This is a genomic window from Streptomyces sp. NPDC001920 (assembly GCF_053594495.1).
Map to the genome: position 1 here is coordinate 1 of NZ_JBSFEP010000037.1, position 45,465 is coordinate 45,465.

The 45,465-nt window shown below is 70.9% G+C and carries 35 protein-coding genes and 5 pseudogenes; 13 read left to right on the top strand and 27 right to left on the bottom strand.

Going from position 1 to position 45,465, the window contains the following annotated elements:
* Positions 1-126: pseudogene (locus ACWCPI_RS38145) on the top strand (IS110 family transposase); the annotation flags it as partial.
* Positions 127-832: 706 nt separating this feature from the next.
* Here the strand turns inward: ACWCPI_RS38145 and ACWCPI_RS38150 are convergent.
* Together ACWCPI_RS38150 and ACWCPI_RS38155 are read right to left on the bottom strand one after the other, a co-directional pair.
* Positions 833-1,075 carry a hypothetical protein gene (locus tag ACWCPI_RS38150; RefSeq protein WP_451042552.1) on the bottom strand — a complete coding sequence of 81 codons (243 nt, stop codon included), beginning with the start codon at positions 1,073-1,075 and terminating at the stop codon, positions 833-835.
* 629 nt (positions 1,076-1,704) lie between these two features.
* Entirely contained in the window at positions 1,705-2,103 is a 399-nt protein-coding gene (locus ACWCPI_RS38155; RefSeq protein WP_451042553.1) for a winged helix-turn-helix transcriptional regulator, read from the bottom strand.
* A gap of 76 nt (positions 2,104-2,179) precedes the next feature.
* On the opposite strand from ACWCPI_RS38155, the gene ACWCPI_RS38160 reads away from it, so the two are divergent.
* Positions 2,180-3,166, top strand: coding sequence for a zinc-binding dehydrogenase (locus ACWCPI_RS38160; RefSeq protein WP_451042554.1), 987 nt, complete (start codon positions 2,180-2,182; stop codon positions 3,164-3,166).
* Between the two features lie 89 nt (positions 3,167-3,255).
* Here ACWCPI_RS38160 and ACWCPI_RS38165 read toward each other — a convergent pair whose 3' ends face one another.
* The gene (locus ACWCPI_RS38165; protein ID WP_451042555.1) at positions 3,256-3,597 is read right to left on the bottom strand and encodes a hypothetical protein; all 342 of its coding nucleotides are present in this window, start codon (positions 3,595-3,597) and stop codon (positions 3,256-3,258) included.
* A gap of 79 nt (positions 3,598-3,676) precedes the next feature.
* Here ACWCPI_RS38165 and ACWCPI_RS38170 point away from each other — a divergent pair.
* Positions 3,677-3,838, top strand: a pseudogene (locus tag ACWCPI_RS38170) (response regulator transcription factor); the annotation flags it as partial.
* 271 nt (positions 3,839-4,109) lie between these two features.
* On the opposite strand, the gene ACWCPI_RS38175 reads toward ACWCPI_RS38170, so the two are convergent.
* Positions 4,110-4,982 (bottom strand): RICIN domain-containing protein, encoded by an 873-nt coding sequence (locus ACWCPI_RS38175; RefSeq protein ID WP_451042556.1) that lies wholly within the window; start codon positions 4,980-4,982, stop codon positions 4,110-4,112.
* Positions 4,983-5,893: 911 nt separating this feature from the next.
* Between ACWCPI_RS38175 and lanKC the strand changes: the two genes are divergently transcribed.
* From lanKC to ACWCPI_RS38190, 3 genes are all read left to right on the top strand, one after another.
* Positions 5,894-8,542 carry a class III lanthionine synthetase LanKC gene (lanKC, locus tag ACWCPI_RS38180; protein ID WP_451042557.1) on the top strand — a complete coding sequence of 883 codons (2,649 nt, stop codon included), beginning with the start codon at positions 5,894-5,896 and terminating at the stop codon, positions 8,540-8,542.
* A gap of 5 nt (positions 8,543-8,547) precedes the next feature.
* Complete coding sequence (locus tag ACWCPI_RS38185; RefSeq protein WP_451042558.1) at positions 8,548-8,709, top strand: hypothetical protein; 162 nt, start codon at positions 8,548-8,550, stop codon at positions 8,707-8,709.
* A gap of 78 nt (positions 8,710-8,787) precedes the next feature.
* Positions 8,788-10,596 carry an ABC transporter ATP-binding protein gene (locus tag ACWCPI_RS38190; protein WP_451042559.1) on the top strand — a complete coding sequence of 603 codons (1,809 nt, stop codon included), beginning with the start codon at positions 8,788-8,790 and terminating at the stop codon, positions 10,594-10,596.
* Between the two features lie 24 nt (positions 10,597-10,620).
* Here ACWCPI_RS38190 and ACWCPI_RS38195 read toward each other — a convergent pair whose 3' ends face one another.
* Positions 10,621-10,857: a hypothetical protein gene (locus ACWCPI_RS38195; protein WP_451042560.1), complete on the bottom strand. Its 237-nt coding sequence runs from the start codon at positions 10,855-10,857 to the stop codon at positions 10,621-10,623.
* A 303-nt stretch (positions 10,858-11,160) separates the two neighbouring features.
* A complete protein-coding gene (locus ACWCPI_RS38200; protein ID WP_451042561.1) occupies positions 11,161-11,460 on the bottom strand; it encodes an FG-GAP repeat protein in 300 nt (99 codons plus the stop codon).
* Positions 11,461-11,485: 25 nt separating this feature from the next.
* On the opposite strand from ACWCPI_RS38200, the pseudogene ACWCPI_RS38205 reads away from it, so the two are divergent.
* Positions 11,486-11,692: pseudogene (locus ACWCPI_RS38205) on the top strand (IS701 family transposase); the annotation flags it as partial.
* An 84-nt stretch (positions 11,693-11,776) separates the two neighbouring features.
* Here the strand turns inward: ACWCPI_RS38205 and ACWCPI_RS38210 are convergent.
* From ACWCPI_RS38210 to ACWCPI_RS38300, 19 genes are all read right to left on the bottom strand, one after another.
* A complete protein-coding gene (locus tag ACWCPI_RS38210; RefSeq protein ID WP_451042562.1) occupies positions 11,777-13,270 on the bottom strand; it encodes a DUF6519 domain-containing protein in 1,494 nt (497 codons plus the stop codon).
* Positions 13,271-13,280: 10 nt separating this feature from the next.
* Positions 13,281-15,485 carry a hypothetical protein gene (locus tag ACWCPI_RS38215; RefSeq protein WP_451042563.1) on the bottom strand — a complete coding sequence of 735 codons (2,205 nt, stop codon included), beginning with the start codon at positions 15,483-15,485 and terminating at the stop codon, positions 13,281-13,283.
* Positions 15,482-19,378 carry a putative baseplate assembly protein gene (locus ACWCPI_RS38220; protein ID WP_451042564.1) on the bottom strand — a complete coding sequence of 1,299 codons (3,897 nt, stop codon included), beginning with the start codon at positions 19,376-19,378 and terminating at the stop codon, positions 15,482-15,484. The genes ACWCPI_RS38215 and ACWCPI_RS38220 overlap by 4 nt, the downstream gene beginning before the upstream one ends.
* Entirely contained in the window at positions 19,375-22,422 is a 3,048-nt protein-coding gene (locus ACWCPI_RS38225; protein WP_451042565.1) for a putative baseplate assembly protein, read from the bottom strand. The genes ACWCPI_RS38220 and ACWCPI_RS38225 overlap by 4 nt, the downstream gene beginning before the upstream one ends.
* Positions 22,419-22,790 carry a GPW/gp25 family protein gene (locus ACWCPI_RS38230; RefSeq protein WP_451042566.1) on the bottom strand — a complete coding sequence of 124 codons (372 nt, stop codon included), beginning with the start codon at positions 22,788-22,790 and terminating at the stop codon, positions 22,419-22,421. The genes ACWCPI_RS38225 and ACWCPI_RS38230 overlap by 4 nt, the downstream gene beginning before the upstream one ends.
* Positions 22,791-22,794: 4 nt before the next feature.
* Positions 22,795-23,124 (bottom strand): hypothetical protein, encoded by a 330-nt coding sequence (locus ACWCPI_RS38235; RefSeq protein ID WP_451042567.1) that lies wholly within the window; start codon positions 23,122-23,124, stop codon positions 22,795-22,797.
* A 2-nt stretch (positions 23,125-23,126) separates the two neighbouring features.
* A complete protein-coding gene (locus ACWCPI_RS38240) occupies positions 23,127-23,639 on the bottom strand; it encodes a phage baseplate assembly protein V (RefSeq protein ID WP_451042568.1) in 513 nt (170 codons plus the stop codon).
* A 9-nt stretch (positions 23,640-23,648) separates the two neighbouring features.
* The gene (locus ACWCPI_RS38245; protein WP_451042569.1) at positions 23,649-24,776 is read right to left on the bottom strand and encodes a hypothetical protein; all 1,128 of its coding nucleotides are present in this window, start codon (positions 24,774-24,776) and stop codon (positions 23,649-23,651) included.
* 61 nt (positions 24,777-24,837) lie between these two features.
* Positions 24,838-25,170 (bottom strand): tail protein X, encoded by a 333-nt coding sequence (locus tag ACWCPI_RS38250; RefSeq protein ID WP_451042570.1) that lies wholly within the window; start codon positions 25,168-25,170, stop codon positions 24,838-24,840.
* Positions 25,171-25,203: 33 nt separating this feature from the next.
* The gene (locus ACWCPI_RS38255; protein WP_451042571.1) at positions 25,204-25,845 is read right to left on the bottom strand and encodes a hypothetical protein; all 642 of its coding nucleotides are present in this window, start codon (positions 25,843-25,845) and stop codon (positions 25,204-25,206) included.
* Positions 25,842-26,441: a HEAT repeat domain-containing protein gene (locus tag ACWCPI_RS38260; RefSeq protein WP_451042572.1), complete on the bottom strand. Its 600-nt coding sequence runs from the start codon at positions 26,439-26,441 to the stop codon at positions 25,842-25,844. The genes ACWCPI_RS38255 and ACWCPI_RS38260 overlap by 4 nt, the downstream gene beginning before the upstream one ends.
* 5 nt (positions 26,442-26,446) lie before the next feature.
* A complete protein-coding gene (locus tag ACWCPI_RS38265; RefSeq protein ID WP_451042573.1) occupies positions 26,447-32,695 on the bottom strand; it encodes an eCIS core domain-containing protein in 6,249 nt (2,082 codons plus the stop codon).
* Entirely contained in the window at positions 32,692-32,934 is a 243-nt protein-coding gene (locus ACWCPI_RS38270) for a hypothetical protein (RefSeq protein ID WP_451042574.1), read from the bottom strand. The genes ACWCPI_RS38265 and ACWCPI_RS38270 overlap by 4 nt, the downstream gene beginning before the upstream one ends.
* Positions 32,931-34,925, bottom strand: coding sequence for an ATP-binding protein (locus ACWCPI_RS38275; protein ID WP_451042575.1), 1,995 nt, complete (start codon positions 34,923-34,925; stop codon positions 32,931-32,933). The genes ACWCPI_RS38270 and ACWCPI_RS38275 overlap by 4 nt, the downstream gene beginning before the upstream one ends.
* Positions 34,925-36,112 (bottom strand): DUF4255 domain-containing protein, encoded by a 1,188-nt coding sequence (locus ACWCPI_RS38280; RefSeq protein WP_451042576.1) that lies wholly within the window; start codon positions 36,110-36,112, stop codon positions 34,925-34,927. Before ACWCPI_RS38280 ends, ACWCPI_RS38275 begins: the two co-directional genes overlap by 1 nt.
* On the bottom strand, positions 36,109-36,834 hold the full coding sequence (locus ACWCPI_RS38285; protein ID WP_451042577.1) for a hypothetical protein: 726 nt from the start codon (positions 36,832-36,834) through the stop codon (positions 36,109-36,111). Before ACWCPI_RS38285 ends, ACWCPI_RS38280 begins: the two co-directional genes overlap by 4 nt.
* Positions 36,827-37,555, bottom strand: a complete 729-nt coding sequence (locus ACWCPI_RS38290; protein ID WP_451042578.1) for a hypothetical protein — start codon at positions 37,553-37,555, stop codon at positions 36,827-36,829. Before ACWCPI_RS38290 ends, ACWCPI_RS38285 begins: the two co-directional genes overlap by 8 nt.
* Positions 37,556-37,565: 10 nt before the next feature.
* On the bottom strand, positions 37,566-38,087 hold the full coding sequence (locus ACWCPI_RS38295) for a phage tail protein (protein ID WP_451042579.1): 522 nt from the start codon (positions 38,085-38,087) through the stop codon (positions 37,566-37,568).
* A gap of 10 nt (positions 38,088-38,097) precedes the next feature.
* Entirely contained in the window at positions 38,098-39,900 is a 1,803-nt protein-coding gene (locus ACWCPI_RS38300; protein WP_451042580.1) for a phage tail sheath family protein, read from the bottom strand.
* Between the two features lie 937 nt (positions 39,901-40,837).
* Between ACWCPI_RS38300 and ACWCPI_RS38305 the strand changes: the two genes are divergently transcribed.
* From ACWCPI_RS38305 to ACWCPI_RS38320, 4 genes are all read left to right on the top strand, one after another.
* Positions 40,838-41,152, top strand: a complete 315-nt coding sequence (locus tag ACWCPI_RS38305) for a CU044_2847 family protein (protein WP_451042581.1) — start codon at positions 40,838-40,840, stop codon at positions 41,150-41,152.
* A 353-nt stretch (positions 41,153-41,505) separates the two neighbouring features.
* Positions 41,506-41,838 carry an nSTAND1 domain-containing NTPase gene (locus tag ACWCPI_RS38310; RefSeq protein ID WP_451042582.1) on the top strand — a complete coding sequence of 111 codons (333 nt, stop codon included), beginning with the start codon at positions 41,506-41,508 and terminating at the stop codon, positions 41,836-41,838.
* Between the two features lie 101 nt (positions 41,839-41,939).
* Positions 41,940-42,431 (top strand): nSTAND1 domain-containing NTPase, encoded by a 492-nt coding sequence (locus tag ACWCPI_RS38315; protein ID WP_451042583.1) that lies wholly within the window; start codon positions 41,940-41,942, stop codon positions 42,429-42,431.
* A gap of 129 nt (positions 42,432-42,560) precedes the next feature.
* Positions 42,561-43,127: a WD40 repeat domain-containing protein gene (locus tag ACWCPI_RS38320; protein WP_451042584.1), complete on the top strand. Its 567-nt coding sequence runs from the start codon at positions 42,561-42,563 to the stop codon at positions 43,125-43,127.
* Between the two features lie 398 nt (positions 43,128-43,525).
* Here ACWCPI_RS38320 and ACWCPI_RS38325 read toward each other — a convergent pair whose 3' ends face one another.
* Positions 43,526-43,936, bottom strand: a complete 411-nt coding sequence (locus tag ACWCPI_RS38325; RefSeq protein ID WP_221756125.1) for a RidA family protein — start codon at positions 43,934-43,936, stop codon at positions 43,526-43,528.
* Positions 43,937-44,016: 80 nt separating this feature from the next.
* On the opposite strand from ACWCPI_RS38325, the gene ACWCPI_RS38330 reads away from it, so the two are divergent.
* Both ACWCPI_RS38330 and ACWCPI_RS38335 read left to right on the top strand, forming a co-directional pair.
* On the top strand, positions 44,017-44,388 hold the full coding sequence (locus ACWCPI_RS38330) for a winged helix-turn-helix transcriptional regulator (RefSeq protein ID WP_451042585.1): 372 nt from the start codon (positions 44,017-44,019) through the stop codon (positions 44,386-44,388).
* Between the two features lie 290 nt (positions 44,389-44,678).
* Positions 44,679-44,786: pseudogene (locus ACWCPI_RS38335) on the top strand (IS5/IS1182 family transposase); the annotation flags it as partial.
* Positions 44,787-45,339: 553 nt separating this feature from the next.
* Here ACWCPI_RS38335 and ACWCPI_RS38340 read toward each other — a convergent pair.
* Positions 45,340-45,465: pseudogene (locus ACWCPI_RS38340) on the bottom strand (IS110 family transposase); the annotation flags it as partial.

Genomic DNA, 45,465 nt, shown 5'->3' on the forward strand with positions numbered 1-45,465 from the left:
GCCGAAGGAAAGCGCCACATCCAGGCCGTCCTGGCACTGGCCCGCCGCCGGGTCAACGTCCTCTGGGCCCTCCTCCGCGACGGACGGACCTACAATCCCGTCCCACCCACCGCTCATACTGCTTGACAGACCGCATTAGGAATCAGTGAGCGGAGGAGAGAAGAGGGTTGTGACGATCCACCACAGCCCCGAGACTCCGTGGTGACCTGGGGAAATGCGGTCAGCGCTCGCGCAGGGCGCGAAAGTGGTACGGCAGTGGGGTCGGAAGCGCCAGGGCAGGAGGCCGTGCGGCGGCTTACCTGCTTGATCACAACTGAAGACCGTCCGTAGCGTCCTTGCGCAGTGCGGCGAGATACTGCCCGGCGCTGCTGAGGCAGCCGAGCTGTTCAGCGGTCAGCCGCGGGGCCTCGAGGTCGGTGCGCAGGACCGCGATGTCGACCGCCGGGCGGCCCGGCTGGGCCGTTGCTCCTGGGCGAAGAGGGGCAGTTGCTCGGCTGGCGTGGTCGGCTGGTGCGCAGCCCGGTCGTACACGGGCGGCCGGGGCGGCGTGTGGTGCGCAGCCGGGCGGTGAGCACGGCGATGGCGATGACGGCGCGGCCGTGGCGCAGTGGTACGCGCGGTATGTCCCACTCCCCCGCCTGAAGCGGCACGAAGGGTGCGGCCGGGGCTGGCGGCCGGCCTCCTGTCCCGCCCGAAGACTGCCGCCTTCGGGCGGGCGGCGCGGCGGCGGGTGCCCAACAGGCGGTGTAGAGGCGGTAGTCGGGTTCCTCACCACGTTCGGTGCGGGCCTCGGTGATGTCGGTGCAGTGCGCAGCGAGCGCGGTCTTCACGATCATTTCGTCCAGGCCGGGTTCGCGGCGGCGGCCACGCTGGACGAGGGCGAGGTGACGGCGGGCTCAGCGCGCAGGTGGCGGCGGTGGAGGCAGCCGTCCTTGGTCATGACGAACACGGTGACGGTGCCGGCCGCCAGGCCGACGTCGACGACGGCGGCGACTCGGTCCCGGATCGCAGCGTCGCAGCGCGGGCGCGCTCGAGGAGGGAGTGTGCCCGCCGGGTGGGAGGGCCAGATGCTCATGGGTTGCCCGGCCCGAACTCAGGGTGTGGCATGAATGTGGCGGTTTCAATGTGCCGGACGACGTCGGGGGGTGGGGCATCAAGGCTGAGCGCTTCTTCACCGGCGGGGTACAAGGCGTCCTGGAACAGGGAACGGGGCCCGGTGAGTGGGAAGGAGATGCCGACGGCTTCGCCTACCTCGAAGCCGCGCGATGCTGCGGATCGAGAGCACCGCCACCGCCTCAAGCGCGTCGGCGCCGGCCCGAGCGCGGCGTGCGCTCCAGCGGTCCGCCGACCAGTTCGGCGTAGGTCCGGTTCGGGAGCGGGCCGGGGTTGAGTCGTCGTGGTCGTGGCCGTAGACGCGGCCGTTCAGCAGCTGCTCGTCTCCGTTCATCCGTCCAGTCTCATAGCCGCCACCGACAGCACCCCTCGCGGCGGCAGGCTCGGTCCTGGCCTTGGTTCATCCAGGCCAGGACCGGACTCGCCGTGCTCACCGCGCCTTCGGCAACGCGTCCAGAGAGCAGCGCCCCTCCGCCGCGTGACGGCCGGTCACGCGCCACACCGATCGTGCAGGTCTGGTGACGTGGATGGCGGGCTCATCGCCCTCCCCGCCGGCTGTTGCGGGCTCGCAGCGGCGCGGGCCGTCCCTGTTCAGTCGGCGTCGGGTCTTTGCTCCGCCGCGGTGTCATAAGCGGCGCGCGCCTCGGCGATGGTGGACCGATGCCGCTCGGCCCACCCCACCAGCCCGGTCAGCGAAGCGTGGAGCTCCTGGGCCATGGGTGTGAGGCTGTACTCGACCTTGGGTGGCACGGTCGGATACACCGTGCGAACAAGCAGTCCGTCCCGCTCCAGTCTGCGCAGGTTGAGCGTGAGCATCCGCCGGCTGATGCCTTTGATGGCGCGTTCCAGTTCGGTGAAGCGGACCGGGCCGTGGGCGGCGGCGATCAGGATGCCGATGCTCCACTTGCCCGCCACGCGGTCGAGCACCTCGGTGACCGGGCAGGCTTCGTCCCTCAGCGCTTGTGTAACACGGGTGTGACTGCGTGACAAGAAAGTGCCTCCTTCCGATGACCAGCAAGGTTATCGATGATGACTACTGTTACAAGTCATGAACCAAGGGGAAGACATGTCTGTTCGTGCACTCGTCGTCGATCCGTCCGCATCCGCGGCCGTCCGCCTCGCCGAGGTGCCCGACCCCGTGCCCGGGCCGGGCCAGGTCCTCGTGGACGTCTCCCACGCGTCGTTGAACTACGGCGACCTCAACGACGCCCGCTCCGGGCGGATCCCTGCTGGTGCGGTGCTCGGTTCGGACGCGGCGGGAGTGGTCATTCAGGCCGCAGCCGACGGAACCGGCCCCGCGGTGGGCACCCCAGTGGTGGCCCTGACCTCGGGAGCGTTCGCCGAGCGCGTCGCGATCGACGTGGCTGCGCTCGCGGAGGTGCCGAAGAGCATGGACCTGGCGCAGGCGGTGGCTCTGCCCGTCGCCGGAGTGGCGGCACTGCGCTCGCTGCGGGCCGCCGGGCTCGGACCGGACAAGAGGGTACTGGTCACCGGGGCCTCCGGCGGGGTCGGCCGGTTCGCCGTCCAACTGGCGGCGCGGGCCGGTGCCCATGTGATCGCGTCCGTGGGCTCGGCAGCTCGAGGGGAGGGGTTGGCCGAGATCGGCGCCGACGAAGTGCTGATCGGGCTGGAGGAACTTCAGCAACCGGTCGACGTGGTCATCGACAGCGTCGGCGGCCCTCAACTGGTCGCGGCATGGAACCTGCTCACTCCGGGGGGCAGCGTGCAGAGCATCGGCTGGACATCCGGGGAGCCGGCGGTCTTTCCGCCGTATGCGACCGTCGGTCCGGCCAAGTCGCTGACCTCCTTCGTCATAGAAGGCGATGTCGGCGCGGACCTGGCCGTTCTTGTTGAACTGGCCGCTGAGGGGGCCCTCACCGTCGAGATCGGCTGGCAAGGACCATGGGACCGCTTCGTCGAGGCCGCTGAGGCCCTCCGTGGACGCCGTGTCTCCGGAAAAGCAGTCTTGGCAGTGGCGTCCGGTGAACTGCATGCCCCGGTACCTTCTCCGCAGCACCAGCTCCGGTCGGACGATCACGCTCGGAGCAAATGACCAGAGCTGGCGTACCGGCGGCGTGCACGCGGACGCCCCACAGAAGTCGCGTCCCTGGGTCGTCGCGGGTGTGGCGGGTGTGGCGGGCGTCAGCTCTGCTGCATGGTCTTGAGGTCGCGCAGCGTCAACTCGCTCGCGCGGTCGGCCGCTTCCGGCGCCTCTGCTGAGCCGATGGGCCGCCCTGGCGGGCGGCACCCGGCCTGCTCGAAGCAGTCGGCCCGCACCCGCGGGATCCAGGCTGGGACGACCTGGCCTCCCGCCCGTACCACCAGGGTGGCGTCTACTCGGCCGGCTACGCCGCCTTGCCGAAACTGACGGAGAAAGCGGGCCAGTGGTCGCCCGCTGCCCGGCGTATGCCGCTCTACCTGGCAAGTCAGATCGTGGCCAGTCGCGATATCCGCGACGAGGTCGCGGACCCGTTCGTCACCCACGCTGCCGAGCCGACATGGCGCCCGGCCTGCTGAGGGCCCTGCGCGAGACCGAGCCCGACCACGTTCTCGTGGGCGGCACGCTCGCGGGCTGACCAACACCGAGATCGCCGACGCACTGCACATCAGCCTCAGCACGGTGAAGACGCATCTGGCCAGCCTGATGGCCAAACTCGGCGCCCACAACCGGGGCGAGATCGCGATGTGGGCCTACGAAACGCGCCGTATCCTCCCCGGAACCTGAGCCGGGTGCGGGCCATGTCCCCCGAGTCCCCGCTCGGACATCAGTGCAACGGTCGGCTCACATCGGCTCCACGCGCCTCACCCGGTCTGGAGGCCGACCGCATCGGCTGCACCCGCGAGCGCGGCGCGTTCAAGGCGGCGTGTTGGCCGCGTATCTGATCGAGCATGGTGAGCCGGTCCAGGCCGTCCCGTGAGCGGATCACGTCGGAGGTGCCCACGGTGGCGGGACGGGTACCGGCGGCCGGACACACGATGAAGAGCCGCCCAACCGCTCAACTCTTGGCCGCGTCGAACACGAAGACGTCCGCCACACCCTCACGCGCGCAGGGCAGTTGGTGAATTTCTGCCCACCGGTCCCGCGATCCCTCGCGGATGCCGAGGCACAGGTTGGTGTGCCGTGGGCGCAGTCGGAAACCGCGGACCGGGGCGGTGGTCCGTTCCAGGGTGAACGCCTCGGCGTCGCCTCGCTTGCCGCACACCGCGTTCTCCATCGACGCGCCGATCGCGCGGTCCTGACCTCTCACACCCATGCATCCGGGGCCGAACACAGGGTGGTCGGTGGCTATCCGCCACCTGCCCTTGCCTGCGGGTTCCAGTGAGAAGCGGGGAACCGTGTCCGTGCAGGAGGCCTGGAAGACCCGCCCGTGATCCGTGCCTGCCTTCTCGGTAAGACACAGCCCCGAGTGGGCAACACGGATCCTGTAGGGCCCGGGCTCCGGAGGTTTCGGTGCGTCGGCGGGCACGCTCGGCGCCGCGTGGCGTGCCGTTCGGGGGTGTTCGTCGTCGCCCGCCTCCCGAAGGCCGACGATCACCGCGGCCACGGCTATCGCCAACGCCGTCAGGCCGGCGAACACGACACCGGTACGCGGCCGTGGACGGTGGGCGAGCGACCGCGGTGCGCTCTTCGCGGCGTCGCCTTCCGGCAGCGGTACCTCCGCACCACCCGACGAGGGCGTAACCACCGGCGCCGTCTCGTCCTCCTGTGGCACGACGCGCTGTGGCATGACGCGCACGCGGGCGCCATCGGGAGAGGCGATCTGCTTGTACGCGGTCAGCCACCCCGTGGTTTCGGCGGGCGAGCAGCCGCAGGCGCGTAGGAACGTCAGTGTCTGGTGCTCGTTCGGAAGGACCGGCCGCTGCAGCATGTTCGCCACGGTGCTGCGCGGCAGGGCCGTCCCCATTGCCTCGCCTCGGCTCTCCAACTCTCGGTAGGTCAAGCCGGACCACTCTTTCAACACGCGTAACAGCGCCACGTACTCCGCCGCGTCTCTTGCTGTCGCCGGGTCCGGTGGAAGGGACCGCTCCCCCATGTACCGCTCCATCCCTTGTGTCCAGGACACGAGTAAAGCCGCACGTCATCCCGCCTGTCCTGTCCGGGACATGTCCCGGACAACGTTCACCCTTGTTGCCCCTCCAAGACAGAGCAAGAGTCGTTCAGGTCAGCTCTCGGCGGGCTCAACCCGTGGGGGGACAGCGGCAGTCGACATCATTCGGAGGGCGAGAATCACGTGATCAAGTCTGTACGCCCGACCCTGTTGGGGTGGCCGTCGCCAGCTGACGGCACCGCCGTCCGGGACGTCCGCGTCCGCCACGGCAGCGGAGCAGCAGGTTCGGCGCGTGCGCCGGGTGCTGGTGCAGCCTGCGACAGCGCCGTCACCCCGTACCCGGCCCGCCGAGCCATCACCCGGTAGGTCGACCCGTCGGCTTCGGCGCGCAGCTGGCGCAACTCGAACGCGAACTGCTGCACAGGGCCTGCACCCGGATCCACCGGCATCTCACGACCTCCCGCCACCCCTCACCGGCTGACCGTCGGAGGCAAGGCGGCTTGAGGGGGCAGTCGTCTGACCAGTGCTGCTGAACAATGCGCCGGCCGCCGAACTCGATGGAGCGAGCCTCAATGAGCCAACGCAGAGAAGGACCGCCGCCTCGACGGCCTTGGGGTTCGGATCAGGGACTCAGCCGCGGGGCCTGACTCGTGGACACCTGTTTCCCCAGTCCCCGGTAGCTCCGAGCCGAACGGAACGCGATCCCATGCCATCTGACGGAAGGAGGGGCAGTGGACGCCCTCTATGAGGCCTTCTGCACCACTGACCCGCGGTTCTACGACCGGGCCGACGTCGTGACTGCCGACGCGAAGCTGTTCGCGCCGCTCCGCGCCACCGAGACTCCCGTCGGATGGCACCGCGAGGTGAGCCGAGGCTGGGTGAACTACCGGCCTCCCGCGGTGCGACTGCCCCTTCAGGGGTGGAAGATCCATGTCACCGCCACCCAGAGTCTTGCCGAGGAAGTGGTGCGCAAGGCGTTCGACCACTGTGTCTCCCGGAGTGTCACCTTCAAAGTCGTACCGGGTCTGCGGGAGTACCGGGAGCGCAACGCCAAGTATGGAGAGAGGGCGGGCAGCGGGAAGCTGATCACGGTCTATCCCACCGGTGAGCGAGAGTTGGAATCGCTGGTGACCGAACTCGGTGAGTTGCTGCACGGTGTTCCGGGCCCGTACATCCTCAGTGATCTGCGCTGGCAGGACGGGCCTGTCTACGTACGCTACGGGGCGTTCGTGCCGCGCAAGGTGCGCGGGGCGGACGGGCGCGAGGTGGGGGCGATCGAAGCTCCGGACGGCACGCTCGTCCCGGACACCCGAGGGCCGGTGTTCACCTTGCCCGACTGGGCGACTCTGCCGGACTTCCTTCGCCCGCAGCTCGACCGCCGCAACGCCGAGCGCGTCGACAGCCTGCCCTTCCGCATCCATGCGGCTCTGCACTACTCCAACGGAGGAGGCGTCTACGAAGGCCGGTTGGCGCAAGGTGGTACCCGCGTCGCCGTGAAAGAAGGGCGGCCCCACGCGGGACTGGACACGGCGGGTCGCGACGCCGTGACCCGACTGCGGCGCGAGAGGAATCTGTTGGAGCGGCTGCGCGGGCTGCCGTCCGTTCCCCGGCTCATGGGTTACCACCGTGCTGCCGGGCACGAGTTCCTGGTCGAGGAATTCGTCACCGGTGAGCCCCTCTACAGCGCGTGCGGTCGCCGCAATCCGCTGATGCGTCACCTCGCCCCCGCAGAGGATGAGTTGGCGGAGTACCGGGAGTGGGCGATGGCCGTGTGGCAGCGCGTCGCGGACGCGGTGCGGGCCATGCACGCCCGGGGAGTCGTCTTCGGCGACCTCCACATGCACAACGTCCTGTACCCCTCACCGGATGAGGAGGCAGCCGGGGACGACAGGATCCGGCTGATCGATTTCGAAGGCGGATGGTTCACCGAGGAGGACGGTCGCCAAGTGGTGGCGAACTCCGGGTTCGTCGCTCCTTCCGGACGTTCGGGCACCGCAGTGGACGAGTACGCGCTCGCCGCCCTCAAACTGGCGGTGTTCGCGCCGATGACCGGACTCCTGCAGTTGAGCAGTCGCAAGGCGAGCCACCTGGCCGACGTCATCGCGGATCGGTTCGGCGCACCACGCACGTGGTTCGACGACGCCCTCGCGGAACTGGGGAGCCGCAGCCCCGCTCCGGCCTCCCCTCGTGTGATCAGCCTGGCCGAGGACGCCTGGCCAGCTGCGCGGGCGTCAATGATCCGCGCCGTGCGGGACAGCGCGAGCCCAGGGCGCGACGACCGGTTCTTCCCCGGCGACATCGCGCAGTTCGATGACCCGCCGGGCGGGCTGGGAATGGCGTACGGGGCGGCCGGTGTGCTGTGGGCTCTGCGGTCGGTCGGCGCCGAACGGGTGCCCTCGGCGGAACGCTGGCTGCTCGACAGGGCCACCCATGACGGCGCCGGGACCGCGCCTGGTTTCTACAACGGCCGGCACGGCATCGCCCATGCACTGTGGGAGCTCGGCCATGGGGACGCTGCTCTCGACACCCTTCCACGGCCGTCGGGGATCCGTACCAGCGATGCAGGCCTTTCACTGTTCGACGGTCTCTCCGGTGCGGGGCTGAACTGGCTGTACTTCGCCAGGCAGTGCGGTGAGGACAAGTACGCCCAATACGCGATGGATCTCGCAGAGTCCGTACGCGGGAGGCTGGGCGAGATCACCGACGTCCCTGAGACGAGCGGTGGCGAGCATCCACGGGCCGGACTGATGCACGGCTCCGCCGGGCCGGCGCTGTTCTTGACTGCCGTCTTCGAGGAGACGGGTGACGCACAGTGGCTCGACTCGGCCGAGCGGGCCCTGCGGCAGGACCTGCGCCGATGCGTGCGTGACGAGTCCGGTGCGCTGTTCATCAACGAGGGCTTCCGGCAGATGCCATATCTGGACGCGGGCAGTGTCGGCCTCGGCTTCGCGCTCCAGCGCTATCTGGCCTGCCGGTCCGAGCCGGATCTCGAAGCAGACCTCGCGGCGATCCGGCGTGCGGCCGCGCCCGCCTACTGCGTGTTCCCCGGGCTCTTCACCGGACTCGCGGGCCTGGTGCTGTTCAACGCCGCCCGGCGCAACGTCGACACCGCCTGCGCCGAGCAACAGGCTGCCGGTTTCGACTGGCACGCCCTGGACTGGGAGGGGCACTTGGCCTTCCCCGGAACGCAGTTGCTCCGCATGTCGATGGACCTTGCCACCGGAACCGCGGGCGTGCTGCTCGGCCTGGCTGCCGCCCGCGCCGCGGGTACACAGGCGGAACGGCTCATCTCCCTGCCGTTCCTGCTTCCCCTCAAATCCTCGGACCGGGCTGTCGCGCCGGGTCCGAGTCCTGTTCCCACCAGCGCAGAGAGGAGGTGAATCACATGTCCATTCTGGACCTTCAGGGGCTGGCTGCCGCGGACGACGGCCACGCCCAGGGCATTTCCAGCTACCTCAGCACTGGGGGTTGTTGCGTGCCCTCCCCCATCCACAGCGGCTGGTCGATCGGTTGCTACGACAGCTACGCCGAGCAGCCTGCCTACTAGCAGCACGCCAGGGTCGCCGCTCCCGTTCAGCGCGGGAGCGGTGACCCTGGCACCTCACCGACCGAGGGACGGTATCCGATGCCTCCAGACAACCACGCGGCGCTGTTGCGCTCACTTCGCCCCTATACGGGCCGCATCACCGTGCTTCTGCTGCTGGTCACGATGCAGTCCATCGCGTCGGTCGCTCCCGCACTCGTCGGGCAGCAGTTGATCGACCAGGGAATTCTCGGGCGGGACTCCAGCGTGGTGTGGACGTTGGCAGGCGCACTGGCCGTGCTCGGCCTCGCCCAGGCCGGACTCCTCCTGCTGGAGCGGCGGTTCGCGACCCGGCTCGCCGAGGACGTGGCGTTGCATCTGCGAGAGGAACTGTTCACCCACCTCCAGCGCCAGTCGCACGGCTTCTTCACGGCCTCCCGCACGGGTGCGATCGTCTCCCGGGTACAGAGTGATCTGGCAGGTCTGCGGAAACTCATCGCCACGACCCTGCCGGTGGGAGGCGGGGCCGTCGTCTTACTGGTCGTGTCGGGGGCAGTGATGCTGGCGGTGGAGTGGCGGCTTGCCGTCGCGGCTCTGCTTCTCGTACCGATGATGCAGGCGATAACCTCCCGGCTGTCCCGAGCACTGCAGCGCGTCGGTCGCCAACAGCTCACAGCCCAGGCCGAGTTGGACGCATTGGTCGGCGAGCGCCTCAGCCCTGGCGGTGCGGAGGTGATACGAAACTTCAGCAGCGCAGACCGCGAACTGGCTGCGTTCCGGACCCGGGCGCTTCAGGTCCGGGATGTCTCGGTGAGCATGTCCGTGCTTTCCGCCTCGCTCGCGGCCTCCGTGATCCTGGTGATGAGTCTGATCACGGCTGCTGCTTATCTGGTAGCCGGGCAGTTGGCAGTCGACGGTTCCCTGAGTGTGGGCTCTGTCGTGGCGCTCGTCGCGCTGATGGCCCGTGTGTACTCGCCTCTCGCCGCCTTCTCCGCGGTCCGCTCCGATCTCGTCGCCGGCCTGGTGGCGTTCAGCCGGATCCGCGAGGTGCTGGAGTTCGTCCCGAGCATCGCAGAGCCGGCACGGCCGCGTCCACTTCCCAGACGCCCCGCGGCCCAGTCGTACAGCATCACCTTCCAAGGCGTTCACTTCAGCTATCCGCCATCGGATCAACTTGTGGTCTCGTCCCTGGGAGGACAAGAGCGCCCGGCGTCGGGCGCCGGAGATCAGGCGGCCCTGCTCGGCGTGGACTTCACCGCCGACCCTGGAGCCACGGTCGGGGTCGTGGGCCTCTCCGGATCGGGTAAGTCCACCCTCGCCCGGCTTCTCAACCGCACCTGGGACGTGACCGCGGGGCGGATACTCATCGGAGGGACCGATGTACGCGCCCTCAGCCTGGAAGACGTACGGTCCTCGGTGGGGGTGGTCACCCAGGACACGTTTCTCTTCCACGACACGATCCGAGCCAACCTCCTGATCGCCCGCCCGCAAGCCTCCACGGACGAACTCATGCAGGCCTGTCGCGACGCTCTGGTTCTTCCGGTCGTCGAACGGCTTCCCGACGGCCTGGACACAGTGATCGGAGACCAGGGCCTACGGCTGTCCGGTGGAGAACGCCAACGTCTCTCCCTGGCCCGGGTCCTGCTCAAGGCACCCCCGATCGTTGTGCTGGATGAGGCCTCATCGCACTACGACGCCCTCACCGAGCAGGAGCTGCACCGGAGCCTGCGCCGGTTCCTCGCACCGAGGACCTGCGTCGTGATCGCTCACCGTCTGAGCATGGTCAGGGAGGCGGACCTGATTCTGGTCATTCGAGGCGGACGGGTGGTGGAGCGCGGAACGCACGCAGAGCTGATCCGCGTGGCAGGCTGCTACGCCCGGTTGCATCGAGCCCAGCAGGGGACGGTCTGAACCGCCCCGGGTTCGGTGAAGATCTCAGGTTGTGGCGATGACCTGGGACTTCGTGGATTCGGTGTCGTAGCCGGCTTCGTATTCGACGGGCGGAACGCGACCTGATCTCTCCAGGGAGTCGACCATCCAGCCCATCACCCGTTTCGCGCTGTCGTGCGTCCAGTGGGGCGGGCCGCCGCGGGGGTGGGCGGAGCCGTGGAACCCGGCGCCCACCCCACGCGACAGCCGGGCCGCCTGCATGGCGGCGGCGTTGGCGACCACCGTGGCCGACTCACTCCGACCGCTGTGCGCAGAAGAGACACTCCACCATGGGGCTGCGCCCCCCTGGACCCTCCGCCATGGGTACGGCCCTCGGCGTTGCCGTCGGGGGCTCCGCCCCCTGTACCCCAAACGGGGCCCGGTTCAGGGGCGAAGCCCCGTTTCAGGGGAGCGGGGAACTGCGAGATGAGTTCGGTGTCGGCGTCGGTCACACCGGTCGTGGTGACGCCGGACGACGTGCCGGGGAAGCGCAGCGAGCCGTTGATGGCGCCGACGTAGAGGTCGGCCGTACCGTCGCGGTTGGTGTCACGGAGGCGGACCGGCTCCCCGAAGCAGTCGTTCCCTGCGACGTCGCCGGGGACGCCGGCGGTGTTGCGGGCGAGCCACTGGGAGTCGGTGCCGGTGATCCCGCTCGCGCTGCCGCAGCAGGACGTGGACGCCGCCCTCGGTCGTCTCCTGGCTGATCTTCTCTCCGTAGACGCCGATCGCGAGGTCCCTGTAGCCGTCGCCGTTGATGTCGGCGGCCGAGACGGACGAGCCGAACAGGGCGCCGGACTCCGGGGTGCCTGCCCCGGTGATCGTCGCCTTCGTGGTGCTCCGCTGCATCCGGTGTCGCCGGGCTGTCTGAATCCACTGGCTCCTCGCCCGCCGCAGTGTCGGCAAGCCCTAGGAGATCTCCTACTACATCGCCTACTGCCCGGCCCACACCACCCTGCACGAGCTGATCCGCAGCGCGGGCAGCCGATGGGCTGTCGAGGAGAGCTTCCAGACCGCGAAGCAGGAATGCGGCCTGGACGGCTACCAGGTCCGCCGCTACGCCGGATGGCACTGGCGTCACCCCGTGGCAGGACGGACGCGGGCCAGCCCCGTTCAGGGATCCGTCCGGGGTGGCCGCACGATGCCGAGCCCAGCCACCGGCCGGTCACGCCGTGAGCTGTCTGAACACCTTCCTCAGGTCCTGGGCCTTGCCGCCGCTGATCCACGCCAGCGGCGCGTAGTGGTAGGCGACGCCTGCCGGACGGGCCAGCAGCGGCCGCCCCACGGCGTCCGTGGGCCACTCGACGGCGCCGGTGAGGGTGCGGGCGGCGAAGGTCCAGTAATCACCGGACACGTACCGCCCGCCGGGCGCGAAGTAGACCTGCACCCCGTCCTCGAGGTCGATCCACTCGCCCTCGGCCAGCTTCACCGCACCGCCCTCCAGCCTGGGCGCACCGCGCCGACGGCGCTCCAGCTGGTCCCAGCGCCGCAGATAGGGATGCCGCCCCGGCTGCCGCCCGACCGTCCGGTCCGGTTCCGCCGACAGGCGCACGCGCCGCCCGGGCAGGTCCACCTCGACCACCTGCAGCAGGTCGAAGATCTCACCGCGCCCGACGGACGCGTCGTCGCAGACCTCGACGAAGGTGCCGACGTCCAGGTCGAGCTTGTCGTCGCGGCCCAGCGCCTCCAGGGTGACCCACGCGTCGTCGATCGCGGTCAGCGGCAATACCACCGAACCGTTCTCACGCGACCACTTGTACGACGCCTCGCCGGCCCCACCGCCGCGGTGGACCTCCACCCGGTACAGCTGGTTCTCCGGTCCCCCATACCGCGCGTCCGGCGCCACCAGGCACGGGTCGTCCTCGACCCGCGCCGGCCGCTCGGCCCGCGCGGCGAGCCGGCAGGTGCGGTCCTGCTGCGCGGCGACCCACTCGTCGAACGCCCTCCCGGGATCACGCTGCCGGCCCTTGTCCAGCTCCAGCGGCAACACCTCCCAGTCGACCCGCACCCGCGCCGTGGTGTCGGGCAGCGCGGAGCCGAGCGCGATCTCCCGCAGCAGCGGGTCCTGCACGGCCGTCACCAGCCGGTCGTGCACCCGCAGATAGGCCAGGAACGGGCCGGACGGCAGCTCGTCGGCGTCCCGCTCGAGATCGCGGTGGGCGTACGGCTGGTCCCAGTACGTCCACGGGCCGGCTCCCGTGCCGTCGCCGGCAGGTGCCCCGGCCTGTGCGGACGCCGTCCTCGTCGCCGCGACGGGCTTCTTCGCGGCGGTGTCCGGGTGAGTGCGCCCGGCGTGGTCGTGGCCGGCGTCAGTCGGCCGACCGCCGCTTTCGTCCACCGTCGGCAACGGCTCCGGGCGGGTGGCGTCGACCGCGATGCCGTCCACGTAGTACCGGCCGGCCGCGATGGTGAGCGAAGCCTTCTCGCCCTCGGACTCCGCGCTGTACGCGATCCTGAAGCCGTCACCGGGCCCGCCGTGCCGGCCGATCAGGTCGGCGGCCAGTGACCGGTTGGCCGACAGACCGAGGTCGGCCTGCTCGTTGGACTCGGCGTCCAGCAGCACCCGTCCCTGCTGGCTGACCACCGCAACATAGTGTTCCTCCGGCCGGTACGTCCGGCGCGAGAAATCGCCGTGCATCTTCCCTCCCGAGCGATCCATTGACGCCGTGTCAGTTGACTGCGGCGATCCCGGCGTCCATGCCGGCCGGTGTGAACTCCGCGAGCCGCGCCCGCAGATTGTCCTCCCGCTGTGGCTGGAACAGGTCGTGCAGGACCCCCAGCTCTGCGCCGTCGTCCGCGCCCCGGCCGATCTCCACCGCGCACGAGAGCGCGAGCTGGAGGTAGGCCGGCGTCCCGTACCGACGGCTGGTGAACCGTGGCCGCACCCGCGCGGCCTCCAGCGAGCGCAGCCGCGGCAGGTCCGCCGGGTCCACCTCACCGAACTCGGCGAGCCGCCGCAGGTCCTCCCGGACCAGGTCGGGCTGGCAGTGGTAGCGGCGCGGTGTCCGCGAACCCGGCGGCACGTAGCAGAACCGCAGGCATCCGATTCCCCGCCGCGCGACGTGCATCAGGCCGTCGAAGACGGCGTTCTCGCCCAGCCGGACCGCGTGCGCGTGTACTTCGCCGATCACGGTCGAGCGCCGCACCGTCAGCTCCGCGTGCGCGTGCCGGCATTCCGGCGCCGACACCACCTCGCGGTCCGCGCCGGTCGCGTCCAGCACCGAGTCGCTGACGCACACCTTGATGGGATCGGTCCCGGCCTCGTCGTTCACCACCAGGATCGATCCGACGACGCTGTTCGCGATCTCCACGCACGCCGTGGTGTTCTCCAGCACCAGGCTGGGCTCCTCCGGGTGCGTGGCACGGCAGTGCGGCTCCAGCGACCACCCGGGCACCAGCGTCGAGTGCCGTACGACGACCGCGCCCATCGGCCCGGTCACGCTGACCCCGCGGCCGGTGATCAGCAGCCCGTCGAGCACGAACCGTGGCGGCGGCCGGTCGTCGCCCTCCTGCGCGCAGAGCGCCCGGATCTGCAGCGAGTCCGGCCGGTTGCTGTACCAGTCCAGCAGCCGCAGCACCGGCCGCTTGCGCTCCGCTCCGCGCACCTCCAGCCGGTCCCCCGGTGACAGCACGAACTCCAGCTGCTCCTGGTACGCCCCGGAGTCCGCGATCTCGATCACCGCCTCCGGCTGGTTGCCATCGGCGTTGTCGCCCTGCCACGCCGCGTACGCCTGCTGGATCCGCTCGAACTCCTCCTGCGGCCCCACCCGGTACACCTTCGCCGCACCCGGCGTCGTCACGTCCCGCGGGTACTCCCCGCCACCGAGTGCGGACGGCTGCAGGAACTGGTAGCTCACCCACACGCCGCGCCGCGGCGCCGACCGCGCCCCGAACACGATCCGACCGAGTTCCGGGTCCACGACCACCTGGCCGCGCCGCGCCCGGTAGAACCAGCCGGACAGATCGGCCACCACGATGTCGCTCACCGGCACCGGGTCCGGCTGCCCGTCACGCCAGATCGCGAAGCTCTTGTCCCGGCCGTAGAAGTCCGGCAGCCGGTCAGCGAGTTCGCGCCGGGTGATCGGCGCCGGCACGTGCTCCCGTCCCGCGATGTGTTCCGGCGAGGGCTCGGGCACCGGTTTCGTCGCCAGCGGCACGTCGTTGCCCAGGATCGAGAACGTGAACTGGTGGCGCGCCCGGTCGATGCAGTACGCCGGCGCGTACGTCAGCGGCTGCGGCTTCAGCCGCCACACGTACACGCCGACGTTCGCCGGCCGGTACCGCCCCTGCCGCCGCGACGAGCTTATGCGCGCGGCTCCGGCGAGGTGGCCCTGCGTTTCGAACGGCCCGCCGAGCCCCACCAGTTCCACGTCGTCGCGCACGTCGACCAGCCCCGGCGCCCCCCGTGTCCGGCGTACCGCGGCCTCGTCCGAGGACGGGTACAGCCTGACCGGCTGGTCACACAGCAGCAGCCGATGGAACTCGACCGCCCGCGACGGCCAGTCCGCCACCGACGACGCCACTTCCTCCAGCGTCGGCAGCGTCCCCTTGCGCCGTCTCGAACCCACCGTCGCGGCGACGTCCCTCCGCGGCGCCAGCCGGGCCACCAGCCGGTCCGTGGTCGCCGTCGCGAGCGCCTCCTCGTGACCGGGCAGCAGCCGGTAGCCCACCAGGTCACCCAGATAGGGAACCGCCCAGCTCTCGGCGGTCTCCACGAACCAGTTGTCGTACATCCGCTCCAGGTCGCTGTGCACCAGGTCGACCTGCTCACCGATCACCGCGAGCAGCGCCCGCAGCGCGGACCCGTTCGCGGCATCGGTCTTGCGGATGTGCAGCGCGATCAGCTCGCTCAGCCGGTCCGGCTTGCGGCTCATCGGCGTACCTCCTTCAGGATCAAGGTGGTCGGGACAGCGGGTGACAGCAGCACCAGCTGCGCCGGCCGCACACCGGCGAACACCACCACACGGGTACCGGCCGGCAACGGCTCGGCCGGGGGCAGCCCGGGGTTCAGCCGGAGCAGCTCGGCGACCGTGATGCCGTTGCGCGCGGCGACCAGCGTCAACGACTCGCTGAACGACGCGGGGTCGCCGCCGTCGGGCGGCCGCACGTCGTGGTATTCGACCGTGTGGGACGCCTGCCGGGCCGGCACCATCGGGTTCGGCATGGTCAGCGTGGACGCCAGCTGCTGCAGCCCGGCCGGCGTCATGCTGCCCGGGACGCCGGCGAACACGTCGACATCGACGTACTCGACGCCCGGTACCGCCTGCGCGGCGGCGATCGCCTCGGACAGGTACGCCGGCTGGCCCAGCTCGCGGCTGTCGAACCCGAGCCGTTCCAGCAGCGCGCGCCGTACCTTCGGCTCCACCAGGTCGTAGGAGTGGTCCGGCGCGATCTTCAGCCCGGCAGACATCACCAGCAGCACCAGTTCGCGCACGTCCACCCGGACCGGCAGCTGCGGGTCGCCGTACAGGGCGAGCGCGGAGCGCAGCGACCGGACGATCTCGCCGTCCTCGTCGAGGGTGATGTCACCGGCGCCCGCGATGGTGACGTGCATCAGCTCGCGACCGCCGAAGATCCGTCGTGCCGCGGCCCGGCCGATCCCGGCCCTCGACCTGGTGAAGTCCTCGTAGTCGGTGGCCCCGACCAGCCGGTCCAGCGCTGCCACCGCGAGCGGGATCTGCCGCCGGGTCTGGCGCAGCCCGTCCGGGTCGGCCCCGCCGCTGGCCGGCAGCGGGTTGGTGACACCGGTGACGCCGAGCGGGCGGGTCAGCGGCGTGGTCACCGTGTCGGCGGCGACATTGCCCGCGGCGCCGGTCCCGACCCGGTAGCGCGCCCGGACGTTCTCGTGGCCGGTCGGCAGCCTGGCGCCGTGCACGCCGTCGCCGAAGGCGACCGTGGTGCGGCCGCCCTCGCCGGTGCCGGTGACGTAGACCTTCGCGGTCGGCGGCTGCCCGGCGAGGCTGTCCACCTCCTGCCACAGCACCCCGTCGACCCGCACCTGCAGGGTGCTGCGGGCGCCGCGCGGGTTGTCGGCCGGCAGCCAGGTCAGCGGCGCGGCGAACAGGGTGAAGGTCTGGCCGGCCCGCCCCGCGTCGCCGCTGCCGATCGGCTCGTCCCGGGTCGCGCCGGCATCGGCCCGCACGACGTTGCCGTGGATCGTCACCGTCGTGCGGCGGTAGGTGTACGCCAGCGGTCCCGCGAGTGTGAGCGTGGTGTGCACCGGCTCCCCGGGCTTGGCCGGGTCGACCGCGTGCGAGACGCCGGCGACCATCGCGAGCTCGGCGGCCTTCACCCCCGGTGTGTCCGGGATGTCGGTGCGCTCGCCGGCCACGATCACCCAGCGGCCCGGCTCCAGCCCTTGGTACAGCTCGGCCAGCTCGATGACGCCGCCGGCCACGTCGTCCGGGATCGGCTCGGTGGCAACGGTGAGCGGATCGCCGCCGGCGTACACCGTGGTCTTGCGGATCTGGGACAGCTGCGTGTCCTCCGGGCCGAGCCAGGCGTCCGCCAGTGTCAGCTCGGTGACCTTGCCGGTGATCCCGAAGTCGGCCTGTGAGATGACCCGGGCGCTCTCGACCCGGGTGATCACCTTCTGCAACGAGGGTACGGCGCCGGGCCGTTCGATCACGACCCAGCTCTCCGGTCCGATCCCCGGGTACACGGCGTCCAGCACGAGCACCTTCGGCGACACCGTGCTGGTGGTGGTGAGCGCGACCGTGACAGTGTCCGGGTCGTCGGCCCGCTCGGCCCGGCCGAGTACGACGTTGATACCGCCGTGGGTGGTGGTCTCCTCGTCCCCGGGGTCGAGGTTCTGGACGACCGGCGCCGGGTCGGTCCCGAACGTCGGGGCGACCTCTACGGTGATCTTTCCGTGCGGTGTACCGCTGTCCGGCTTCGGCCCGGTGAAGGTGACCGTGCGTGCGACTTCGTTGCCCCAGCACCACAGCGACACGGTGGCCGGTGCGTCGTCCGGTGTCGTGGTGGTGACCCAGACCCCCAGCGGCCCCACCCGGATCGAACCGACGAACGGCAGGTCCTGCGACTCGCTGACCGGGCTACCGGACTCGATCCACCGCGCGATGAGCGTCCTCGGCGTGCCGGTGTCGTACTCGACGGTGAAGGTGAGCGACTTCGATCCCGTCAGCGGCCACTCGATGTGCCCGACGATCCGCCCGTTGTCCGCGAAATCCGGCTGCAGCGGCGCGGTCGCGCCGAACGGGGACGCCACCGTGCGCATCGCCTGCAGCCCGGCGAGCGGCAGCGGCTTGGTGAGGTTGACGTTGCGCCAGGCCTCGTACAGCGAGGCGAGCCGCGGGTCGAGCGCGGTCAGCAGCCGGACACCGGCGTCGGAGCCGGTGTTGAACACGTCCGCCGGGTCCAGCCGCAGCGCGCGGGCGGACGACGGCTGCGGTGTGAGCGGTTTGCGCAGCGACCCGAGCAGCGCGGCCAGTCCGAGCAGGGCCGGGTCGTCCTCGGCCGTCTGCGCACCACGAGGCCCGTTGCCGTCAGCACGATGACTGTCGGCACCGTTGGCGACGGCACCGTCGCCGGTGGCGACGAAGCGCGCGAGGGCGAGCTGGTCGAACAGCCTCTCGTCCGCGTCCGTGGGCCGGTCCTGCTCGGGTTCCAGCCGGCCGGCCGACATGCGGATCCCGGTCAGGTCCGTGCGCAGCGCCGTGAGGAAGTCGTGCACCGCCGGGTAGGGCGCTGCCGCCGCCAGCGACTCCTCCAGCCGCTGCAGGGCGTCGTCGAGCGCCCGCGTGAACTCGGTCGGGGTCGTGATCGTGTCCGGGTCCTCGCCGTTCTCATCGCGGCTCCCGCCGTGCTCGTCGCGGCCGACCAGGCTGACGGGGACGGACCCGATGGGAACGGGCTCCGACGGCAGCCGATCGCGCAGGGGCACGAGCACGGTGTCGACATACCGCCTGACGATCCTGCTGTCGCGGTACGTGTCGTCCTCCAGCAGTGCGGCGACCTTGTCCCGGAACCTGTCCTGCAGCTCGGCGAACGACGGCGGTTTCGCACCCGGCATGAGCACCGAGGTGATCCCCTCGGCCTCGTCGACGGTGCTCGCCTGCACCACGTCGAGAGCCTGCCGCCCCGGTTCGGTGCCGAACACGAACAGCAGCCGGTCACCCGTCTGCAGCCGTGCCGCCGCGCCGGCCAGGTGCACCTCGCGCCGGTCGATGGTGCGGTCCGCCCGCAGTCGCACCGGGTACGGCCGCCGCAGCCGCACCTTCAGTTCGTTCCACGCCGCCCGTGCCGCAAGGTCCTCGACGGTCTCGAACGACTGCGGCTCCTGGCCCGTCCCCGGCACGCTCTGCGCCCGCGACCCGGCCGGGATCGTCACCTCCCGGTCCCGGTCCACCCGGTAGGCGAGAAACACACCGGCGCTGACACCCGGCCGGGGCGTGTGCCCCACCAGCCGGCCGAACAGCAGCAGCGAGTCCGCCCGCGTCGCGGTGCGCAGATAGCCCTCGTTCGCCACCCGCTCGGTGTGGAATCCGAGCAGGTCGCCCAGCACCGCCCACGCGTCCAGCCATGACAGCGCCGGGTCGTCAGCAGTGCGTACCAGCAGGTCGCGCAGCTCCGGGTACGCCGGGCTGGACAGCCGCGCCAGCATCGACGACCAGAACGCGTGGTGGTCACCGGTCCGGTACGCGATCTGCGGCAGCCCCGGCGGGTTCGCCCGGCTGAACGGCGTCCTCAGCTCGGTTCCCGTGCAGCAGTCCCCGCTGCCCGCACCGCACCGACAGCTCCCGGTCATCGGCCTCCCCCGATCTCGATGTGCAGCCGGCCGTTCTCCGGCCGGTCGCGGTCGCCGTCCAGCTGTGCGACCTCCAGCGGCCCGATCCGCAGCAGCCCGTCGTCCAGCTCGCCGGTTTCCGGCGCGAACAACCTCCGCAACCGGGTCACCAGCACGCTCGTCACGCCCGGTACGGCGGCCGCCGCTGCGACCACTCGGCTGATCCGCACCGGATCGCCGAACGTCACCGCGTCCGGCGCGAACAGCGCCAGCACCGCCCGCCGCACCGCGTCGTGGACGTGACCGCGCTGGTAGCCGACGGCGGCACAGACACGCAGCTCCAGGTCCAACGGCACCGCCGTCGCCGGCTGCACGACCACGTCGTGTCCGATCCGCCGCACACCGTCCAGCGTGTGCTCGACCCGGGCCAGCAGCTTGGCGTCCGGCACCCCGGTGCCCAGGGCGTCGACCGCGACGTGCACCTCCTGACCGGTACCGGTCCAGCGGAAGTCGGCCGCCGCCCGCTGCACACCCGGCACCCCCGAGGCCAGTTCGGCGTAGTCGTCCGCGGTCACCGCCCGGAGCTTGACCTGGTGCGGCTGCAGCGGCGCCAGCCGCCGCGCGTCGTCGAGGGCCTCCGGCTCGGTCCCGCCGTGCGCCGGCAGCGGGTTGCGCACCAGCGTGACGGCGTCGTCGTTGGCGTCGCACAGCACCAGGTGCCCGATCGCCTCGGCACCGACGTTGCCCGCGGCACCGTCGCCCACCCGGTAGCGGACCGCGATTCGCCCGCCCGCCGGTGGTGGCTCGCCGTTCACTCCGTCGCCGAATCGCAGGGCGAGGCGGCCGTCCTGCTCGGCCTCGCCGACGAACGCCTTCGTGTCCGGCGTCGCGGTCAGCAGGTCGCGGCGTGGCGTCCACTCCCCCGCCTGCGTGCCGTCCGGTGTGTAGCCCGTGACGGTGATCGCGGGCAGCGCGGCGCGCGGGTCCTGGGTGAGCGCGGCCGAGGCCGGCCCGGCCAGCCCGGGGTCGTCGGCCCGCAGTCCGTCGGCGTACGGCGGGCCCCAGGTCTGCGTGAGCTCGTCCGTCAGCCAGTCACCGAGCACTTCGCCGTCGCGGGCCCGGCGGGACAACCGGGCCAGCCGCCGGATCTTGGCCCCCAGCAACGGCTCGTAGCGCAGCAGCAGGTCGCGCAGCGCCCGCGCCTCGTCGTGCGCGAACCCGAGCCGGTCCAGCACCACCTGCCCCATCAGGAGCCGCAGTTCGGCGGTCTCCTCCGGGGTCAGCGGCCGCGCCGCGCGCCACAGCGCGGTGATCCGTGCCTTGGCCCGCGCCGCGATGCCGTCGAGCAGGTGTGCCTGCCCGGACGACACCAGCGCCGGGTCCGGGTAGGCCGTCCGCTGCGTCACCGGCATGCCGGTCGGCTCGGGGCGGAACGGCTCCACCGTACCCGGGTGGCTCAGCTGCGCCAGCAGCGTGTCCAGGCTCGCCGCCTGATCGGCCGCGGGCGCGCCGGCATCCAGCCCGGCCCGGTCCAGCGCCGCCTGGCCCACCAGCCCGCGCAGCGTCGCGACCTGCTCCTCGGTGAGCTGCTCACCGCGCCGCGCCACCGTCATCAGCCCCACGACCGCCGCCCCGGCGGGCCCCTGCTCGGGACGGTCCGGGCAGCAGCCGGGCTCGCACACCAGCGGGGGCACCGGCGCCGACGGGACGTCGTACTCCTCGGGATGCCCGCCGCAGAACGTCAGGTCCCGCCCGTGGTCCACCAGGACGACGTTGCCGCGCGCAACGGTCACGTCGACCAGGCGCTCGCATGCCGGGCCGCCCTTCGTCGTCAGGCAGGCGCTGAAGGTCAGCGCGTCCCCGTCGGCCCAGGTGACCTCCACGACCGCCTGGTCGTAGAGCGCGTCGCTCGCCGGCGTCACCGACGTGAGCCGCACGACCTGCCGGTGCGCCGGGTCGGCGTCGGCCGCAGCGCCGGTGCGCGGGCCGAGCACCTCCTCGATCACCAGGAGGTCACCGGGCACCAGGCACAGCCCCTCGTCGACGAGCGTCGCCGATGTCGCGCCCTTGGGCAGGCAGCACTCCTCGTCGCCCCACGTGTGGAACCGGATCCGGTTGTGCGTCGGCCGCAGCTCGCTCTTCCCGCTCGCGACCGGCTCGAACACCTCGGTCCGCACGGCCGGCGGCAGAGCGGCCAGCGCCCTCTCGGTCACGACCGCGTTCAGGTCCGGCCGCTCCACGGGGTCCACCTGGCTGACGTCGATCGCCGCGAACCGGAACTTGCCCGGCCGCAGTGTCACCTCGTCGTCCACGCACAGCGTCACCGCGGCGCGCGCGTTGCACCCGTCATGCATCGGGTAGTCGACCAGCCGGAGGTGCCGCCGCACCGAGGTCCGCCGCCGCGCGGTGTGCAGGTACGCCTCGGTCGCCACCGCGTCCAGCTGGTACTCCAGTTGATCACCGACGTACGCGAGCAGCTCGACCACGGTCATCCCGAGGTCCGGCACATGCCGCTCCACCCACGAGGGCGCGACCAGCGTCATCCGGTCCAGCAGCAGCCGGCGCAGCGACGCATAGTCCCGTGCCGTGTAGTCGATCACCGGCGCCGGCCGGGCCTCGTGGTGCTCCCCGCCGCACCCGCACGCACAGTCGGTCTGCGCCGGGCACTGCGGGCGGAACACGAACTCGGCACGGGAGTAGCGCGGGTCGAACCCGGCCAACGGCTCGGTCCCCGGCCGCCCGTAGGCGTCCGGCTCCACCACGGACAGCGTGTACGGCGCGGTGTCGCCGGTGCGGTCGACCACGACGAACGCCCGGTCGTCCAGGTCCGCTTCCTCCTCGCGCTCGATCGTCACCTCGGTGACGTGCACACCGGTGATCCGGCGTCCGCCGTCGATCCGGATGTTGCCCGGGGCGAGCCGCTTCGGTGCCTTGCCGAGGAACGTCACCACCAGCGTCAGTCCGTCGTCGTGCGCCTCGACGGCATCGACGCCGTTGAGCCTCGCGGTCCTGACATCCCCGCGCCGACGCCCGGTCCCGCACTGTGCTGTCCCCCCGGTGTTCATGTCTCCCTCCCCTCGAAGGTCTCGGTCCGGCGGTCGCCGATCGCCTTGACGACGTACGCCACCCGGACCCGCAGCACGGTGTCGTTGCTTTCGACGAGCACCGCGTCGATCTGGATCACGTCACCCAGCCAGCGCTCCAGCTGTGCGTGGACGGCCAGTTGCAGGGTGGCCGCCAGCTCCGGGCTGTTCGGCTCGAAGACCAGGTCCAGCAGGCCGCAGCCGAAGTCCGGCCGCATCACGCGTTCGCCCGGGCCGGTGAACAGCACCAGTTCGATCAGGTCCCGGATGTGGCCGTCGTATCCGACGTCCGCGGTCCGCCCCCGGCGGTCCACCCGGAAGGGGAAGTCGATGTCGATCCGCTCGGTCACTTGCTCAGACCCCTTTGGTTCGTTGCTGTACGACCGTCACCAGCGGCGGCCCCTGCGGGACCTGTTCCGCGCTGAGGCACAGCCCGGTCGACGTCTGCGTCACCACCGGTGCCCCCGCCACCGTCACCCGAGCCGCGGGGCTCACCCAGCGGATCGTCACGCACGGCTGCGGCTTGGGCCCGACGGTGAACGGGCAGCCCGCGATCAGCCAGGTGCCGGCCACGGTGGCGGCCGGCTGGCCGGACAGGTTCGCCCGAGGGGACGCCGGCAGGTACGAGGCCCGCCCGCCGTGCGGGCAGCTCACGGTCGCGTTCACATGCAGCGCGTTGGTCATGGTCAAGTCACCGTGAGCCCACCGGTGTTGACGTCCACGGCGGTGCCCACCAGTGAGATCGTCGCGCCCTTGCCGTTGCTGATCAGGATTCCGGCGTCGTTGACCGTGATCACCGCCCCGCCGGGCGAGCGCAAGGTGATGCCCGGGCCGCCGGGCAGATCGGACATGAGGATGCTGTACTGGCCGCGGGTCTGCAGCAGGACGTTCGGCTGCCCCGGCGGTCCGGCCAGCGCGGCCGGCGGCACCTCGGCCACCGAGCCGAACCAGCAGCCCGTCCAGACCGGAAAGCTGGGGTCGCCCTGCTCGAACTCGATCCACACCCCGGCCCCGACCACCGGTACGGCGTACATCCCGGTCTGCGGACCGGCCACCGGAAGGCAGGGCATCGCGAACGTGCACGGGGTGTCGCCGAGCACGTCCGGCACCGTCGCCTGGATCCGGCCCTGCTGCAACGGGTCGACGTTGTTCACCACGGTGCCGCGGTACTTGCCGAGGTACTTCTTCGCTTCTGGCATCTGTCGTCCTCACGGGAGCACGGCCGGGGTCAGGGACACCAGGCCCTCACGGGCCAGGGTGAAGTTCTGGGTGTACGAGCCGCGCTGCAGGTTGTGCGTCACGGACTTCACGTAATAGAGGCCGTCGTACGTCAGCCCCGCCCCGCGCACGCCGACCAGCTCACGCGCCCGCAGCACATGCCCGTACCGGGTGACGTCCAGCTGGCCGGAGCCGCTCACCGCGTCGGACGACTCGACCGCCTTGGCGAGCGCCTCGGCCACCGCCTGCGCCGGCTCCTTCTTCGCGGTGTCCGCGATCACCTTCTTCTTCAGCGCGGGCGCCGGCCTGGCCGCGAGGGGCGGCCGCAGCACGCTCACCTCGGGCACCGGCAGCAGCAGCGCCACCTTGGTGGCGGGGATCTGGATCCGTGCGACCGGTTGCTCCCGGGCCGAGCCGTCGAAGCCGAACGTCATCTGGTCCACGTTCGACAGATGGTCGGAGTTCACGGTCAGCGCGTGCTGCGGGACGCCGATCCGCATCTCCGGTCCCCAGTAGCCCTTGCTGATGCCCGGCACCGGACCGGGGTCGAGGTAGAAGACGTAACCGTTCGCCTTGGCAAGCTCGTTGAGGTATCCGAGGTCGGTGCCCTTCTGGAAGTCCACCCGCTGCGTCGGCAGCGGTGTCTGGGGCACCAGCTCGGGGACGACCAGCGGCGCGATCCCGTACTGCGCGTACTGCGCGATGATCGTTGCCACCCGGATCGCCGGACCCATCGCCGGATAGGGCACGCCCTCGCGCTCCTCCAGGTCCATCAGCACCGTCAGGTCCTCGCCGGTGAGCGTCAGCGTCGACTGCCCCGGCACCCCGCTCACACCGACCTCGTGCCGCAGGATCACTCCGTCCATCAGCACCGCCGGCGTCCCCCGCACGATCGCCGTGAGCACCACCCGGGTCGGCGGGTCGAAGAACCCGGACGGCAGCAGGGTCCGCCCGATCAGCCCGCTCTTCGACAGGTCGAACGCCAGCTGGAACCCGCTGCGCTGCCCCGCGCTGACCGTGATCTGTGCCGACAGCAACGCCTCGGTCACCGCCTCCGGGGCAGGCACCGCGATCTGCCGCCCCATCATCAGCAACAACCGAACGGGTGCCTCAGCCATCGGTCCCCCCTCCCTCTCCGTGCACCGGCCTCTTGCGAGTCGGCGTGCCGCCGTCGTCTGGTCAGGCGGTCTGGTCCGGCAGCGTGATCCGCAGCACCCGGCCCGGGGTCCGGGTCAGGTCGGCCGGATCCATGACGGGGTTCGCGTCCGCGATCCGCCACCACTGCTCGGCGTCGCCCATGTACCGGTTCGCCAGGTTGTCGGCGCGGTCCCCGTCGGCCACCACGTGCTCGTCGATCTGCACCAGCCGCTCCGGCGGCGGCAGGATCCGCCGCGGCGTGTACGGGATCTCCTGCCCGTCGGCCGTCGTGTGCACCGACTGCCCGATGCCGTGGTATCTACTGGTCCGCGGATACGGGTCCGGCGCCGGGATGTCGTCCAGTAGCCCTGCCATGTGCTTCCCCCTTCGTCGTCCGCTGTACGAGGCTCAGATGCCGGTCAGTCCCAGCTGTGCGAGCCGGCCGGCGGCGAGTTGTCCCGCCAGGCGTTCCTTCTGTGCGAGGTGCGCGAGATACAGCTCCGCGCCGCGGTGCCCGGCGGGCAGGTCGCTGACCGTCAGCAGCCGCAGCCCGACCGCGAGCGTGGCCCGGATCGGCTGCAACTGCTGGTCGAACGCCTCCTCGGTGACCGAGAGTTCGGTCAGCCGGACCGGTACGACGCGCCGCGGGCCCCAGACGAACAGCGTCAGCGGCTGCTCGACGGGCGTGATCTCGAGCAGGCCCCGGTCGGCCAGCCGGCTGTTGGCGCGCACCTGTGCGGCCGGCGGCTGGATCAGCATCTCCAGCGCCGCCAGGTGCGGGTGGATGCCGAGAGGAGACGGCACGGCGGGCTGGTCGGTGGCGTCCAGCTCCACGGTGAACTTCCACGACTCGACCGCCGGCCCCTTCAACCGCAACGCCTCGGTCCGGTCCCCCTGCTGCTCCCCACCACCGGCCTGCGGCGCGATGCTGCGCTCCAGCGAGTCGGGGTTGAACTGCAGCACGATCACCCGCTGGGGGGTGCCGCGCTCGGGGTCGACGATGACGATGCCGGCCTGTACTGGTTTGGGGAGGTCCGCGTATCGCGTCACCGGAGACCGTCCTCGCCGTCGTCAAAGGACTCGAGCACGATCGAGGCATTCTCACGTCTGTCCGGATCCGGATCGCTGACCGCGATCCGCCGCAGCATGTCGCGGTACTGCGGGTACGGCGAGTGGAGGGTTGCGTGAATCGCAGCCTCTCGGACGTTCGTGTCGGGGTCGGCCATCGCAGTGATGATGCGGTCGAAGAAGCTCTTGTCGAAGGCATCAGGAGCTCCCAGCCCGATGCGCAGAACGGCAGCTGCCCGGGCCTGCGGGTCAGCGGCTTCGTCGAGTGCCGCGAACAGCTCAGCCGGGCTCCAGACGGCGAGCCGCTCCGCGGCCATCCGCGCAAGCGCGACCACCGCGGATTCCTTCACGCCCCATGCCATCGCATAGTCGTTCCGCGAGATGGGGTCCTCGACATAGTGCAGTGACAGTGCGGTGCCGGCGCCCCACATCACCTCGCGAGACTGTCCGATGTCGAGGTCTTCGTCCTGCTCGCCCATGCGTGGCCAACCCAACTCGTCCGCGAATGCCTGGACCTCGTTCTCGGCGTGCCGTTGCTTCAGCACGAGGCGATCCGATCGGTGGTCTGTTGTATTCATGGGCCCTACTCTCCGACACCGACTACGGTGTGTGACTGGTCGAAGTACAGCTGATTCATGCGTGCCCGGATGTGATCGAACAGCTGCTGCTCGACACTCTTCTCCGACCCCGTGGCGACGTGCAGGTCGAGCAGCGCCACCCACACCTTGATCGCAGCGATCTCGCGCTCGATCAGGGTCCTGCCCTCGGCAGAGAGGCGGTGGGACGCGCGCTGCTCGGGAGGTTGCTTGAGGTATTCGTCGACGGCGTCGGAACCCTTCTGGGCCCTGCCCATCGACATGGGCAGTTCGCGCATCGCCTCCCCCAGGTCCCGCCCCTGCTCCAGTGTCTGGATGGCCATGCCCGAAGTGACCACGGACCCTATGTTGCGGTGCCCCTCCTGAACGACGAGCAGCGTGCCCAGATAGGCCACCGTGCCCGCGTTCGCTCCGGTCGGCCGGTGTCCCGCGGCGAAGTCCGCCAGTTGTCGGCCGGTGACCTTCGCCTGTCCCTTCGCACCTTCGGACTGCGCGATGTCGGTGTACTTGAGGTCCGTGCGCACCTCACGCCCCTCCTGAAGCGCGGAAACGACCTTGTTTCTCAGGCCCCCCTTCTTCTGCTGGCGGGCGACCTCGACAGCCGACCGGTTCTTGGCCGTGGCCTCCACTTCTGTGGCGGCTTCCGCGGCCGTGGCGCGCAGGAAGCTGAGGATCTCCTTCTTGCCCCAGCCCCGGTGTTGCATGTCCTGAGCGTGCGCGAGAACCGCCGGTAGGTTCGTGCCACGTGGAATCCGGACGTCGACGATTTCACGTGGCTTCTTCGTCTTGAGGTCGATCGAGCCCGGTCGGATCGTCTGTCTGATGTGGGCTGCCTGCGGGCGCGACCTCTCCACGATCTCCCGGCCCAGGTCGCGTACGAACTGCAGGAGCCGATCCCGGTCGACGACGAACCCGTTGCCGACGTCGGCGCTTGGATTCAGCCGCGCGCTGATCCGGAAAGCGTGCGCTCCCTCTGCGACGAGCGCGGACAGGCGGTACCAGGCTCGCAGAGCCGCGAGCGTGCTGCGGAAGAGGATGCCGCGAACGCCGCGCTTGAGGAGGCGTTCGATCAGAGGCCTGATGCGCTGGACTGTGCGGGCGAGGCGCTGCTCCTTGGACTCCTGAGGCCTCTTCGTCTTGTTCTGGCGGCTCTGCTTGCGGCGGTCCGCGACCTTCTTGCGCCAGTCCTTGAGCTTCTGCTTGCCCTTGGCGACCAGGTTCTTCAGCTTGCCGGCGCTCGCCTTCAGCGAACGGCCGAGCCTGCTGTTCGCGAGCTTGCTGCCCAGCCGCTTGATCGTCCGGTTGACCATCTTCAGCGCGGGCGCGACCACCCGGCCGACCGCCCCCGCCGCACGCCGTGCCCCGTCAGCAGCCCCTCGCAAGCCGCTTTTGGCCGCCGCGCCCACCCGGCGCGCGCCCGAACGCACCGCCCGCGCACCCGCCGTGACGCCCCGCTTGACCGCACCGGCGGCGGCGACAGCACCGCCCTTCACGGCCGCTACCCCTCGTCGTACCGCCTGGCGGGCGGCATTGACCGCTCGGCCGGCGGTCTTCTTGACCGCGCCGGCGCCGCGGCCGAGGCCCTTCATGATCTTCTCGGCGATGCCCTTGAGCTTGGTGCCGACGCCCTTGAGGGCACCCGCGATCCGCACCATCAGGAAGTTCGAGATGAACTCCAGCAGCGCCACCGCCCCGGCCGCGACGGCCTTCGCGAACAGGCACGCGGCCGCCACACCACCGGCCCTCACCGCCTTCAGGAACCTCAGAAACGCACTGAACGCGGCGATGATCCTGCTGACGCTCTGGTAGGCCGCCATCACGCCCTGAGCGATCGCGATGATGCCGCCGACCGCCGGGACGATCAGGCCGATGAGCTTCTCGACGACGATCGAGATGATCATCGCGGGCAGCGACTTCACAATCGCCTGCCAGGCCATCTTCCCGATCTGCGCGACCGACATGCAGCCCTTCACCAGCACGTTCCACAGCAGCCTGCCGATGCCGACGACGGACTCGACCTTGGCGTTGAACCACTCCTTGACCGCGGTCTTGATCGCGCCCCAGAGGAAGGTGCGGACACCCTCCTTGGCCGCGCCCCCGAGCTTGCGGACCCAGCCGATCGGATCCGGCGCGATGTCCTTGACCAGGGCCGCGACCTCACCCAGCAGCTTGATCGCGGAATCGACGAACGCGATCGCCGCCATCACCACACCGCGGACCACCTCGACCGCCGAGAGCAGCGCCTTCTCGTACACCCGCAGGACCGCGACCAACGCGCCGGCCAGCGCGTCGATGAGCGCGTTGACCGCCTTCTTCAGCCGATCGGCGAGCTGCTGCACCTTGACGATCGCGGCGTCGCGCATCGAGATGATCGCCTTGCGCACCTTCTCCGCGATGCCGGGGAAGACCCTGCCGATCACGCTCACCACGGCCAGCAGTGCGTTCGCGAGGCCCTTGATGATGCCGGTGATCGCCTTCGCGGCCAGGTCGATCAGGCCGTTGATCGCCTTCTTGAAGCCCTCCTTGATCGCGTCGATCGCCTTGACCGCCAGGTCGAACACGCCCTTGATCACCGAGACGAGCGCGTCGAACGCGGCCTTGACCTTGGACTTGACCCAGCCCCACCAGCCGGAGGATTCCTCCTTCTTGGCCTCTCGCTCCTTGCGGGCCTTCTCCTCGGCGGCCTTGCGCTCCTTCTCGATCCGGTCGTTGTCCTCGTTCTTGCGCTTCTCGATGCCTGCGTCGGCCTCGGTCTTCTTGGCGCTGGTGTCCTCGCGGGCCTTCGTGTGCGCGCCGGTCGCGGTCCTGGTGTTGTCCTCGACCGCCTTGTCCTGCTCGTCACGCCACTCGCCACGCTTGCCGGCGGCGTCCTCGCGGGCTTCCTGGCGTACGGCGGCCTGCTGGTCGCTGTTCTCCGCGATCGCCTGCTGGACCTGGGCCCGGTTGTCCGCCTTCGCCTGGCCGGACTGGCTCTGCTTGTCCTGCTGGGCCTGGCCCATCTTGCCCTGGCCGTCGGCGAATCCGGCCTGGATCTGCGGGCCGCGTTCCTGTACGGCGACCGCCGACACCGTGTCCGGATCCGCCCCGCCGGCACCCGGACCGCCTGCCGCAGCGGGCGCGCCGGCGGCAGGCGTGCGGCCGGGCACCGAGGCGGTGAGCTTCTCACCGGGCGCGTCCGGGTAGACCTGGTCTTCGCCCAGCCCGACCGCCGCGTCCTGCCGGCCGAGCGCGTGCGTCCGGTCGATGTGGTCCTCGGTCTGCCGGTGCTGCTCGTCGGCGAGCGCCGGGTCGGTCTCGCCCGCGAGCTTGACCCTGGGCGCGGCGCCGACGGTGGTGTACAGCCGGTCGTCCCTGGTGGGTACGCCATTGACTGCGCCCTGCAGCTGCTGGATCTCGGCGTCGCTTGCCTTCTCCTCGCTGCCCCCGGCGACGACCGGGTCCTTGACCCTGGTCACGGGGTTCGGGGTGTTCGCGGTCGGTGGGGGGTGGGCCTCGCGCTGTGTGGCGAGCGTCTGCGGGGTCACCTCCGTCATAGGCTCGACCGCGGTGGACACCGGCTCACCGGTCTGGGGGGCACCGGCCTGTGTCTGCGGGGCGCCGCTCGGACGTTCGAGCGTCGGCGGGGCACCCTGGAGATCCTGGTGCTCCGTGGCGACCGTGGTACTCACGGCCTGGTCGACGCCGCCGAGTGCCTGCGGCATCCGGGCCGGTGGCTGGGACGAGATCGTCGCGAGCGCGGCTGTCGGCTTCTGGCCGGTGACGTCCGGCGGCTGCGCTTGTGCCTTCTTCTCGGCCGGGGCCGGTGCGGCGCCACCGCCCCCGCAGCCGCCTCCGCCGTCACCGCCCTGGGCGTCGGCCTCCGTCGTGGCCGCCGGTGCCCCGGCGCAGCCGCCACCGCCGGTCTCCAGCGAGCCCTCGGGTCCGGCGCCGGGGGCGGCACCTTCCGGCCCCGTCTGTCCCGGCGTCGCCGACTGAGCCGTCACCGGGAAGCTGCCGGGTGCGGCTGCCGCGTCCGCGAGTTGAGGATCGCCCGGCATCGGTTCGGTGGGCCGTGGTTCCCCCGGGGTACGCGCGCCCGGCCCGGGTGCCGTACCGCCCGACACGGCCGACAGCTCGGCAGAAGACGTGTCGGCGGAATCAGGGCCGACTCCGTCCGCTTCCCGGCCGAGCGTGGCAGGTCCGGTCGCCGGTCCGGCAAAGTCCCCAGCGGCAGCCGGTGACGGGGCGGCGGCTGTCGAGTCGGCCGGAGCCGATGCGGCCGAGTTCGCGGCGGCGGGCTCCGCGGGGCCCACTCCGGTGACCGGTGTCGCTGCGGCCGACCCGCCGGGCCCGGCCGCGGGTGCGGTGGCGTCGACCGCAGGCGCCGTCCCCCGCATGTCGGATGCGCCCTCGTCCTCTGCCTCAACCGCTCCATCCTGCGGGGTCTCAGCGTCGGCGCGCTCCAGCTCCGGCTCGGCGGCCTGCTCGGCCGTCTCGGCCCGGTCCAGATCCTGCGGCTCGGCCTCGACCGGTGGCGGCGCGGGCATGCTCGGCAGTTCCCGCGGCTTCGGCGGCGTGTTCCCCGGCGCGGCCTTCAGTTCCTCGTCGGCGGTCGGCACCGCTGACAGGTCCGGGTCGGTCTTGGGCACCGGGTCCGGCGCCGGCTTGTCCGCCCCGGCCTCCTGCTCGGCCCGGTCGACGGCCTGCTGCGGAGGTTCGGGCTCGGCGGCCTCCTCCGGCGCCGGTACCTCGGACTCCGCACCGGCCTCGGTGTGGAGCGGCTTCTCCTGCTCCGGCGGCTCGTCCTGTCTGCCCGGCTCCTTCGCCAGCCCGTGCTGGGCCAGCGGTCCCTGCGGATCGTTCGCGACCGCCTCCGCGCGGTCCTCGCGCACCGGGTCCGCGCCCGAGCTGCCGACCGGGGCAGCCGTCCCGACCTGGGCCCCGACGACCGGTGCCTGACCGAGCGGCTCCAGCCCGGCCCCGCTCACCCCGGCCTCGGGGGCGGCCACCGCCGGGGGCGCGGCGGCACCACTCGCCGCTTCCTGCGGCTGAGCCGACCCGCCCTCGGCAGCGGGCTGTTCCTGGCCCTCCGCTTCCGGCTGCTCGCCCTTCTCCGTGGCCTTGCGGTGCCCTTCGTCCTCGCGCTTCTGCTCGTCCTCCTCGGCGGAGTCCCTGCGGCGCTGCTCGTCGAGCGCCGCTCCCTTCGAGCGCTCGGCGTCCTGCCCGTCCTGCTCGCCCTTGTGGGCCGCGTCCTCGCCGGTACGCTCGCGATCCCGGTCCCGGTCCTCCGCGTCCTGCCGCTCCTCGTCACGCCCGTCGCGCTCCCGGTCCGCGCGGCTCCGCTCGTCGCCCGCCTTCTCCTCGGCCCGGTCGCGCCGTTCGGTCCGCGCCCGTTCGGCCGGATCCACGACGGGCTCCGGTACGGCAGCGGTGTCCACCGGTGTGCCTGCGGGCGTCTCGGCCGCGGCCACCAGTTGCTCGACCCGCAGATAGTCGGGCGAAGCCAGCCGCTGCCGCAGCCCGGCCAGTACGCCGGACCGCAGTTCCGGCGCAAGCCGTACCAGTTGCTGCCGCACTCGTCCCGCCGCGTCCGCCGGGTCGCCGCGCAGCGTACGCACCACGCCGGCGACGATCCGGTCCACCAGCGTCGCCGGGTCCAGTTGCTCGGCCCGCAGTTGGGACACGTCGACGCTGATGAACCGCAGCCACGACACCGGCTGCGCGCCCCGCTCCCGCACCGCCCGCTCGCCACTCCCGGCCGCCGTGCCCCGGCCGCCGCGACCGTCCGAGGCACGGTCCACCCGCTCCGCGGCCTCGCGCTCGACCCCGTCCAGGGGCCGGCTCAGCGTGCCGTCCTGACGGCCGAGCCTCAGTCGGCCGGGCGCGTCCGGTACCTGCACGGTGTGCAGGAGTTCGTGCGCGAGCAGCCGTAGGCCCTGGGCGGTCTCCGGGCGGTACGCGCCCGCGGCGAAGAAGATGTCCTTGCCCACGGCGACGGCGTCCGCTCCGACCAGCGCGGCCAGCGCAGCCGCGTCCCGGTCGCTGTGGATGCGGACCGCGCTGAAGTCGTGGCCCAGCCACTCCTCCATCACGCGCCCGACTCCGGGCTCCAGCGGCTTCCCAGGCTGCGCGAGCACCTCGTCCGGTGCCGGCGGTGTACGTCGCGCCCGCGTGTCCCGCAGCGGCGCGGACCGTTTCCCGCGCTTGCGGCGCGGTGGCTCCGGCTGCTGCTGTCGTACCTGCGTGACGGTGCTCATCGCATCAGCTCCCGGTGCACGGCACGCGCCAGCTCCCGCCCCAGACGGCCTGGGGAGGTGGTGGCGGGCAGCGGACGCAGGCCGCTGACCACGTCGTACGACGCGCCCTCGGCAGCCGGTGGCTGCTCGGTCAGCAGCCGGGTGAGCTCACGTGTGAACGCACGCGCGATCCGGTCGGCGTCGGCGCGTCGCACACCGTCGACGCCGCGGATCACCAGCTCGTCCACGTGCAGGCTCACACCCATCCGGCCACCTCCGTGGACGTCACCGAGCGCTCGAACTTGACGTACTCGGTGTGCGCGGCGGCGAGCAGATGCCGCATCTGCAGCGCGGTGCCCTCGTCGGCGGCCAGGAAGGCGGCCGACAGCGCGATGTTCCGGATGCTGCCGCCGGCCACCGTCAGTTGTGCCAGCCGCTCGACTGCGACCCCGTCGACCGGGACCCGGGGCGGGATCACGCGCCGCCAGATCTCGGCCCGCTCGGCCATGTCCGGGAACGGGAAGTCGACCACGAACCGCAGTCGCCGCAGGAACGCCTGGTCCAGGGCCTTCTTTTGATTCGTGGTCAGGATCGCCAGGCCCCGGTACGACTCCATCCGCATCAGTAGATAGCTGACTTCGAGGTTCGCGTACCGGTCGTGCGAGTCCTTCACCTCGCTGCGCTTGCCGAACAGCGCGTCCGCCTCGTCGAAGAGCAGCACCGCGCCCCCGCGCTCGGCCGCGTCGAAGATGCGGCGCAGGTTCTTCTCGGTCTCGCCGATGTACTTGCTGACCACCTGGGACAGGTCGATGACGAACAGGTCCAGCCCGAGCTCGCCCGCCACCACTTCGGCGGCCAGTGTCTTGCCGGTGCCGCTGCTGCCGGCGAACAGGGCGGTGACGCCGAGCCCGCGCCGCAACACGTCCTCGAATCCCCAGTCCTGGTAGACGGTGGCACGCTGACGGACGTGCGCGACGATCTCGCGCAGGATCCTGCGCTGCCGCTCCGGCACCACCAGGTCGTCCCAGCCCGCCCGTGGCTCCACCCGGCGGCCGAGCTCGTCGAGCGCGATCCGCGCGTGCGTAAGGCCCGCACGCCAGGCCGCCGCCCGTACATCGCCGCCGACCACGCCACCGGCCTCGCGGGCGACCGCGCCGGCGGACCGGATCACGTGCCCCGGCAGGCTGAACTGCGCCACGAGACCTGCCACATCGACGTCACCGCCGTGGCCGTCCAGCGCGGCGCGCCACAGCTCGCGCTGCTCGGCCTGCTCCAGCGGCTCGACGACCAGCTGCTCGCGGTGCGTCGTCGGTGCGGGGAGCGGGTCCTGGCTGGACAGCACCACCGGGACGCCGAGCATCGCCACGAACGCCTCCGCGGCCGCGGCCTTCGTCGTCTCGGAGACCTCGACCAGCAGCACGGCGGGCAGCAGCACCCCTTCGCGTTCCCAGAGCCGGGCCAGCACCGCGCGGTCCGCGGGCTCGGCCGGCAGGTCGGCCGCCGACAGCGTGAACGTCGCGAAGCCGGCCGCGCGCGCCGCGGTGGCCGTCACTTCGCGCCGGGTCTGCACGTCGCCACCGGACAGCGCCGCCACCCGGTCGGTGCTCACCGCCGCCGCCAGCTGAGCTGCCAGCCGCGTCTGCGACTCCGGCAGCGGGCCGGGTACGGCGGTGCGCGCGACCAGGCCCTGCAGCCGCGGCTCGACCAGGGAGACCCCCAGCAGGAAGTGCAGCACCCGCTCGTCGATCCGCAGCCGCGCGGTGGTGAGCACCCCGTCGTCGGCGACCTCGACGAGCCGGTACCGGCGCAGCGGCGCGTCCGGTGTCAGCGCGCTCCAGTGCGGCTCGGCCAGCGCGGCCAGGGCCAGCGAGAAGGTCGGGAACTCCCGCCCGCTCGCCGCCGCGCAGCGCGCCGCCGCCGTCGGCTCCAGCTCCATCGCCGCGCACAGCACCAGCAGGTCCCGCTCGAACGACGTCAGCCCGAAGCAGGCGACCACCGTCGCCAGCGCGCCTTCGCCGTACACCGCCCCGCCCCGACCGCCCTCGCCGTCGCCGACCTCCGCCGCCGCGTGCCGGGACTCTGGCCGGGACTCCGCCGCCGCGTGCCGGGACCGGCGCCGCGACCGTCCGGCAGCACCGCCGTCGGCCGCCTTGTCGGCGGCGGCCCGGGCGTGCGCGTCAAGGCGCTCGAGGACGCCGGCCACAGCCGTGGCCATGACCGCCGCGTCGGCCTCGCGCCCGTCGTCGTTCATCAGAACTCCACCGCCGGTGTGCGCAGGTCCTCGCCGACCACCGTGTCGACGCCGTCGATCCGCACCCGCAGCAGATAGCTGCCGGCGGTGACCTCCGCCGCCCGGACCGCGACCGTCTTGGGCTCCCGCGGACCGGGCAGCGGGTACGCCGCGTCGAACCGATGGCTGCCGGACCCGTCCAGTTCGTCCAGCAGCACCGACACGCGCTGCCGGTCGCCGACCGCGATGTCCAGGGTCGCGACGACCTCGCCGCCGGTGACCTCGGACTCGGTCACGGTGGCCTGCCGCGCCATCGCGGTCTCGTTCGAGTCGACGATCCGGAACGAGTCACCGAACCTGACCTCGTGGAGCACCCGCACCGGGTGCACTCCCGCGGCCAGACCGGCGGGCGGAGTGAACACCACCCGGCCGTCATCGACGGCGGACGGGGCCACCAGCTCGCCGCCGGCGTCGACGGTGACCTTCTCGCCGTTCAGGTCGTGCCCGGTCAGCACCACCTCGTGGCCCAACGGCACCGGGCCGGGCCGCGGCTCGGCGTCCGAGCCGGCCGGGCGGCTGCGCAGCTCCTCCACCACCGGTAGCCGGCCGGCGACCACGCGGACCCGGTGCTGCCGGACCGGCCGGCCCGCGGCCGGCGTCCGCCGGCTCTCCAGCAGCACCAAGGACGCCTCGAACGCGATCGACGGCGTGTAAGGCGTCTGGATCAGCATCGACCACAGCTTCGACAGGTCCTCGACATCCATCTTCGACGGCGTCAGCCGGACCGCCTGCGGCGACGCCGCCAGGTCGGCGCCGGCCAGGAACTCCTGCCCCGCGGCCGTCTCCAGGTCCTGTGCCGACAGCGTCGGCTGCTCGTGCAGCGTGCGCGCCACCGAGCCCAGCAGTGCCTGCGGCACCAGGCGGGTTTCGTTGCCGTAGCAGCTGATCAGGTAGTGCAGGTCGTACGCCGCCGTGGGCGTCCGCAGCAGCCGTCCGTCACCGTCCCGGGTGGGCGTGTCGGCGTTGCGCCGGGACGCGTTGGGGGTGATCCGGTAGCAGAACACCGTGATCGTCGGCTCGGTCACCGGCTCGCTCGGCGGCTTGCGTGCCTCCACCTGTACGGCGTAGGGCACGTCGGACTGCACCGAGCGGGCCAGCAGGCCGCGCAGCGCCTCGGTGGCCTGGGCGATCGCCAGGTAGTTGCTCACGTCGCCTCCCGCCGGTCGAGGAAGGCCCCCAGTCCGACGGCCGGCTCGGGCCGTCCACTCCGGCCGGTTCCTTCCCGCTTCGGTTCGTGCGCCGCCGTCGTCACCTCGAGCCGGCCGATGCTGACCTGCACCGACGGCTCGGCCGGTGCGGCCTGCGCCTCGCGCCGCCTGACCCCGCCGGCGGTCCGCGGCACGGAGGGAAGTGCCTCGGACGTCGTCCGTCCGGTGGCCGTGGGCCGGAGGTACGGGGTCCGCGCCGGCGTGTCCGCCGCGACGGGCCGCCGATACGCCGGCTCCTCGACGGCCTGCGCCCCCGCGTCCGACGACGGCACCGGCCGCTCCACGACGCTCCGCACGACAACCGGTGCGGCCGCCTGCACCCCGCCCGACGGCCACGGCGACCCCGGGGACACTGTGCGCACCGTCTCGATCGACCGCACGGTCCGCTCGATCTGGCTCAGCACCGACGGTCGTGGCGTCGGCACCCCCTGCGGACCGGCCTGCGCCGTCGCCCGTGGCGCTGCCGACGCCTGCGACGCCGACCGGGACGGGGCGGCGGCGTCGACCTCGACCTCGGTTTCCATCAGCGGCGCCGCCGACAGCCGCTCGAACGGCATCGCCAGCCGCGGCCGCACCAGCGGCACCACGGCGTCCGGCCCGCTCACCACCCCCGCGCGGGCGAGCAGCCGGTCGAACAGGTCCGGTGTCCGTGTCTCAGCCATGTCCGGCCAGCTCCAGGTAGTAGCGGCGGCGCAGCGGTGACAGCGCCAGCACGTCGGGTTCGGTCCACCCGTAGCTCGAGGCCAGCGCGTGCACGTCGGCGAGCGTCGTACGGGCCCACGAGTCGAGCTCGTCCCACAGGTAGGACGCGATGTCGAGCTGCGCCCGCACCTGTGCGCCGCAGTCCGGGCATGCCATGGCGAACCAGATGTCGGCCGCCGGGTCCGCCGCCGCCACCGCTTCGGCGAGCCGATGTACGACGCGCTCCGGCAGCCGGTCCACGCGCACCGTCCGGTCACCGCGCCGCGCCTCGAGCACCAGCCGGGCCGCGAGTTCGCGTCGTGGTTCCTGCGCGGCCAGGTCCCGCACCGCGAGGAGGTCGGCGGGCGTCGCGGGCCGGAACCGCACGGTCCAGTCGCCGTCGGTCAGCGGCTCCGGGTCGGCCTCGGGTGCGGCGACCGCCAGGCCGGTCGTGTCGACATCGAATTCCAGGTCCGCACCGCACACCGAGCAGCCGATCCGGACCGACAGGACATCGCCGAACAACGCGACGCGCAGGCCGAGCAGTTCGGCGTCCCGGGTGCCGACCGGGACACCGAGCAGCTCGTCGGCCGCCCGCCCGGGCCGGGCGAGCGCGTGCAGCAGTGCCGCCCGCTGGACCGAGGAAGCGGGCAGCGTGAGCCCGACCTCCCAGGCGGCGAGCAGCTCCGTCGGGGAAGCCACCTCGCACCCCTTACGGAAGCTGGTACGACGGCTCGTCCGGCTCGGCGACCTCCAGGTCCCGCTCCCAGCCCTCGCACTCGAGCTTCAGGTGCTGGATGGCGACCGCGTTCGCGTTGGCGTCCAGCTCGCCGAGCACCTGGTACTCCGACGGGAACGCCCGATAAACCTTGTACGCGAGGGCCACCTGTCCGGCCTCGTTGAGGATCTGGATCACGATGTCCTTGCGGAAGTCCTTCAGCGAGGACTCGCTGCCGAGGCCCTGGCCGACCATCCAGACCTTGTTCGCCCAGCGGTCGAATTCCGGGTCGTGGGTGACGCCGCGCTCGATCGTGATCGCCTCGAACTCGGTCCGGCCGGCGGATTTCCGCGGTGAGCTGGGATCGCCACCGTTACGGTGTTTGATCACCTCGGTCGTCCTTTTCAGCGGGCTGATCTTGCTGCACCCGGCGACGGTCTTTCCGTCCCACAGCACGAGGAACTTGAAGTTCTTGTAGGGGTCGAACCGCTGAGCGTTGACAGTGAACTCTGCCATTTCTGATCCCTCACACCTCGATCCGGCCCGCCATCTGTTCGATCTTCACCACGACGAACTCGGCCGGCTTCAGCGGCGCGAAACCGACGATCACATTGACAATGCCGCGGTTTATGTCGTCCTGGGTGGTGGTGTCCTTGTCGCACTTCACGAAATAGGCCTCGCGCGACGACGTGCCCTGGAAAGCGCCCTGGGTGAACAGGGTGTGCAGGAAGGCGCCGACGTTGAGCCGGATCTGGCCCCACAGCGGCTCGTCGTTCGGCTCGAACACCACCCACTTCAGGCCGCGGTACAGGCTTTCCTCGAGCATGAACGCCAGCCGCCGGACCGGGACGTACTTCCACTCCGACGTGAGCGCGTCCGCGCCGAGGAGGGTGCGCGCGCCCCAGATCACCGGGCCGACGATCGGAAAGCTCCGCAGGCAGTTCACCCCGAGCGGGTTGAGCAGGCCGTTCTCGGCATCGGACATCCTGACGCCCATCGAGCGCACGCCGGTCAGCCGCACGTCGGTGCCCGCCGGCGCCTTCCACACCCCGCGCTCGGCGTCGGTTCTGGCCATCAGCCCGGCGATCGCTCCCGACGGCGGGAACGTGCGCAGCCGTCCGGTCAGCGGGTCGGTCATCGTGATGTGCGGGAAGTACAGCGCCGCGTGGTCGCTGCGGACCGCGTCGTACGCCGGCAGACCTGTGCGGGCCTGCTCGATGCTGGTCCACTCCGGCGGGCTGTCGACGATCAGCAGCATCCGCTTTTCCTCGCAGAGCTCCACAGCGATGGCGATCACGCTGATCGCGTCACCCGAGTAGTCCTGCCCGGCCAGGTCGGGAAGGCAGAGCAGGTTGACGTCCTGCACCTCCCGCAGCGCCTGCATACCGGTCTTGTCGGCCTCGCTGCCGCGGAACTCGGCGTCCGTCGGCGGGTCGCCGTCGTCGCCGCCCTCCAACGCGTACGCGGTCGCGTGCGCCGTGGTCAGGCCGAGCGCGTTCGCCACCTCGCCGGTGAGTGTCATCGTGGCGCCCGCCGTCCCAGCCAGAACCTGCAGTCGCTTGCCGGCCACATCGACGTCCGCCCTGGTGAAGGCCTTGTGGGACGACGCCGCTCGCAGCCTGCGCTCCAGCAGCAGTCCGAGCGCGGTCAGCGACGCGGGTTTGCTGTCCTGAGCGGTGTAGAGCGTGATCTCGACGGGTTCGACGCCCTCGACGGTCGCGGTGAGCTTCTTGCCCGCCAGATCCGGCAGCGTGTCGACCGGCGCCGAGACCGTGCCGGAGAAGTCCGGCACCGCGTCACCGGTCGCCTTGACGTCGATGTATGACGACTCGTTGACGACCGCCTCGACGAAGCGCGGCGCGTCGGAGCTCATCGACAGGTTGCGGTACCGCTCCAGCACCGCTCCGGAGGCGTCCAGCACACGCAGGCCGAACGTCTCGTCGCTCGCGCCCGGGTCGATCGCGACCCGCAGCCCGTTGCCCCATTCGCTGGCGTCCCGCGAGGTCACCGTCAGCGCCTTCGGCTCGCCACCCGCCGCGATGTCCTTCGACGCCGGCTGGGCGCCCTTGGCGACTCGGACGATGACCGCGACCGAGCCGCCGGCCAGGAAGAACTGCTGCACCGCGTAACTCAGCAGGCTCTTCGCGTCCAGGCCGCCGTACTGCCGCTCGAAGTCGGCGAAGCTGGTGATCGTCACCGCCTCGTCGATCGGCCCACGCCGGGTCGCCCCCACGAACGCCGTCACCGACGTGGTCACCGCGGTGATCGTGCGGACCGCGCTCGGTAGCTCCTCGATATAAACGCCGGGATACGAGACAGACGTCGCCATACCCCCTCCATTCCCTTGGAGACTGCCCTTTGTGTCTATGCATGGAGGCATGGATCGACGCCCCCAGGCAATGCACTGAAATATCGCGGCATTGAAACACCGCAAACACCGCACGCGAATACGTGAAACGGCAGCACAGACGGCGCGCACTCAGCGACGCGCAGACGTGGGTGCAAGCGACATGCAGAAGAAGAATTTCCCTGCCCCGTACCCCTCCCCCGAGAGGATTGGCCTATCGACCGACACTATAAATAACATGCACACAGCGTCAGGGTCAACCACTCTTCGTAATTTTCCATGATCGGCCATTGCAAGTCTGCAATAATCCATCCGACAACATGACTTTCCAACGAATTACGATCTTGACATGAATTCTTCGCGTGACGCCTCGGGCGCATCGCGTTCCATGAGCCCCCTGTCTGCCGGCCTTGGCTGTGATCAATGGCTGATGGTGCTCCAGCCGGACAGGGTGCCCCCGAAGTCAGGTGTGAGGGGGATCGCGTCGGAGCGACGGAAGGTGATCGGGGTCGGGGCGGGGCTGTGGTCCTACCCAGCTGGTGAACCCTGCGTCAGGTGAAGAACGGGGCATTGAGGAACTGGCACACCGACACCGCACCGCCTCCCCTGCCTACCGCCGGGACGCCCGACGCACCCGGAACAAGCAGAGCTTGTCTTTTGGCCTCTGGCGTCGAGCTCTTCCTCAGTCACGCGCACGGACCAGACGGGTGCGGGGTGGACGGGGGCGGTGAGGATGGCTGCAAGCCCTGAGTGAGCCCTTGGCACGCCCGCGACAGTCGGGCGGGACCGCCGGTGAAGGAGGCACCGTGGCAGCTCTGACGCGGATTCCGCTGGACGGCGGCGGCTCGATCCTGGTCGAGGCGCCATCCACACTCGATGGCCCCGTGAAGGCCGGGCGCCTCGGCCACACCTCCACGACGTGCCGGAGACTCTGCAGGGCGCCCTGGAGCCGGTCACCCGGGCCGCGCAGGCCACGCTCGACCAGCTGCGCAAGGCGCGCCCCGACCAGATCACCCTGGAGTTCGGGGTCGATCTCGCCTTCGAGGCAGGAGCCGTGATCACCAAGAGCCAGGCCAGCTGCCACCTGAAGGTCACCGTGCGGAGGGCTGCCGGGGCCACCAGGTGCGCTCGTCCAGGTTCCCCGCACAGGCCCCGCCCGAGGGGCACTTCGGTTTCGCGGTCGGCGGCGACCTGCTGCCCGGCGCCGACGGCCGGCGCCCGCACCTTCAGCTGACCTCTGCCAACGACCTCACCACCGGGTTCAGCGGCGGTCCCGTGTGGGACGAGGTGACCGGACTGGTCATCGGCATGCTGACTGAGATCACCGGGCCCGACGCATACCAGCGGGGGCAGGGCATCGCCTACGTCACTCCGGCGGAGGTGCTGAGGGAGGTCCTGCCGGACCTGGCCACGCGGGAGGTGTGCCCCTGTCGAGGGCTGGGAGCCGTTCACCGACGAGCACGCCCGGTGGTTCGAGGGACGGCAGGACGCGGTGCGGCAGGTGCTGGCCAACCTGGCCCAGCAGCGGCGGCTGACCCTGCTTCTCGGCCGTCCGGGTCGGGCAAGACGTCGCTGATTCAGGCCGGTGTGCTGCGTGCGCTCGCCGACGGTGCACTGCCCGGCAGCGACAGGTGGTTGCCGGTACTCGCCCGGCCGCGGCAGAACATGCTCGCCGAGATCGAACGGGCCGGGCTGCCCGGCGTACGCGACGAGGGGATAGTCGCGGCGGTCAACCGACGGCTCGCGACGGATCCCGGGTACCAGCGCGTCCTGCTGGTCATCGACCAGTTCGAGGAGCTGCTGGTACAGGCTGGCAACGGCCGGCTGCGGGAGCTGCTGTCCGTCGTGGACGAGGTGACGACGGCCACGGACGCGTACACGAAGGTCACCGTGATCCTCATCATGCGGGACGACTTCTAACCGCAACTGGCCGCGCTCACCCCGAAGTTGCTGGGGACGGCGGTGTCAGGGCTGCTCAACGTGCCGGGCCCGCTGGGCCAACAGGCCCTGTACGAATCATCGTGCTGCCCGCGCGGGACGTGGGACTGCGCTTCCAACCCGGCCTGCTCGAGCGCATCATCGGCGACGTCCTCGACATCACGCCCGAGGCGGCCGTCACCCACCATGCGCCGGTCACCGTGCTGCCCCTGCTCGAGATGACCCTCAGCCAGCTGTGGCTGCGGCGGCAGGACGGTTTCCTCACGCACGAGGCGTACCGGCGCGTCGGAGGGGTCAGCGGCAGTGTGACCACGTGGTGCGACAGCGCCCTCGACGAGCTGACCAAGGAGCAACAGCTCATCGGGCGGCGGGCATTGACCTCCCAGAAGGACCCCGGTGACCTCCTCGGCGGCACGGCGCTGGCCGAGGGCCTGGAGTGGTCCAGCCGACGGCGACTGCCGACGGAGATCGGCACCTACCTGGAGGCGAGCCGAGCGAGACAACGCGCCACCATCCGCCGCACCCGCCGGGTGGTGGCGCGGTCCTGGCGGGGCTGCTGGTGCTGGCTTTGGTAGCGGTGGGCGGTGCGATCTGGCAGTGGCGGACCGTCGTCGCCGAGCGCCAGGCCGCACGGTCCCGGGCGCTCGCCGCCCATTCCGACGAGCTCATCCCAAGCAATCCCGAACCTGGCCTCGCTGCTTGCCGTGCAGGCGTACCGCACCGACCACACCCGGGAGGCTGTCGAGAGCCTGCGGGCCGCGGCGGCCCTGCCGAAGCACCGGCGCCTGTACGGACACACGAGCGAGGTGAAAGCTGTCGCCTTCATTCCGGACGGCCGCACGCTCGCCTCCGCGAGCGCGGACGGGACGGTACGTGTGTGGGACCGGGCCTCGGGAAAGGTCCGAGGCGTCCTCAAGGGACACAGCGGCGCAGTGACCACGCTGGCGTTCAATCGAAACGGTGTCCTGGCAACCGGCGGCGAGGACAGGACCGTACGGCTGTGGGACGTGGCGACGCGCACGACGCGCATCAAGGCCACTGGGCTCACCGGCAGTATGTCCTCGGTCGCCTTCAGTCCCAGCCCGGTCAGCACGCTGGCGATCGGCGACGCCGGGGGCGTACGCCTGGTGAACCAGTACACGGGCGCCACCAGCAGCGCAGCCACGACCCCGTTCGTCTCGCCCTCGGTCTGTTCGACGGGCGTGTGCAGCACCTCGTCGGTGACGATGCCCGTGACCTGTCGTTGGAGGCGGTCCAACAGCCCGGGGTAGGTGCCGCTGCCGGGCCCTGTGAGGTCCACCCGCGACGGCCGGCGGGGGGCGATGATCTCCGTCCCGGCCGGTGCCTCGTCCTGGTCGGCTGCGACGAGCGCGCGGTACAGCAAGACGATCGAGGGATTCTTGCCCCGCTCCTCCCCCGCGCCGGTGGGTTGAGACGCAGAACCAATCTTCCAACGGCACAGGGACCTTGGGCCTATTGCGTTGTGCGTTGTGCGTTGTGGGGACCGATCCCGTCACCCGATCAGTGACCACGCTGAAAAGCTCACCCATAGAACTCAAGAGATGTCACCGGCCGCCAGTTGCGATGCCGTGAGACCGGACCGAGAGACGAGGCGGCGCCGAGGCGGGTTGCACGGAGAAGGTGAACAGCGTCGGCGCCGAGGGCCGATTCAATCGAGGATCGCTGTCGCCTCCACCTCGACCAGGACGTCAGGCTCGAATAGATAGTCGACCCCGATCAGCGAGGAAGGCGGAAGCGGCACTGTCAACCCGATCTCCTCCGCCACCTGCCCGACCCCTTCCATGAACGCGTCGATCTTCTCGGGCGCCCAGTCCGTGACGTAGAACGTGAGCCTCAGGACGTCGTCGAACGACGCGCCCGCCCCTGCGAGGCCCTTCCCGGTGTTCCGCAGCGCGTGGGCGACCTGTCCGGCGAGGTCTCCCGGGGCGAGGGGAGATCCGTCCGCCGACCGGGCGACCTGGCCGCTGACATGCACGTGACGCCTTCCAGTGCCCACGGCCACATGCTCGTACGGGGTGGGCTGCATCATGCCTTCGGGTGTGAAACGACGCACGGACATGGAGGTCTCCTCACTTCGACCAAACTCGGTATACCTTTGCTACCTGGTAGACGAAGGACACTTCAAGGAGACCAGGTATCGTGCCGGCTACTCCGCACAGTCACGACGGCGAGCTCAGGATCGAGCACCCCCACCGGGAGTTCCTCGACCAAGTGCTCGACAAGTGGTCGCTGAGCGTCCTCAACGAACTCTGCGAACACCCCTGCCGTTTCAACGATTTGCGCCGTGCGATCCCCGCGGTGACCCAGAAGTCGCTCACCGCGACGCTGCGTCGGCTCGAACGCAACGGCATCGTGGAGCGCGTGCTTCTCAGTTCCCGCCCCGTCGCCGTCGAGTACCGGATCACACCCCTGGGCAAGACCATGCGGCAGCCGGTCGAGGTGCTCCTGGAGTGGGTCGCGACACACATGCCCGAGGTGGAACACGCCCGTCGTGCCTTCGACCTCGCATGAACCGGCCTGCGCGGCCGGGGCAGCACCCCTACCACTGAACCCGCTCTACGACGCGGGACGCGACCCCTGCGGAAGCACACGAGACGGGGCGCCACACCCCCCTGACAGTGCTCACCGCAACCACGAAAACGAAGTACTTCAGCACCCATACCAAGCACTCAAGCCGATGGAGCACTTAAGCATCTCGAGCCGGACCTCGATCAGGTGACGCCCGCCAAGAGCAACGAGCGAGGCCCCCGCCCAGACGATCGAGATGTCTGACATCTCAACCATGCTGCTCAGAAGCCTCGTTGGTCATCTGTCCTGCCGAACTCGACCTGCCGCATACGCTCGGGCAGTGGATCACCATGCTCATCGTCACCCACGAGGGCAACCGGCGCTGCAAGCCCCGCCCCTCCGTGGCTCTGGGGCCTTGCGACGCGTGCCTGGTCTGCGACATGGCGGGACAGGAAGCGGGTGGGGTGGTGGACGGTGCCACCTCTCGCCATCGCCGCCGCCTTGGTGATGAACGAATCCTCCAAGCTGCTGAGGTCGCTGCAGATAGAAAATCAGCAGGCATAGGAGCCGATGCGCTCAACGGTGGCCTGGTTTTCTGTTTCGGGAGAAGGAAGACCCGATCAACGCGACCAGCGTATGGAAAGCCGCCGCCGAGGAGGGTGAGTTCAGAGGACTCGTCATCAAGTGGATTGACTTTCACCTTCTGCTTGATGTTCTAATCTTTACCCCGCCTACGTAGCTGCTTTGTACGTGGTGCTGCATAAAATCTGGACCGTACTTGCGAAGGTGGAACGTCCACCCTTTCCCGCAAAATGGCTTAAGTGGATGCGCCTCACTGTACTGGCCTGCGACTGGCTCGAGACGATCCTCATCGGGTGTCTAGTTGACGATCTAACGAGGTAACCGAAGCACGACGCTCTCGCAATTCTTGTTAGTGATTCCTAATGCGGTCTGTCAAGCAGTATGAGCGGTGGGTGGGACGGGTTTGTAGGTCCGTCCGTCGCGGAGGAGGGCCCAGAGGACGTTGACCCGGCGGCGGGCCAGTGCCAGGACGGCCTGGATGTGGCGCTTTCCTTCGGC

Excerpts from the sequence above, each read along its gene's own strand:
- ACWCPI_RS38265 (WP_451042573.1), bottom strand. The coding sequence starts at position 32,695 with ATGAGCACCGTCACGCAGGTACGACAGCAGCAGCCGGAGCCACCGCGC.
- ACWCPI_RS38235 (WP_451042567.1), bottom strand. The coding sequence starts at position 23,124 with ATGACCAACGCGCTGCATGTGAACGCGACCGTGAGCTGCCCGCACGGC.
- ACWCPI_RS38245 (WP_451042569.1), bottom strand. The coding sequence starts at position 24,776 with ATGGCTGAGGCACCCGTTCGGTTGTTGCTGATGATGGGGCGGCAGATC.
- ACWCPI_RS38285 (WP_451042577.1), bottom strand. The coding sequence starts at position 36,834 with ATGGCTGAGACACGGACACCGGACCTGTTCGACCGGCTGCTCGCCCGC.
- ACWCPI_RS38260 (WP_451042572.1), bottom strand. The coding sequence starts at position 26,441 with ATGAATACAACAGACCACCGATCGGATCGCCTCGTGCTGAAGCAACGG.
- ACWCPI_RS38190 (WP_451042559.1), top strand. The coding sequence starts at position 8,788 with ATGCCTCCAGACAACCACGCGGCGCTGTTGCGCTCACTTCGCCCCTAT.
- ACWCPI_RS38185 (WP_451042558.1), top strand. The coding sequence starts at position 8,548 with ATGTCCATTCTGGACCTTCAGGGGCTGGCTGCCGCGGACGACGGCCAC.
- ACWCPI_RS38200 (WP_451042561.1), bottom strand. The coding sequence starts at position 11,460 with ATGCAGCGGAGCACCACGAAGGCGACGATCACCGGGGCAGGCACCCCG.
- ACWCPI_RS38160 (WP_451042554.1), top strand. The coding sequence starts at position 2,180 with ATGTCTGTTCGTGCACTCGTCGTCGATCCGTCCGCATCCGCGGCCGTC.
- ACWCPI_RS38250 (WP_451042570.1), bottom strand. The coding sequence starts at position 25,170 with ATGGCAGGGCTACTGGACGACATCCCGGCGCCGGACCCGTATCCGCGG.
- ACWCPI_RS38300 (WP_451042580.1), bottom strand. The coding sequence starts at position 39,900 with ATGGCGACGTCTGTCTCGTATCCCGGCGTTTATATCGAGGAGCTACCG.
- ACWCPI_RS38150 (WP_451042552.1), bottom strand. The coding sequence starts at position 1,075 with ATGAGCATCTGGCCCTCCCACCCGGCGGGCACACTCCCTCCTCGAGCG.
- ACWCPI_RS38210 (WP_451042562.1), bottom strand. The coding sequence starts at position 13,270 with ATGGATCGCTCGGGAGGGAAGATGCACGGCGATTTCTCGCGCCGGACG.
- ACWCPI_RS38175 (WP_451042556.1), bottom strand. The coding sequence starts at position 4,982 with ATGCTGCAGCGGCCGGTCCTTCCGAACGAGCACCAGACACTGACGTTC.
- ACWCPI_RS38225 (WP_451042565.1), bottom strand. The coding sequence starts at position 22,422 with ATGAACACCGGGGGGACAGCACAGTGCGGGACCGGGCGTCGGCGCGGG.
- ACWCPI_RS38275 (WP_451042575.1), bottom strand. The coding sequence starts at position 34,925 with ATGAACGACGACGGGCGCGAGGCCGACGCGGCGGTCATGGCCACGGCT.
- ACWCPI_RS38240 (WP_451042568.1), bottom strand. The coding sequence starts at position 23,639 with ATGCCAGAAGCGAAGAAGTACCTCGGCAAGTACCGCGGCACCGTGGTG.
- ACWCPI_RS38295 (WP_451042579.1), bottom strand. The coding sequence starts at position 38,087 with ATGGCAGAGTTCACTGTCAACGCTCAGCGGTTCGACCCCTACAAGAAC.
- ACWCPI_RS38325 (WP_221756125.1), bottom strand. The coding sequence starts at position 43,936 with ATGTCCGTGCGTCGTTTCACACCCGAAGGCATGATGCAGCCCACCCCG.
- ACWCPI_RS38220 (WP_451042564.1), bottom strand. The coding sequence starts at position 19,378 with ATGACCGGGAGCTGTCGGTGCGGTGCGGGCAGCGGGGACTGCTGCACG.
- ACWCPI_RS38215 (WP_451042563.1), bottom strand. The coding sequence starts at position 15,485 with ATGAGCCGCAAGCCGGACCGGCTGAGCGAGCTGATCGCGCTGCACATC.